Source organism: Pseudomonas sp. MF6747, from assembly GCF_963890955.1.
GTDB lineage: Bacteria > Pseudomonadota > Gammaproteobacteria > Pseudomonadales > Pseudomonadaceae > Aquipseudomonas.
Genome location: NZ_CAWPSZ010000003.1, coordinates 1 through 57,546, shown reverse-complemented (window position 1 = coordinate 57,546; position 57,546 = coordinate 1). Strand labels below are relative to the sequence as shown.

Below are 57,546 nucleotides of genomic sequence, written 5' to 3'. Positions count from 1 at the left end.
ACCCGCTGAAATTCGCCAACGCGGGAGATCGCCAGATCGATTACCGCGGCGAAAAAATAGTCATCCCTGGCGTTGCCAGCATGCTGCGGGGCTTATTGGAGCCGCGGGCGACGTCATCCCTGTCGACGCTTACCCCGCGCCCCTTTGCCTCACAGCCCTCGCCCATCACGCCGAACTTTGCGCGGTTGAGCAATCCCATGCTCGGGCAAATGTTCGGCCAGACAGCGGACCCAGGCCAGTTGGCCTCCGGCGCCACGCTCACCCCGCGCGCTCCGGTGTCGGCAGGCAAAATCCGCGTAGAGGCCGACGTGCGCAACAACGCCGTCCTGATCTACGACCTCCCGGAACGGCAGGTCATGTACCGAGAGCTAATTACCCAGCTCGACGTGGCGCGCAAAATGGTGGAAATCGACGCAATCATCCTCGACATAGAGCGCTCTCAACTGCGCGAATTCGGGGTCAACTGGGGCAACAGCCATTTCAGCAGCGACATGAGAATGGCTCCTGGGAGTTCATCGCAGCTGTCGATCGAACACCGTGACCGCTTCTTTGCCAAGATACGCGCCCTGGAGCAGCGCGGCCTGGCAACTATGGTGTCCAACCCCTCGGTGCTCACCCTGGAAAACCAGCCCTCGGTCATTGACTTCAACCGCACCCAATACCTGACCGCAGGCACGGAGGTCGCGACGATCCTGCCGATTACGGTCGGTACCAGCCTGCAAGTGATACCCAGGGTGATTACCACCCGTGGCACTCATCAGGTTCACCTCATGGTGGATATCGAGGACGGCAACTTCGATGAATCCAATCCGGATCGCATCGGCCCGGACGTGCGTCGGGGCAATGTCAGCACCCAGGCGGTAATGGCGGAAAAACGCTCGCTGGTGGTCGGTGGTTTCCATGTCACCGAAAGCACCGACAAGCGCAACAAGGTTCCGCTGCTGGGCGACATACCGTTGCTGGGCAAGGCGCTGTTTTCCTCCAGCGAACGCCAGAACAACCGCCGCGAGCGTTTGTTCATCCTGACGCCACGCGTCATCGGCGATCAGGCGGACCCTTCACGGTATTTGCCGCAGGAAGATCAAGTGGAGCTGCAGGCCGCACTCAAGCCCCTGGCCAGGCGTTACGCCGAACACCCGCCGGTTATCAAGCGCAGTGACATCACCAGCACCCTGGCCAATCTGGTGACCGGGCAAGTGCCCCTGGCCTTCAAGGCGGCACCGATGCCATTGGGCCTGGACACCTTGTGCAACACCCGCGATCTACTGGCCATGAACACCGAGCGTAGCCAGTGGTACGCCGGCCCGCAGTTCAATGTGGCGGTGGTGGTGGTGCGCAATCAGATCAAGCGCAATGTGCGTATCGACGAAAAGGAGTGCAGCAATTCGCAGACCCTGGCCGTCACGGTATGGCCACGTGCCTGGCTCAAACCGGGTGAAGAAGCCGAGGTCTTTATCGCCATGCGCCCGGTGGTGAAGGATGAACACATCGGCGTGCCCCGCCCTTCCTTGATCACTCCCACTCAGAAGAAGGTCGCCCCATGAAACGCCACCTGTTGTGCATCACCCTGATCGGCACCGTGCTGCTCATCGCCGGCTGCGCTCCCACGTGCAAAGGCGACTCCTGCTCACGCCCGCAATCGACCAAAGATACGTTGGTAATCTGGTGGCCGCCGCAGATGCGCGTCGAGCCCGGCCCTTCTGGAGAGCGCGCGGATTACCAGACAATTTCGCTGGAACGATGAGTGTTCCGCGATCAACGCCGGCTGTTGCCGGGCCGTCAGGTGAGCAGCGCGGCGGCTCACCTGCCCCTGGCTTCGCGCAGGTTCGGTGCGCTGATCAGCGCACCTCCAGCGCCGGCAGCTCCAGGGTTTCGCGCTTGGCTTCATCATCCAGCTCACGCAACGTGCGATAGATCAGCGCCACCGCCTGCAGGGTGTCGCGGGGGATGCTCGCGCCCAGTTTGTTCGTGTAGAGCGTGCGCGCCAGCCACACGCACTGAATCACCGGCACCTCAGCGGCCTTGGCCTGGTGGATCAGTTCGCGCGCCGCGTCATCCGTGCCTTTGCATACCAGCATGGGCAGCGGCGTCTCACCCGGGCGGTAGTACAGCGCCACGGCAAAATGCGTGGGGTTGACCACCAGCATATCGGCCTCTTCCAGCTTGGGCAGCTTGACCTTCGGTTCCTCCTGGGCCAGTTGCTGGGCCAATGAACGGCGCTGCCCCTTCACATGCGGGTCACCCTCCATGTCTTTGTACTCTTTGACGACCTCGACCTGGGTCATGCGCATGCGCTTGGCGAAGAAGTGTTTTTGCAACGCCAGGTCGATAAGCGCCATCACCAGCAAAAGCCCCAGGCAGGCATGCAACAAGTGACGGAACAGAATGATCAACGCCAGGATGTAGGTTTGCAGGTCACTGCTGGCCAGGTTAATCAGCGCGCCCAAAGAAGGTTTGATCACCACGTACAAAATCACGCCCAGTAGCACTGCCTTGGTAATGCTCATCAACAGGTTCATGACCGATTGCGCGGAAAACATCTGTTTGAGCTGCTTGAGGGGATTGAGCCGATTGAAATCGAGCTTCAAGGTCTCGGGAGCAAACAGAAATCCGAACTGCATCCAACTGCTGATCAGCTTCGCGGCAATTGCCAATCCGGCCATCAACAGGGCGAACGCGAAAAACATCATCAACCCTTCAAACAGCACCGTCTCCAGCGCCCGCGTGAACGGCTGAGCCATACTCGACATTGGCAACACCATCAGTTGCTGAAAGCGCTGCAAACTGGTTTCGGCGGTGAACAACGCAACCTCGCTGATGGCCGTCAGCGCCAGCAGCTTGCTGACATCCTGGCTTTGGGAAACCTGACCTTTCTTGCGTTGATCGCGCAGTTTCTTGGCTGAGGCCGGGTGCTTCTTTTCACCGGAGTCACTCATGGCGTCGAGACCTGGAACATCAGCCCGAGTGACTGTTTAAGATCGCCAAGCACATTCAAGCGCCCAACGATCAGGTCCTGCAGCAACGCAAAGTACAGCAACAGAATCCCGATACCCGCCAGGCATTTGACCGGCGGCGCCAGCGTGCTCACCTGCAGCTGCTGGCTGTAAACGCCCAATAGCGCGATACCGAACTCCAGAAACATCAGCACCGCAATGAACGGCGCAGCGTAGAGCATCATGTGGGTAAAGGTATCGCCGAGCAGCCCCAGGAAAATACTGAAACCATTGACTGCCGGCAGCGGCACCCAAGCGGTGGCCGGCCATAGCAGGTAACTGTCCCAGATCACTTGGGTAAGCACGCTCAGGCCCAGGACTGCGATCAACAAGTAAATCACCAGCTGTTTGAACAGATGCCCCACAGGCGTTGCATCCGGCCCCAATGACGGGTTGAGCTGGCCACCCGCCAGGGCGCCACGCTGGTTATCCAGCAGCGCGCCAACCGACTCGAACATCCAGAAAGGCATGGCCAACAAGACCCCCAGCAAAAAGCCCAGGGCGACCTCCTTGAGCATCAGCCCGATGATCATCAGCGCCGAATAGTCCTGGCCCGCCAGTACCGCATGGATGCCGGGAGCCGGAATGAACGCCATGACCATCACGATCACGTGCCGGGGCATGCCGCGCAGATGCTGGAAACAGAACGCCGGCACCAGGATCGCGCAGGGATAGATGCGCGCCATGGCCACCAGCAGACTTGGCAGATATTCAAGATAAAGCAGCACGTGCATGCCCTCAGTTCAGTGCCGAGCGAGCGATCATGTCGAACATCAGATTGATCAGTTGAATCAGCTCCACGCCAATCCAGCGCCCCGTCAATATCAGCGTGATGCCCACCGCAACCAGCTTGATGCCAAAGGGCAGGGTCTGATCCTGTATCTGCATCAGGGCTTGCACCAGCGACGTCAGCACGCCGACGATCACCGCCACAATCAGCGGTGGTGCCGACAACACCACCACCAGCAGCATGCCCTGCTTGAACAGTACGATCGGTTCCATGGGGCACTCAAAGGTAGGAAAGGAAAAGGCTGTCGAGCAATCGCGACCATCCGGAGACCATGACGAACAACAGCAGTTTGAGCGGCAGGGAAATGGTCATGGGCGAGACCATTTGCATCCCCAGCGCCAAGAGCAGGTTGGACACAATCAGATCGATGACGATGAACGGAATGTAGATGAGGAAGCCGATCTCGAACCCGGCCTGCAACTGCGACAGCACAAAGGAGGGGATCAACAGGATCAGGTCATCGCGCTGGGTGCTTTGCGCCATTTCAGGTGGCCACATACGCGCGCTGTTTTCGTGCATGTGGGTCAACACATCCGGATCGGTGTTGCGCTTCATAAACGCACGCAGCGGCTGTATGGCGACAAGACCCGTCTGTTGAAGGGTCTGCACGGTGCTCATGTCCAGGGGCGCGCCCTTGAGGTTTTCGGCGACCTGGTAACCCACCGGGGCCATGATAAACAGCGTAGCGGCCAGCGCTATGCCATTGATCGCCATGCTCGGGGGCACCTGCTGAACGCCGATAGCGTTGCGGGTAATCATCAGCACAATGACGATCTTCAAGAACGCGGTGCAGATGATCAGCAGCATCGGCAGCAGCGACAACGCTCCGAAAAACAAAGCCAGGACGACCGGGTCAACGCCCTGGAATATCATCGGGAAAACACCACGCGAGACACTTGCAAGCCGAGTCGCCCATCCACTTCCACCAGTTGCCCCTGGCCAATGGGCCGCTCGCCGTAATACAGGCCGGCCATGCCCGGGGCGTACCCGGTGATGCCCAGCACCGCACCGGGAGCAAGATTGCGCAACTCGCCCAGGGTCAGGCTCAGAACACCACAGCGCACCGTCAGCGCCATACTCAATTCGTCAAAGGGCTCACGGCCAAAGACATCCTCCACCGGTTGGTCCTGTTCAGGCCCCGGGTATTCTTCCACTACAAAGTGCTCGTCCATGGACGCTTCCTCAATCGCAAAAAGGTTCAGGCACAACGGCCCGGATTCATCGTCAATACGCCCTTGCAGATGGCGACGCCCAATACGCACGTGGCCACGGCCCTGCGCATCAAAAAACGCCTGTTCAGGCATCAGCACGTCCCCCGCACGCACGCTGCGCAACTGCCCGACGGGCAAGTTCAAGCGGCCCACGGTCACGGCGATTGCCAGGGGAAACGATGCGGGTAATGAGCTGGCCGTGGACCGCCAAGCGCCCGCCGCACACATCGCCAGCAAGCTCTGCGGGGCCAGCCACAGGTAACCGGCGACCTTGGAGGCCCCCAACATCACGGTGAAGCGGCAACCAAAGCCCAACGTTTTGGGTGCAGGCAACAAGCGCAGATAACCGAACAACGCCACTACTTGCGGGCTGAGGTGATGCTGGAACAATTCCCAGAACCACGACGTCGAGTCATTGCCGGCTTCTGCCAGGGTGACCGGGCATTCGCCCATCAGGCTGAACATCGCCTCGGGTTCCGAGAACCCCAGTACACCGACGGCACTCTCGAAACACACCGGGCTTCGCCCTTCAGGCGCGCGGCCGGGCTCGAGCACAAACGCCCCCTGCTGATCGCCGACCTGGAACGGCATGCGTAATCCGCGCGCCAGCCGATGCAACGCCGCAACCCTTGCCGCCTCAACCAGGGGCGGTGTCACCGCCAACATGATCATGCGGGCCCCGTGCTGTTGATGTGGATATCGACTGGCTGGCCCAACGCCTCGGTCAGCCTGTCCTGATAACGTTTTTGCACCGTGGCGAGCCAATGCGCCGTGCGCGGTTCTTCGGCGTCCAACTCGACGTTCCACGCGCCCGACTGCCGCTGCACACTGGCGTTGATTCGCCCCAGCCGTGGCAGGTAAAGCACCGCCAGCAACGGCCATTGCGTGCCGCCTTGAACGCGAAGCGCCAACTGCCCCGCCAACGCCTCAATCATCAATTTATCCGTCGCCACACTTTGCGCTGGCAGACTGGAAACGTAGCCGCCCTGGCCATCGTCCTTGGCAAACAGTTGCGCGAAGGCGTGCACATGAACCCACGGCACAACGGCCTCAACGCTTCTCTCACGGTCGTCCCTGGGATCGCGCACGCGCGGCCGCTCAGACCTGCTCACAGGCAATCGTTTCATGACGCTCCTGCACCAGTAACTGGGATAATTCCGAGAGTTTTTCGACCTCGCGCAAATACTGGCTGGCCTGCTTTTGCATGCTGTCGATATGCACCACTTGCTGTTCCTGCTGCCCCTGTAACGCTTGTAACTGCGCCTCTTCACGCTGCGTGCTGGCGGACAATGAGCGCTCTTGGGTATTCCACGACTTGAGTTCCTGAAACGAGAGCACGTGCCCTTGATGCTTGCTCAATAGCTGCGCCGCTTCCTCGGCTTCCTGCAGGCGAGTGTCCTCAAGGCGCTGCTGCGCCTGCTCAACGTGCAACTGCAGTGCGCGCTGATGCCTTTTAGCCTCACCCAATGCGCGCTCAGCCCGGTCCGCGCGGTGTTTGCGCAGACGCCTCAGGGTTTCCAGCTCAGAAAGGAACATAGGCGGTCAGCTCCGTCAGTTGATCCAGGGTCGCCGCCATCGGTGAAGGCTCACGCAAGTCCTGGCGCAAAAAGCCATCCACCGCCGAACGGCTGTCCACCGCCAAGTCGGTCAGGGCATCATTGCCGGCCTGGTATTCACCCAGCTTGAGCATCAGCTCGATCTGCTGATACGCCGACAACAAACGGCGCAGCCCGGTCCCCGCCTGGATGTGCTCAGGGGTGGCGACATTGCTCAGAATTCGCGAAAGGCTGGCCAGCACATCGACCGCCGGGTAGTGACCGCGCTCGGCCAACTTGCGCGACAGCACAATATGGCCGTCCAGCAGCGAGCGAACTTCGTCGGCCACGGGGTCACTCATGGAGTCCTGTTCGATCAGCACGGTGTAGATTGCGGTGATAACGCCGTCGCGGGTCAACCCGGCGCGCTCCACCAAACGCGGCAGCAAGCTGTACACCGAAGGCGGCAAGCCCCCGCGCCCCAAGGGCTCACCGGCTGCCAGGCCGATTTCTCGCTGCGCGCGGGCAAAACGCGTCAAGGAGTCGATCAGCAGCAACACCCGCTTGCCTTTGCGTCGATAGCCCTCAGCCAGCGCCGTTGCGGTGAACGCCGCGCGGGCGCGTTCCATGCTTGACCGGTCGGATGTCGCACACACCAGCACGGCCTTGGCGCGCAACTGATCATCCAGTTCATGGTCGAGAAATTCGCGCAGTTCCCGGCCGCGCTCACCAATCAGGCCGAACACAATCACATCGCACTCGACGTTACGGGCAATCTCCGCGAGCAAGGTGGTCTTGCCACAGCCGGCACCGGCAAACAGGCCCACGCGCTGACCTTCGCCAAGCGTCAACAGACCATCGATCGAGCGCACCCCAGTCGCCAGGGCCCGGTGGATCCTCGGCCGTTCGGTCGGCAACGGCGCCTCACACAGCACCATGCTCGCATCGGGGCTGTCGGTGTCAGCGAAGGCATTGGGGCCAACGCCAGTAATCGGCCGCCCGAACCCATCGAGCACCTGGCCCAGCAACGCATCACTGACGCGCACTCGATGCGAGACACCCAGACGCTGCACACTGGCGCCCACGCGCACGCCTTCAAGGTTGCCCAAGGCACTGAGCACGGCATCCTGCTGATCGAAGCCGATGATTTCCGCCAGCATGTAGTCGTCGGCAGATTTCTCGACCTGGCACAAGTCGCCAATACGCGCGCTTGGCAACCGGCATTGCAACAACATGCCGTTGACGCGCTGAACCCGACCGCGCAGGGTCACCGGCATCAGGTTGGCCAGTGCCTGGGCCTGGCGCTGCTGCCAGGCATCGAGACGTGCATTCAGTTCTTCGTTCACCAGCGCACCTCATAACGCCGCGCGCCATCGAACACCACTTTGCTGTTGTCGATCAGCACCAGGCGCAGGCCGTCCACTTCATCACCGACAAACACCCGGCTGCCCTCTTCCAGGACGACGTGGCCATTGGGGCCGCCGACGATCTGCACGATCTTGAACGGCAGCGCGCCGTCGCTGACACGCACACGGCTGATCACCGGCACCGCGCTGTCGAACAGCTCGACAAAACGGCTGAGCATGCGCGACACCAGCTCCACATCGTCCTGCGACACGTCGCCGTTGAGCGCGACCTGGCCATTGATCACTTGCAGGCTGACCCGTTGGCTCAATTCGCGCTCATTGAGCATCTTCAGCAACTGCTGGCGCACTTCAAACGGCGTCGCCAACTCGTGTTTGACCACCATAGGCGGCATCAATGAGGCTTGGGCCTCACGCTCACCCGTGGACGCGATGCCCACCACCACGACGATGATCGCAACCACCAGCGCCACGCTGATCAGGCGCTTTTGCTGCGCGTGCGAGATGGACGAAAGTTGCAGCGCCCGCGGCGCTTCAGGGGCCGGCGGCGCTGGGGCGGGTGCCTCGGGCCATGGCTGATCGGCCCAGGTGACGCACAGCCGCACAGCCCCGACTGAAAACGGTACGTTCAGCACCAGGCTCGCAATCTGGGCCAGCACCTGCCCTTCATCACCTTGCAGCAGCCCGGCTTCGGCCTGCACTGACCAGTTTGCGTTGATCAGCCGCAACCGCGCGTGCTGCTCGGCGATGCCAGGATCATTCAGCATCAGATCGGCGTCAGGGTGAGCGCCGATGCTCCATTGCTCGCCAAAAAGCGGCAACGCGGCGCCCTGGCGCAGACCATTGAGCACCCGTAACTCAAACATTATCGAGCGCTCCGGCGCGTTGAGCCCGACTGGAGATTCATGCCAGCGCACCGCGCGCCAGCTCATCCTGGGTCAGATCAAAACGCCCCAGCACTTTCACCTTGGAGGTGCTTCCCAACTCGGCGAAGGACAGCACCGGCACATGGTTGAACTCTTCCAGAAGCAGGGTGCGCAAGGGACTGCGCAGGTCTTGTGCCACCAACATCACACTTTTGCTTTTGGCGCGTAAGGTGAAGGCCTGGTTGAGGAGGTTGATCAACGCGGCGCTGCTTTCGTTATCAAGCGCAAAGAAAACCCCGGTCTGCGTCTGACGCAACGCCTCGCGCAGGATGTTTTCGGTATGGGGCGACAGCAGCCAGGCGTGCAGGCCGTCTTCCTCGCTGTACTGGTGGAAAATCTGCGCCTTGAGGGCAATGCGCGCGTAGTCAGCCAGCGCTTCGGGCTCGCGCTCATGCTGGCCGTACTCGATCAGCGACTCGACAATCAGCCGCACGGCACGCAGTGGCACCCCTTCGCTGGCCAGGCGTTGCAGGACCGCCGAAAACCGCGAGAGCGGCATGATGCGTTGCAGTTCCTGCACGAGCTCCGGCTGGTTGTGCTCAAGCCAACTGAGGATCGATTTACTCTCCTGAATCCCCAGGAACTGCGGCCCGCTGAGCATCATCGCCTGCCTCATGCGCTCAATGATCAGGCTCGTCGCGGTGAAGCGCTCCAGCTGCGGGTCATCGAGCAGCGGATCATCGGGCGCCAACCACAGCCAATCCTGTTCATCGCGGTCGGCCTTGCCCGGTATTGCGTGCTCGGGTTCAACCGCCAGCGCCTTGCGTTCCACGGCCAGATGGTTGACGACCGAGGCCTTGACCATCGGTACTTCGTGCACACAAAAGCGCATTTCATCGGCGGCCAGGGCGTCATCAAGTTCGACTTCAAACGGCGGCAAGGTCAAACCGATATTGGCCACCAGCGTGTTTCGGGCCTGGCGTATCCCATGGATAAGCTCGGTGACCTCAGGGGTTCCGCGCAAAACCGGGGAAAACTGCAGCAAGTACGGTCGCGACGGATCAAACCCGCGCAAGTCTTCATCACCGTTCTGCTCCGGGCGCACGGCGTCAGCCGCTTCGGCGGCCGGCTGTTCTAGTCGTTGACGCTGGCGCATCAAGTAATAACCCAGGCCGCCGGTGACCATCGAAATCAGGATAAACACCAGGGTAGGCATGCCGGGCACCGCAGCAAACGCGAGCATCCCCACCGATGCAATCATCCAACTCTTGGGTTCGCTGGTCATTTGCCGGGCAATTTCGGCGCCCATGTTACTGATACCCTTGCGCCCGTCCGGAGCCACGCGGGTGATGATCATGCCGGCGGTCAGGGAGATCAGCAGCGCCGGAATCTGCGCGATCAGGCCATCACCGATGGTCAGCACCGAATACAGCCGTATCGACTCGGCAGCGCTCAAGTCGTGTTGAAACATGCCCGTGGTGAAGCCACCCAACAGGTTGACCACAACGATGATCAAACCGGCGACGGCATCGCCCTTGACGAATTTCATCGCACCGTCCATGGCACCGAACAGTTGGCTCTCGCGGGACAACTGCTCACGTTTGTCCCGCGCTTGCGTGCCGTCGATCAGCCCGGCACGCAGGTCACTGTCGATGGACATCTGTTTACCCGGCATCGCGTCCAGGCTGAACCGCGCCGCCACCTCGGCGACCCGTTCCGAACCCTTGGTGATGACCAGAAAGTTGACCAGGGTCAGGATCAGAAAGATCACCATCCCCACCGCCAGATTGCCGCCCACGACGAAATTGCCGAAGGCCTCGACGATGTCGCCGGCGTCCTGTTCCAGCAGAATCAAGCGCGTCGTGGCGATCGACAGCGCCAGACGGAACATGGTGGTCAGCAGCAAAATCGATGGGAACGACGAGAACGCCAAGGGGCCTGGCAAATACAGCGCGAGCACGATCAACAGACAGGATATGCAAATGTTCAGCGCGATCAGAATGTCCACCAGCCAGGTGGGCAACGGCACGATAAAAATAAACACGATGCCCAGGATCACCACTGCGCCCAGGACTTCGGCACGTTGGGCCATTTTGAGCAGTACAGCGTTGATGGCTGACAGTGCAGTCACGCCGACGCCCCCAGGTCACCGGCAAACTTGATCGGGCCGCGCTCGATCCGCTCCAGTTCCCCCATCACGGCCAAAAAGCTGTCCAGCGCGCCCTGGCGGGTTCGACTGTCAGGCCACAAGGCCAAAGGCAATTGCCGGACCAGAGGGTAAAGCGCGTTGAGAACAATCACTTGCCGGGGGCTCGGGCCACTGCCCAGATCATGCCCAAGTCGCAGGATTTCGCCCGCATCGATGCCGCTGCCGGCATACCCCAGCAGGCGCTGCAAAAGACTGACGGCGTCGTAGCCGATGCCCAGGCGCTGGATCAACGCGTGGCAACCGGCCAACACGGTGCTCAGTTGCCCACAGCTTTGCAGCGCCAGCAACAAGGTGCGCAAACGCGGCGTGGTCATTGACGAAACCAGAACCGCGATGTCATCAGCCAAGGCTTTACGCATGCTGATGAGCCTGACGGAAAATGTATCGCCGCCGTATACGCCCAACAGCGCCTGCATCATCGTCGCCAGGGATTGGCGCGTGGCCACGCTGGCGTAATAAAGCGCGCGCAGCGCTTGGCGCTCCTGCGGATCACCACCGGCCTCCATCAACGCCGTGGCGAATTTGAGGCCAGCCTGGATCTCCCCTTTAAAGCCCACCGCCAGCATGCCAATAGCATCCCGCGCCAAGGCAGCTTCGGTCGGGCGCACATCATTGTCCGCCTGGGCTTCCAGATGTTTGAGCACCACGTAGGCGCGTGCGGGGTCGCCCTCGGCGAGCTCTACCAGCTTGTCGACACTGGGATGCTGCTGCAATTGGTGCCTGAACCGCCGCGAAATAGTCGCCAGGGACTCCTGAGCAGGATGGCCCAGCTGTTCATAAAGTTGCGCAAGCTGCTCGGTGGGGGGCACACGAATCGACATCGCGCGCTGAGCGCGGTTGTTGGCAATCACTTCCTGGTCGAAGAGCGAAGCAAGCTCATCAACCTTCGCGGGTGCGGGCGTGGAAACAGGCGCAACGGCGGATTGATCCAGGCGCTGGGCAGAGGGCGCATCTTTAGGGGATTCGACTTTCATAAGCATGCCAAGACGGGAAGAGTGTGTCCCTATGTGGCAATGCCTACCGATACGGTTCCATCAGAACGCGGCTATCGAGAGGTTTGACAAGACCGGCACAAACCCTCGGCGCTTTTTGCAAACTACTGCGCAATATCTCTCCATTTCAAGATATTTACCTTTAATAATCAGCTAGTTGCGATCTTTTTCCATTTGGCACACCCAGTGCTAAAGGGGTTTCCATCGAACTTATTTCGATAGCGTCTACCCTGAGGAAAAAAACGTGAATATCCCAATTGAAGCTTTAGCGCACCTGGTTGGCAGCTCGCCTCAATTCATGCTCCAACTGACGGACGACCAACAGAAAAAACTCCGGCGTTTTATTCATAAACGCGTACTCAACCCCGAAGATGCAGACGACATACTGCAACTGACTTACCTGGAAGCCTGGCGCAACAGGGAGCGCTTCAGTGGTCAGGCGAGCCTCAGTACCTGGATGTGCGGGATTGCTCAGAACCTGGTACGCAACCACTTCCGCCGCCTGTACGCCAAGCCTGTGCACTGCGAATTCGATGAGTCGCTGTGGCATGGGCAGGAGGAAACCAAGAACCTGGATTGGCAGTTCGAGATCAACCGCCGACTGGAGAAAACCCTGACCGCCATCGACCACCTGCCCACAGAAATGCGCAAGACGTTGTACGCCTCACTGGAGACCGACGGCAGCTACCAGGACACCGCCGACGTATTGGACATACCCATCGGCACCGTTCGCTCACGCTTGTCACGCGCGCGTGAACACCTCAAGCGCGTCACGCATAACCCGTCGCAACCGTAAGGCCCTCTAGAGGGTAATTGTTGGGCGGCAGGGATATCTGCCCAACCGAATTTTGCTTCTCTCGTCCACGGCGACGCGATCGCCAACCGCCCGAACACCCCATCCCCTACCGACTGCCTCAGCGCCGATAACAACCTCAGCGGCGAAGACGTCCAGCCCTACCTTTCCCACCCGATGCTCAGCGCTTGCGCTACCGTTCTCGACTGCGGCACGCTCTTGCAACGCCACGATCGACGCCGGATGGCATCTGCAGAAAATCACCACGACCGTGAAGGGTCGCTCAATTGAAAGCCCGCGCCCCCACGCGGCCCGACAGGCGGACGAATGACAAGCCACTCGTCGCCAGAGCTGGCGATTCCGGTTAAACAATTGAAAGCGTAGAAAAAATTTCGATAAAAGTGCTTGACGCATTCCCGTTCTACGCGAATAATGCGCGCCACTTGGCTACATAGCTCAGTTGGTTAGAGCATAGCATTCATAATGCTGGGGTCCGGGGTTCAAGTCCCTGTGTAGCCACCAAGTACTAAAAACGGCTTACCGAAAGGTAAGCCGTTTTTTTATGCCTGAATAAAAACCCTCAGGCATACTCGCCCCCAACCACAAGGAGGCGATTGGTGAACACGCACTTCCCCACCCACGGCATTGCCACCGAACGGCTGATACTGCAAGCCGCCCAGCCGTCTCACGCTCGCGCCCTGCACACCTACCTGCTGCAAAACCGCGCTTACCTGCAACCCTGGGAGCCCACACGCGACGATGACTTCTTTGCACTCGACGCCATCACTCAACGCCTCGAAACCATGGCCGAAAAGACCGCCAGCGGCGAAGCGCTGCACCTGCTGATACGGCGCGACGGCCAGATCATCGGCGCCTGCAATTTCACCCATATCGTGCGCGGTGCGTTTCAAGCCTGCCACCTGGGCTATGCGCTGGACGAATCGGCTCAGGGCCAGGGCCTGATGCACGAAGCGCTGAAGGCTGCGATTGCCTATGTGTTCGATGCCATGAAACTGCATCGAATCATGGCCAACTACCGCCCCGAAAATGCACGCAGTGCACGCCTGCTGGAACGGCTGGGGTTTGAGCGCGAGGGTCAAGCGCGGGCCTATCTCAAGATTAACGGCGTGTGGGCGGACCACGTGTTGACGTCGCTGATCAACCACGCAGAGAGCGACTGATGAGCCTCAGTGTATTCGCCATCATCCTTTTGGGCGCCGCGCTCCACGCCACCTGGAACGCCGTGGTCAAAGGCGGCGCCGACAAGCTGTTGACCACCTGCATGATCGCCTCCGTCGCCTCGTTGATCGCGTTGGCCGCCACCCCGTTTCTGCCGCTGCCGGCAAGAGAGAGCTGGCCGTTCATCGGCGCGTCGGTGATTCTCCAAATGCTGTATTTCGTGCTGGTGGCCTCGACTTACCGCATTGCCGACATGAGCCAGACATACCCGATCATGCGCGGCACAGCGCCGCTGCTGGTGGCGACGGTCAGCGTGTTTGTGTTGGCCGAGCCGCTCTCGACCTCCGCCTGGCTTGGCATTGCGGTGATCTCACTGGGCATCTTGAGCATGGCCCTGGCGCCTTCTTCAGGGCCAAGAAAAGGCTTGGTTCTGGCGCTGATCAACGCCGGCGTGATCGCCAGCTACACCCTTATCGACGGCTTGGGCGTGCGCAAGTCCGGTGCGCCTGTGGCCTACACGCTGTGGATTTTCCTGCTGACCGGCGTCCCGCTGGCGACGTGGGCGCTAGCTTCGCGGCGCACGCTGTTCTGTGATTACCTCGCGCGTAACTGGCGCTTGGGCGTCGTCGGCGGCGTGGGCACGATCGCCTCGTATGGCCTGGCGCTGTGGGCCATGACCGCAGCCCCCATCGCGACCGTGTCGGCCCTGCGCGAAACGTCGATCCTGTTTGGCGTGGTGATCTCGGCCTGGGTGCTCAAAGAGCGCCTGACCCGCGTGCGCATCCTGGCTGCGTGCGTGATTGCCGCCGGGGCGATGGTGTTGCGCCTGGGATGAGCGAGACTCATGCGCTCAAAAAAACGCCGCATCTGTATTTTGACGCTTCACAGACCCACTGTTAGTGTCCAGCCTCCCTACTCGGAGTGCCCTCGATGAAACTGGATATCTATCAAGTCGATGCTTTCAGCCAACACCCCTTCGGCGGCAACCCGGCGGCAGTCTGTCCGCTCACCGAGTGGCTGCCCGACGAGCAACTGCAGAATATCGCGGCTGAAAACAACCTCTCCGAAACCGCCTACTTCGTACCCCGTGGCGATTTCTATGAGTTGCGCTGGTTCACCCCGGAGGTCGAAGTGGACCTGTGTGGCCATGCCACGCTGGCCGCAGCCTGGGTGCTGATTCATCAATTGGCGGATGCACCGCACGTCTTGCGCTTTGCCACCCGCAGCGGCGAGCTTCGCGTGACGCGCAATGGCGACGAACTGGCGATGGACTTCCCGGCCAAACAGCCCCAGCGCTGCGAGCCGCCAAGCGGCATGTTGAGCGCATTGGGGATTGAGCATGCCGAGGTGTTTGCCACCGACGACTACCTCGTGCTGGTCGACGACGAAGCTCAAGTAGCCGCCCTGACGCCGGACTTCGCGCGCCTCAAGGGCCTGCCCAAACGCGGGATTGCAGTGACAGCCAAAAGCACGCGGTTTGATTTTGTATCCCGTTGGTTCGGCCCCAACGTGGGCGTCAATGAAGACCCGGTCACAGGTTCGGCGCACACCTCGCTGGCGCCCTTCTGGGCCGAGCGTTTGGGTAAGTCGCAGTTGACTGCCGAACAAGGCGGCAAGCGCCGTGGGCAACTGCGTTGCGAGCTCAAGGACGACCGCGTGATTATCTCCGGCCACGCGGTGCTCTACCTGCAAGGCACGATATACCTGTAAAAAGCCGTAACCCAAGGACAACAGATCATTCTCAAAATGAACGGAGTTCAGCGCGTGTTTTCGATTTCCCGCCGTCAACTGTCAATGATTGCCGCCGCCCTCGCCCTGGCTGGCTGCCATACCCCCGTCAATGAACAACCGCCCGCGCCGGAGCTGGGTTCGGGTTATCGCACCGACCTCACCACCCGCCACGCCGAGCGCCATATGGCCGCCGCCGCCAACCCGCTGGCTGCCGAAGCCGGGCGCGAAATGCTGCGCCAGGGCGGCTCGGCCATCGACGCGGCGATTGCGATGCAGGCCGTGTTGACCCTGGTGGAGCCGCAATCATCCGGCATCGGCGGCGGCGCATTCATCATGCTGTGGGACGGCAAAACCGTGCACGCGTATGACGGCCGCGAGACGGCGCCCGCGGGAGCTACCGAACGCTTGTTCCTTAAAGCCGACGGCACGCCGATGGCATTTCCCGAGGCGCAGATTGGCGGGCGTTCGGTTGGCACGCCAGGCGTGTTGCGCGCGCTGGAGATGGCACACAAAAAGACCGGCCACCTGCAATGGGCCAAGCTGTTTGAACCGGCGATTCGGCTGTCCGAGCAAGGCTTCGCGATTTCCCCGCGCCTGCACGCGCTGATCGCTGCCGACCGTTACATCGCGCAATCGCCCGAGATGGCGGCGTATTTTCTGAACGCCGACGGCACGCCCAAAGCTGCCGGCACGCTGTTGAAAAACCCGGCGTTGGCCAACGTGTTCAAGCGCATCGCCAAGGAAGGTCCGGACGCGTTGTACCAAGGGCCGATTGCCGATGAGATCGCACGCAAGGTCCAGGGCAACCGCAACGCGGGCAGCCTGTCGCAGGCGGACCTCAAGGGCTACACCGCCAAGGAGCGCACGCCACTGTGCACCGACTACAAGCGCTATCAGGTGTGCGGCATGCCACCGCCGTCGTCGGGCGGGATTGCTGTCGCGCAGATCCTCGGTACGTTGCAGGCATTGGAAACCCGCGACCCGCGCTTGGCCATCGCACCGATGAAGCCGGTCAAAAGCACATCGCCTGCCGGCCTTGAGCCCACACCTGAAGCCGTGCACCTGCTGGCCGAAGCCGGTCGCCTGGCCTTCGCCGACCGTGGGTTGTACGTGGCCGACGCCGACTTCGTGCCGGTGCCGACCGCAGGCCTGATCGCCCCGGACTACCTGGCCGAACGCGCCACACTGATCGGCGACCGCAGCATGGGCATTGCCAAGCCAGGCACGCCTGCGGGCATCCAGGTGGCGTACGCGCCGGACCGCTCGCCCTTGCGCATCTCGACCTCGCAAGTGGTGGCGGTGGATGACCTGGGCGGCGCCGTGTCGATGACCACCACGGTGGAAGCGGCGTTTGGTTCGCACGTGATGGTTCAGGGCTTTTTGCTGAACAACCAGATGACTGACTTCTCGTTCATCCCCGAAGAAAACGGCCAGCCGGTCGCCAACCGTGTCGAGCCGGGCAAACGTCCGCGCTCGGCCATGGCGCCGACGCTGGTGTTCGACCGCAAGAGCGGCGAGTTGCTGGCCACCGTCGGATCGCCGGGCGGTTCGCAGATCATCGAGTATGTGAGTAAATCCCTGGTGGCGATGCTCGACTGGAACCTCGACCCGCAAGCGGCCATCAGCTTGCCCAACTTTGGTAGCCGTAACGGCGCCACCGAGCTTGAGGCCGGGATGTTCAGCCCCGAGTTGAAGCAGGCGCTGAGGGACAAAGGCCATGCACTGAGCGAGATTGATATGACCAGCGGCGTGCAGGCCATCGTTCGCACGCCAGACGCCCAGGGTAAGGCGTCGCTGAGCGGCGGCGCCGACCCTCGGCGCGAAGGCGAAGCGGTCGGCGACTGACTTTATTGAGCGGAGAGAGCCCCTTGCAACAGGCAAACAATCTCGGCGCCATCCCCGGCGTCGACCACGGTTTTTGTTCGATCAATGATCCATTGCGGCCGGACGGGGTGTTCATCTGCAAGCAGGTGCACAGTGCTTCGGTGATCCAATGGCAGGCGGAACAGGTGGCCAATACCATTGAGGCAGACGGCGTGTTCACGCACACGCCTCAACCAATTGCAGTGATCACCGCTGACTGCCTGCCCATTCTTATTGCCGCACACAGTGGTGATCGGGTTGCCGCCGTGCATGGCGGCTGGAAGGGTCTGCAAGGGGGGATCGTCGCCAATGCGGTGAAACAATTGGCTGCCGAGGGTATTGCCGCTGACCAGTTGCGGGTGGCGATCGGGCCGTCGATCAAGCCGTGTTGTTATGAAGTGAGCGCCGAGTTTATCGCGCAATTTCAGGCGAGCCAGGGCCACGTGTGGCGTGACGGTCAGGCGCCATGGTGCTTCGAGCAACCGACGCCACGGTTGTCACCGCAGATTGCACCGCCCCACGCGCGGCAAGCGGGAAGTGCGTGGTTCGACTTGAGTGGTTACGGGGTGATGCTGTTGCAAGCGGCGGGCCTTAAGCGTGAGCAGATCGACGTCAGCGAGGTGTGCACATATTGCACATCACCAACCTTCGCCAGCTACCGCAGGAGAACTCACCACCCTGAGGAGCCAAAGACGCTGATCTATTCGTGGATCGCCCGCAAATCCTGAAAAGCCCCTGACCCTGCGATGGTTGGCAGGCTCGTTATGGCAAGCAGGCCTGTTGTAGCGAGCGGGCTTGCCCCGCGTTGGGCTGCGCAGCAGCCCCCTCAGACTTACCCTGTGGTCTCAGACAGAAACGAGCAGCCTAATTATGGGGCTGCTGCGCAGCCCAACGCGGGGCCAGCCCGCTCGCCACAGCGTTCGTCCCGCCCCAACGATTATCAGCGGCTGATCTTCAGCCCCTTGCGCCCCGCATGTCGCTCCAGCGCCAACTCAATCAAGCGGCTTACCAACTCGCTGTAACTCATGCCCGCCGCCTGCCACAGCTTGGGGTACATGCTGATGCGGGTGAAGCCGGGCAGTGAGTTGATTTCGTTGATCAGCACTTCGCCGTCGTCGGTGAGGAACACGTCGACTCGCGCCAACCCGGCGCAGCCCAGTACCTCAAACGCTTCAATGGCGAGTTGGCGAATACGCTCACTGGCCTCAAGGCTGATATCAGCCGGCACCACCACTTGGGCGGCCTGGGCGTCGATGTATTTGCTGTCGTAGGAATAGAAACCGCTGCCCACTACGATCTCGCCGCAACCGCTGGCGACAGGGTTGTCGTTGCCCAGCACGGCGCATTCAATTTCACGCCCCTGGACAGCGGACTCCACCAACACTTTTTCATCGAAGCCCAAGGCCAGTTCGACCGCGGCATGGTACTCGGCCTCGTTGGTAACTTTACTCACGCCCACCGAGGAACCCTGGTTGGCGGGTTTGACGAACATCGGCAAGCCAAGCTTGTTCACTGCTGTATCAAAAGCGCTGCGCGCCGCGTTGCGACGCGTCAGGGTGATGAACGGGGTAACGGCAATACCGGCATCGCGCAGCAGGCGTTTGCTGATGTCCTTGTCCATGCACACCGCCGAGCCCAGCACGTCGGAGCCCACGAAAGGCAGGTCCGCCATGCGCAGCAGGCCTTGCAGGCAGCCGTCTTCGCCAAGGGTGCCGTGGACGATAGGGAAGATCACATCGATGTGTTCGAGCAGACTTTGCCCGGAGGTTTCCACCACTTGCTGGCTGGTCTTGCCCGGCACCACCGCCAGTTCGCGGTTGGACTGGTTGAGAGCGATCAGGGCCGGGTTTTCCTGGTTGATCAGGAAGTTCGAGGTTTCGTTCAGGTGCCAGTGGCCGGCCTTGTCGATGCCGATCAGAACCGGCTCGAAGCGCGAGCGGTCCAGTGCATCGACGATGTTGCGCGCCGACTGCAGCGAGACCTCGTGCTCGGCCGAACGGCCACCAAAAATAATACCTACCCGCACCTTGCTCATGACTCGGCCTCACTGTTGAAAGTAAGGCTTCTTACCATGAGCGGTCAGCGATTCGCTACCAGATGTGCGCCGAACAACAGGTAGCACCCACCGGCAAACCGGTCGAGCCACTTGCGTGAACGGCTGTAGAGATTGGCCATGCGCTCGCTGGAAAACACCAGGGCTACGCTGGTGTACCAACTGAATGACAAGGTGGCCATGGTAATCACCGCCAGGGCCAACAATGTCGGCGACGGTGAAGGCGGCATGGTCGAAGCGAAGGCCGTGGCGACGAACAGCGCGGCCTTGGGGTTGGACAAGTTGCCCAGCAGACCGAAGCGCCAGGCAAAGAACAGCGAGCGCGTGGGTTCGTCGGGCAACACTGTCTGGCTCGCGGTTGGCGCCGAACGCTTGAACAGTTTCAGCCCCAGGTAGATCAGGTAGCAGCCACCGATGATCTTGAATGCCAGATAGAGCATGGGCGCCGCAGTGAACAGCGACTTGATGCCCAAACCGCCCGCCAGCCCCCAGATCACCGTGCCCGTGGCCACTCCGGCAGACGCCACCACGCCATGCCGACGCGAACAGCTCGCCGCCAGTTGGGCAGTATTGAAGAAGTTCGGCCCCGGCGTCACCACCGCGACGGCCCAAAGCAGCCCCAGCGACAACAACGGCGCGACATACGGCAGGTCGGAGAACAGCATGGGGCGATCCCTCTTGGTAAATGGTTAAACCTATTCGCCCGCAGGTTCAGGCGTGTGCACCAGCAGGTCGCCAGGCTGGCAGTCCAGGTAGGCACAGATCGCATCCAGCGTACCCAGCCGTATGCCCTTGACCTTGCCTTGTTTGAGCAACGACAGGTTCTGTTCGGTAATCCCGATGGCGGCTGCCAGGTCTTTGGATTTGACCTTGCGCCGGGCAAGCATAACGTCCAGTTCAATCACAATGGGCATTTCGATCTCAAACAAAAGTGCGGTTTTCAGAATCCACTTCGCTGGCCTGCCACAGGATACGCGCGATTACTGCGATACAGGCAGCGAGAAACAACGCGACGAAGCTCGGCGGGGTCAGACTCAAGGTGAAAAATCGCTGGCCCAACGGCTCGTTCATCGAGACCCAAAGGCCCAGCAACGGCTCGCATACAAAGTCCAGCAGTACCCACAGGGCAACGGCGCGACCGACTTTGCCCAGGTGCTGCGCCGCCGCGCTGGAGAAATACTCGCCCCGCGCGTAGTTGCGAAACAGCTGGCGCAGATGGTTCAAGCCCGACACCAAGGCCACCAGCGGGATGCTGGAAAGAACAATCCCGCCGAGTTTTTGCCACCACGGGAGCAGCGCGATTTGCACGCCGCTGTCCTGAATCCGGTCACTCAAGGAAAAGCTGAGGCCCAGGCCATCGGCGGAAGAACCCAGCACCGAAACAGCCAGACGCCAGTGTTGAGCACCAGCATGACGACAATCAGCAAGAGCGTAAGCAGCGACATGCGCTGGCTGAGTTGAGCCAGACGTTGGGTATTCATAAGCAACCTCGATCAATGAGTGAGGCCGCAAAAATAATAGATAATTATCGTAAAACAATCATTTATTAACCCAGATCAACATTTACGCTGGCGAATACCTCCTCTCAAGCACGCACAATCGTTCAAGACCTCGACAGACACGGCACGCCAGACTGGGTTAACGTGTTTCCCACCTCTATTTGTGACAAGTCACCATGGGCCAACCCACTTCCACCCTCGATTGGTTGCACCGCGCCCCACACGCCAGCGGCCTGGACCGTATCGAAGCGTATTTTGCCGGCTTTGCATTCGACCCGCATCGCCATGACACCTACGCCATCGGGCGCACCTTGTTTGGCGTGCAGAGCTACCACTACCGTGGCTGCATGACCCACAGCCTGCCCGGCACGACCATGGTGATTCACCCCGACGAATCCCATGACGGCCGCGCCAGCAGCGTGGAAGGCTTCAAGTACCGCATGATTTATGTGGAGCCGGCGCTGATCCAGCAGATTCTCGGCGGCCGGCCGTTGCCGTTTATCCACAACGGCTTGTCGACTGACCCACGGCTGTTCCGCGCCAGCGAGGTGTTGCTGCAAAGCCTGGACTGCCCGATTGACCCGATGCAGGAACAGGACGCGCTGTACGACCTGGCGCAAGCCCTGAGCGCGGCTTCGGGGGTGATCATCAGCCGTAAATCCTTCGATTACGTCGCCGCCGAGCGCGCGCGGGAATTTATCCACAGCGCCTTGGGCCGCAGCATCACCCTGGATGAAATGGCCGACCATTGCGGCCGTGATCGGTGGGCGCTGTCGCGGGATTTTCGCTTGTTGTTCGGCACCAGTCCCTATCGGTACCTGACCATGCGACGGTTGGACCTGGTGCGCGGCTTGCTGGCCCAGGGCCAATCGCTGGTGGACGCGGCGCTGACCGCCGGTTTCACCGACCAGAGCCATATGACTCGACAGTTTCGCAGCACCTACGGCATGCCGCCGTCGCGCTGGGTGAAGATGCTCGGGCGCTGAAATGCCCAACTTGAAATACGATCAAAATGTGGGAGCGGGCTTGCTCGCGAAAGCGCAGTGTCAGTCGACTTATGAGTGACTGACCCACCGCCTTCGCGAGCAAGCCCGCTCCCACATGGGTTCTATGTTGTTTCCACTATCGCATTCGGCTCGGGCGCTTGCGTTTTGAGCCGCAGCGCCAACACCGCGCCGACCAAGGCAATTGCCGCGCTCCACCACAGCGCCAGCTCGATCCCGCCCGCATTCGCCACCGACACCAGCACCGCCAGGCCCAACGCCCCGCCGATCTGCTGGCTGGTAGACGCCATCCCCGCCGCCACGCCCTGCTCCCCAGGCCGAATGCCCAGCCCCGCCGCCACCCACATCGCTGTCCAGGTCATACCCTGCCCGATGCTCAAAATGAAGATGCCCGGCAACAGTGACCAAAACCCTACGCCCGTCGGCAACGCCCAACACACCAGTGCAATGCCCACCGCGCCCGCCAGTTGCCCGCTGACCAAAGTGTTGCGCAACCCCAGCCTGGCCAGCGAACGCTCTGCCAACCAGATGCCGAACGTGCACACCAGGGTCGCCGGTAAAAACGCCAAACCGGCCTGCAATACGCTGTAGCCATAGACCTGCTGGTAATACAGCGCCAGGAAGTAGTACTGCACGCCAAAGCTGCTCATGAACACCGCCGTGAGCAGCATCGCCATGCGCAGTTCGCGGTAGGCAAACAAACGCAGCGGCATCAGCGGATCGCTGCCGCGGTGCTCGATCCAAGCGAACAACCCAAGCAACGCCAGCGCCAAGGCGATGCAGCCCAGCGTCTGCGGCGCCGACCAGCCCCACTCGGGGCCTTGCACCAGCGCGAACACCAGCAACGTGCCGCCGACGGTCACCGTCAAGGCGCCGACGATGTCGAATTTGCGCCCACGTACACGCTCGCCATCGGCTGGAATCCAGTAACGCGCCGCCCACGCGCAGCCGCCCGCCAACGGCACATTCACCAGAAACACCGCCTCCCATCCCCACACCTGAGTCAGCACGCCGCCCAGTAATGCGCCGAGTGCCAGCCCCGCTGCCGAGGCCGCACTCCACACCGCAAACGCCCGATTGCGTTCAGGGCCTTCGGCATAGTGCGTGTTGATCAACGCCAACGTGGCCGGGAACAACAATGCCCCGCCCACGCCTTGCACCGCCCGCGCCAGCACCAGCAACACCGCGCTGCCGCCGAGCACCGCCGCCAGGGAGGCCAGCGCATACAGCGACTGGCCCACCCGGTAAAAACGGCGCTTGCCAAGCAAGTCCGTCGCCCTGCCACCCAGCAACAGAAAGCCACCAAACGCCACGCTGTAGGCGCTCACCACCCATTGCAATTGCTGCGCGGAAAAATCCAGGTGCGCGCCAATCTGCGGCAGGGCGACAAACACAATGGTGGCATCCAGGGCGATGATCAGTTGTGCGGTGGCCAGCAATAAAAGCATCCAGCCAGAGGGTCGAGAGGGAGACATCACAGCGTCCAGTCCGAAAATAAGAGGTGCCAGTTTCTTTCATGCCCGACAGATGATAAATAGCGCTATCACTCTTTCAGTAATGACTTTAATCATGGATCTGAACGCTGTTCGACTCTTGGTCCGCGTGGCCGAAACCCGCAGCTTTACCCGCGCGGCCGGCGAATTGGGGCTGACGCAGTCCGGGCTGTCCCGCGCCATCTCGCGCCTGGAAAGCCAGCTGGGTGTGCGCTTGCTGCAACGCAACACGCGCAGCGTCAGCCTTACGCCCGACGGTCAGATGCTGTACGAGCGCAGCGCGCCGTTACTGGCAGAACTGGCTGAAACCGAAAAGCTGATGCTCGACCGACGCAGCAGCCCGTCCGGCCTGTTGAAAATCAGCACACCGTCGTTGTTCGGTCGCAAGGTGGTGATGCCGGTGATCGGCGAACTGACATTGCGCTATCCCCAATTGCGCATCGAAGCGGTGATGACTGACCGGCTGGTGGATATCGTCGACGAAGGTTTCGACGCCCTGTTGCGCACGGGCGAGATCCAGGATCAACGCCTGATCGCCCGTGCCCTGCCGCCGTTGCGCTGGGTCACGGTGGCCTCGCCGGCTTATCTGGCGCGTTGCGGCACGCCGCAAACGGTGGACGAACTCAAGGACCACAGCTGCCTCACTGTGCGTAACTTGCGCAGCGGGCGCATGGTGGATTGGCAGTTCATGAGCCAGGGCAAAGTGCAGGACGTGAGCGTCGATGGGCGGCTTATTTTCGACAGCGGCGATGCGCTGGTAGACGGCGCGGTGGGGGGGTTCGGCATCGCCCAGGTGATGGATTTTGCGGTGCGCGAGGCCATGGCCGCCGGGCGCCTGGTGCCGTTGCTGGAAGACGTGGCCGGGCGCAGTCGCGCGATATCACTGGTCTATCCGCCGTCCCGGCAGTATTCGCCCAAGCTGATGGCGTTTGCCCAGGCACTGGCAAACGCCCGCTGGTAAAGCCTACAGTTGGCGCCCGACCACCGGCTCGCCGATGCTCAGGAAATTTCCGCCCGCGATATGGTGCAAGGTGCGCAATTCGTCATGGCCTTCGAAATGCCAGTGCCCGTCGCTGAACACGCGCGCGTCGGCATAGGCCGCGACGACTTCGCCGAGGAATAAATCGTAGGTCTGTTGGTGGTGAGGCTCGGGCAGCAGGCGGCATTCCAGCCACGCTACGCAACCTTCCAGCAGCGGCGCTTCGGTGTGTTCAGCGCTGAATGTCTGCAAGCCATAGGTGGCGAATTTGTCGGTGTCTGCGCCCGTGGTGTTGCCGACCGTCTGCACCAGATCGGCCTGGGCCACGCAAGGCACCTGCAGCACAAAGGTGCCGGCGGCTTCCAGCAGCTGGCGGGTCCAGGTGGCCTTGTCGAGCACCACGGCGACCTTCGGCGGCTCGAAATCAAGCGGCATGGCCCAGGCAGCGGCCATGATATTGCGCTTGCCATCGTGGGCCGCGCTCACCAATACGGTCGGCCCGTGATTGAGCAAACGGTAGGCCTTGGACAAAGGTACTGGACGACGGTGGGTAGGGCTCATGGAGAGACGGCTCTTCAAGCAAGAAAAAACCTACGATACCTCAAGCACAAGCCCTGCGGGTCAGCTCGACAGCTGATTGGCAAACTGCCCGACCGCGCTCACCACTTTTTGTGCACCGTCCTGGATTTCCACAATCACCGTGCCCGCCTCGGCCGCCAGGGCCAAGCCTTGCTCGGCCTGCAAACGGCCCTCGGTCATCAAGGACACCGCATCGCGGGCCATGTCCTGGTTCTGACGAACCACGCCGACGATCTCCTCGGTGGCCTTGCTGGTGCGCGAGGCCAATTGACGCACTTCATCGGCCACCACCGCAAAGCCACGGCCCTGCTCGCCGGCCCGCGCCGCTTCGATGGCCGCGTTGAGCGCCAGCAAGTTGGTTTGCTCAGCGATGCCGCTGATGGTCTTGACGATGGTGCCGATCACTTGGGACTGAGCGTTCAGCGCCTCGATGCCATCACCGGCCTGCTGCATGTGCCTGGCCAGATCACGCATGACATCCACCGCCTGCGTCACGACAGTGGTGCCGCGCTGGGCACTGTTGTCGGTTTGCAGCGAGGTGCTGTAGGCGATGTTTGCGGCTTCGGCCACGGCCTGTTCCTGGTTGACCTGGTCGGTGATCACCGTGGCGAACTTGACCACTTTGTAAAGGCGGTCATTGGCATCCAGCACCGGGTTGTAGGTCGCCTCCAGCCACACCACACGGCCATGGCTGTCGACCCGTTTGAAGCGCGCCGCCACAAACTCACCGGCGTTCAAACGTTTCCAGAAATGCTGGTACTCGGCGCTGTTGTATTCCTCCGGTTCGCAGAACATACGGTGATGTTTGCCCTGGATCTGCGCCAGGCTGTAGCCCATGCCACCGAGGAACCGGTCGTTCGCGGTCAGCACATGGCCGCCGAGGTCGAACTCGATCACTGCAGTGGAACGCACCAGCGCGGTGATCAGGTTCTCATGCTCGCGCGACCCCTCGATGGTGCGGGTGAGGTCGCTGGAGTAAATCGAAAAATGCTTGATGCGCCCGTCAGAACTGCGCACCGGTTGCAGGATCGAGCGCAACCATGCCTCTTTGCCGTTGCCGCGCATCAGGCGCACGGTGCCGGCGAAGTGTTCGCCGCGCACCAGGGCATTGCGAAAGCGCTGCTGGAATTCGTCCTGGCGCAGGTGCGTGGGCACCAGCTCGTCTATGTGCCGCCCCACAATGTTGGAGGCCTGGTACGACAGCTCTTGCAGGAAGTTGGCATTTGCCCACTCCACCCGGCCTTCGGCGTCCAGCGTCAGGCACAGCATTTCGCTTTCCAGGCTCTCCTTGACCTGTTGCAAGCTGGACAACTCTTCGCGAAGAGCCGACAGCTCCTGCTTCAAACGGGTGTTGAACATGGGGCACCGATGGTCATTTGGGGAGATGGATCTGACCTGCATCGGCGCTGACGAGGTTTTCTGAAGCGCTTTTTTGTGGCGCGCCCAACTGTTTTTTTGGATCCATTAACTGCCGTTGTTTCGGCAAACACCCATCACCTTGTATTCCACCGTATTGAGCTTGCCGCTGGAGTCTTCATAGGTCATGCGTGAAGGCACGGCATTGCACGAACTGATCGGCGGCGTAACGTTGACGACCTTGGCAATATCCAGCGCCATGCCATAGCGATACGCCTGCACCTGGGGTGCTGGCTGGCCGTTTTTTTGCGCGTAAGCCGCCATGGCTTTTTGATTACGCTCCATCATCAGCGCAAACGTGCGGTCGCCTCCGCCTTCGGCCATCGCACTCAGTGACAGGACTGCAGCTAATACACCCAAGCCAATTTTATAAAATGTCATTACAGGTTCCTCGGTTGATAAGTTCAGTCACGAGACTAATCAACCAACCCTGTCGCCATGTTCACCAAAACATTACTTATCTGTTAGATCGCGGTGAGCTTCCAGAATTGTAATGTTCGCGCCACCTGACCGTTATCCACTGTTTGCAACTATCAGCCCGGGCCAGATCAATAAAAACGCCCCTACCTATAAGAAGCTGAAAACTGCCAACACCCAGGAGCGAAACATGAGCATTGCTTACTACACCCTTCCCTTTTCATTGATTGTTGCACTGCCTCTGGCAGCCGGGGCGGTGGAAGACACGCCCGATGGTTTTATCCAAGGCAGCAGCGTAACCGTGCTGGCGCGCAACTTTTACTTCAATCGCGATGACCGCAAGGGCCAGTCCAGCCCGACCGGCAATGGGTATTCCGAAGCCTGGGCGCAGGGTCTGATCGGCAAATTCGAATCCGGCTTTACTCAAGGCACCGTAGGCTTTGGCCTGGATGCGTTTGCCATGTACGGCCTGAAACTCGACTCGGGCACCGGTCGCAGCGGCGGCAAGGGTTCGTTCGGCGTGCTGCCGGTGGACAGCGACAATCACCCCGAAGGCAGCTACAGCAAAGTCGGCGGCGCGGCGAAATGGCGCGTGCTGGACACGGTTATCAAGGCCGGCGATGTGTTCCCGCTCACGCCGGTGGTGGCCTACGGCGATTCGCGGTTGTTGCCGGAAAGCTTTCGCGGCGTCACCGCGCAGAACACCAGCCTTGAGGGCTTGAGCCTGCAAGGCGGACGCCTGAGCGGCATGAGCCAGCCAAGCGAAAGCGGGATGAACAAGGGCTTCGCGACCTTCTACGCGGGCAAGGTCGACTCACCCTGGATCGGCTATTTCGGGGGGGAGTACGCCGTCAACAAACACCTGAACGTGAGCCTCTACAGCAGCCGACTGAAGGACGCCTGGGACCAGTACTACGTCGGCAGTGCCGCCAGTTACCCACTGACCGACGACGTGTCGTTATTCGGCGATTTCAACTATTACAAGGCCGTGGACGAAGGCAAACAGCTGCTGGGCAAATTCGACAACACCATCTGGAGTGCCAGGCTCGGGGTAAAGGTCGGTGCTCACAGCGTGGCCCTCTCGCACCAGCGCAACAACGGCGATGACGACTTTGATTACCTGCGCCAATCGGACTCGATTTTCCTCAATAACTCGATCCAGTACAGCGACTTCAATTCGCCCAAGGAGCGTTCGTGGATGGCCCGTTACGACCTCGACATGCAGGCGTTCGGTATACCTGGCCTGTCGTTCATGACCCGTTATGCCAAAGGCACCGGCGCCGATTACAGCCACGCCAACGCGGTGTACATGCGCCGCGATGCATCCGGCAACCCGCTGACAGATCAACGCCGCTGGGAAAGGGATGTCGAGGCCGAGTACGTGGTGCAAAGCGGCAGCCTGAAAGATTTGTCGTTGCGCTTGCGCCAGGCCACCGTGCGCTCCAGTGCGTTTGAGTCAGACCTGGAAGAAGTTCGCTTGATTGCGCAATACCCATTGGTCGCACTTTGAACAATCGCCCACTCGAGTGCTTACATTCGTTCGCGCTTGACTAACATCTGTTCACAAATTGCTATCTATCAAAACTGTAACATTGGCCCCAGCTTCCCGTTAAGTTGAACTTCCTATACTCGCTTCAGCTTGTCAGCACCGAGCAACATTCGTCTCTGAAGCTTTTTTTAGCTCCTTTGGAAAGAGATGATTTTTTAACGCCCCTCTGGGGCGTTTTTTTTGCGCGCAGGCTTAGTCGCGACCCATTGCCGCAGTTGACCCTGAAGCTGCTTCACACTTCAGAATTTTCCTACTCACAACACACCCAATTCCATAGGGAAATGGAACCCTTCTCTTTCAGTAAAAGGTAAATCCCCATGCGTATCCTTGTGGTTGAGGACGAGCAAAAAACCGCTGACTACCTGCAGCAAGGCCTGAATGAAAGTGGCTACGTCGTGGACTGCGCGTCCAATGGCATTGATGGCCTGCACCTGGCTGAGCAGCACGCCTATGAGTTGGTGATTCTTGACGTCAACCTGCCGGGCAAGGATGGCTGGGAAGTGCTGGAGCAATTGCGCCGCAACGGCACCCAGCGCGTGATGATGCTGACCGCCCGCGGGCGGCTGGCCGACAAGATCAAGGGCCTGGACATGGGCGCCGATGACTACCTGGTCAAACCCTTCGAGTTTCCCGAATTGCTGGCGCGGGTACGCACCCTGCTGCGGCGCAGCGAGCACATCCCACAGCCGGAAGTGTTCAGCGTGTCGGACCTGGAACTGGACCCCCGCCGCCATCGCGCGTACCGCGGCACACGGCGCATTGACTTGACCACCAAGGAGTTCGCACTGCTGCAGGTGCTGATGCGCCAGACCGGTGAAGTGCTGACGCGCACGCAGATCATTTCGCTGGTGTGGGACATGAATTTCGACTGTGACACCAACGTCGTGGAAGTCTCCATCAGCCGCCTGCGGGCCAAGGTGGACGATCAGAGCGAGGTCAAGCTGATCCACACCATTCGCGGCGTGGGTTACGTGCTGGAAGCACGGCCATGAAAACCGGCAGTTTGTCGATGCGTCTGGGGTTGACGGTCAGCCTCATGGGCGCGGGCCTGGTGCTGTTGCTGGCGACGTTGGCGTATCTCGCCCTGACCCACGAACTGGAAAAACTGGCGCGCAAAGGCCTGGAAAGCAAGATGGAACAGATCCAGCACAGCCTGTCTCAAGGCCTCGACGCCCACGCCATCCGGGCGCGCCCGCATTCGCTGATGGACCTGGTGATCGGCCATGACAATTTTTACCTCACTATCGTCGGCACCGCGCCCGATGAAACGGTGTTGCTGAGCATCGGTGCCAAGCCTCAGGAGCCGCTGCTGACAAACTTCACACCGCGAGAAACGCTCGGCTACCTCAATTGGGCCGACAGCAATGGCAACCAGGTGCTCAGCGCCTCCAGCCTGATGCGCCTGGCCAGCGGCGAACGCGTACGCGTGCTGTTGTCGCTGGACCGCATGGACGATCAGGCGCTGCTCAGTGCCTACCTGCGCGCCACCGTGATCGCCTTGCCCATGTTGTTGATGCTGATCGGCATGGGCGCCTGGTGGCTGGTGCAGCGCGGGCTTGCGCCGTTGAAGCAGTTCAGCCATGTGGCGGCCAAAGTCACCACCCAGGACCTGACCCATCGCTTGTCCGTCGACAACCTGCCCAAGGAGCTGGGCGAATTGGCGCAAGGCTTCAATGTGATGCTCAACCGCCTGGACGCCGGGGTGCAGCAACTGTCGCAATTCTCCGACGACCTTGCTCACGAATTGCGTGCACCGCTGACCAACCTGATGGGCAAAGCCCAGCTCACGTTATCGCGCCAACGCCCACCGGACGAATACAAAGCAGTGCTGGAATCCAACACCGAAGAGCTGGAGCGCCTGGCACGCATCGTTTCCGACATGTTGTTCCTCGCCCAGGTCAGCCACCCGGCAGCGCGAGCTTCGTTTACCGCAGTATCGCTGGCGGACGAAGCTCATCGGGTCATGGATTTATTCGCCCTGAGTGCCGAAGACAAACAACTGGCCCTGACCCTCAGCGGCGAGGCCCTGGTGAACGGCGATCGCCTGATGATTCAACGCGCGCTCTCCAACCTGCTTTCCAATGCGATCCGCCACAGCCCAGCGGGCGCGCATATCTCATTGCGCGTGGAGGCTTACGGCAACAGCGTGTCGTTGTCTGTGAGCAACCCAGGCCCGGGGATTGAAGCGCACCACCTGCCGCACCTGTTCGAACGGTTCTACCGAGTCGACAGCAGCCGTGCGCGAACCGAGGGCGGCACCGGCCTGGGACTGGCCATCGTGCGATCGATCATGACCCTGCACCAGGGGCAAACCGACGTGCGCAGTTCGCCCGGCGCTTTCACCGTGTTTCGCCTGGTGTTTCCTCAGGTGTAAGCCCCTCAAGGCTGAGCGTGCTTGTTGTGGCGAGCGGGCTTGCCCCGCGTTGGGCTGCGCAGCAGCCCCCATCAGGCCCACCTCCGTATCCCTGATATACCGTGGCGAAAGATTTGGGGCGGCTTCGCCACCCTACGCGGGGCAAGCCCGCTCGCCACAACATGCCCGCTCACCCCACCCGCATCATTCCTCCTTGCGGTGCGCCCACTGATACAACGCCGGCAGCACCAGCAAGGTCAGCAACGTAGAAGAAATAATCCCGCCGATCACCACCGTCGCCAGCGGGCGCTGTACTTCGGCGCCGGTGCCGGTGGCCAAGGCCATGGGGATAAACCCCAGGGATGCCACCAGCGCAGTCATCAACACCGGGCGTAAACGTGTGAGCGCCCCTTCATGGATCGCCACCGACAGTGGACGCCCTTCCTCACGCAGGTTGCGGATGAAGGCAATCATCACCAGCCCGTTAAGCACCGCCACCCCCGACAACGCAATAAACCCCACCCCCGCCGAGATCGACAACGGAATATCGCGCAGCCACAGCGCCATGATCCCACCGGTCAACGCGAACGGAATCCCGGTAAACACCAGCAAGCCATCCTTGAGGTTGTTGAACATCATGAACAACAGCCCGAACACCAGCAGCAACGCCACCGGCACCACGATACGCAAGCGCTCGGAGGCCTCCTTGAGCTGTTCGAACTGGCCGCCCCAGGTGGTCCAGTAACCCGCCGGGACCTTCACCTGAGTGCTGATGGCAGACTCGGCCTCTTCGACGAACGAACCGATATCACGCCCGCGCACATTGGCGCTGACAATCACCAGGCGCTTGCCGTTCTCACGGCTGATCTGGTTCGGGCCCAGCACCAGGTCCAGGCTGGCGACCTGGGACAAGGCAATAAAACCCAACTGGCCCGAGGCGTTGCTGGCCAGCGCCGGCACCGGGATCAACAGCCGCGACAAGCCCTCGATATCGGTGCGCAGCGCATCGGATAAACGCACGACCATGTCGAAGCGGCGATCACCCTCGTACAGCGTGCCGGCCTGGCGCCCACCCACGGCGACGGCGATGGTGTCCTGCACGTCGCCCACGTTCAGGCCAAACCGCGCGGCCTTGTCGCGATCAATATTGATGGTCAGCACCGGCAGGCCAGCGGTCTGCTCGACCTTCACTTCCGAGGCGCCATCAAGCGTCTGCAAGGTCTCGGCGATTTCTGCGGCGGTCTTGTTGAGCACTGCCATGTCGTCGCCAAACACCTTCACCGCCACGTCACTGCGCACCCCGGAAATCAACTCGTTGAAGCGCAGCTGGATCGGCTGCGACAGCTCATACGCACTGCCCGGCACAATCGCACTGGCGCGCTGGATATCTTCGATCAGCGTCTCGCGGGATTTGGCTGGATCAGGCCACTGGTCCTTGGGCTTGAGCATCACATAGCTGTCGGAAATATTCGGCGGCATCGGGTCGGAAGCGATTTCCGCGGTACCGGTGCGCGCAAAGACTCGCTCGATTTCCGGCACCTGGGCCATCAAGGTTTTTTCCAGCTGCTGCTGCATCTGCACCGATTGCGTGAGGCTGGTGCCGGGTACGCGCAGGGCCTGTTGAGCGAAGTCGCCTTCACTGAGGCTGGGGATAAATTCGCTGCCCATGCGGCTGGCCACCACGCCCGAAGCGACGATGGTCAGCACCGCCAGGCCGAACACCAGCGGGCGGCGCGTCATGACCCAATCCAGCACCGGCGCATAGGCCCGACGCGCCGTGCGCATCACCAGGTTTTCCTCTTCCTTGACCTTGCCGGTGACAAACAGCGCAATCGCGGCCGGCACAAAGGTCACCGACAGAATCATCGCACCGAGCAAAGCGAGGACCACGGTGAACGCCATGGGGTGGAACATCTTCCCGGCCACCCCGGTGAGGGCGAAGATCGGCAGGTACACCACCATGATGATCAGTTGCCCGAAGATCAGTGCGCGCCGCGCTTGCTTGGCCGCAGCGAACACTTCGTGCAGGCGCTCGCTGCGGGTCAGCAAGCGGCCATGGCGCTGCTGCGCATGGGCCAGCCGGCGAATGGCGTTTTCGACGATCACCACCGCGCCGTCGACAATAATCCCGAAGTCCAGCGCGCCAAGGCTCATCAGGTTGGCACTGACTTTGTTGGTAAACATGCCGGTAAAGGTGAACAGCATCGCCAGCGGAATCACCATTGCGGTGATCAACGCCGCGCGGATATTGCCCAGGAACAGAAACAGCACCGCGACCACCAGTAGCGCACCTTCGAAGAGGTTTTTCTTCACCGTGGCGATGGCTTTTTCGACCAGGTTGGTGCGGTCATAAACGGTCACGGCAACCACGCCCTGGGGCAGCGAACGGTTGATATCTTCGAGTTTTTTCGCCACCGCCTGGGACACGGTGCGGCTGTTTTCACCGATCAGCATGAACACCGTGCCCAGCACCACTTCACGGCCATTTTCGGTGGCGGCGCCAGTGCGCAGCTCACGGCCGATGTCGACTTGCGCCACATTGCGCACGCGGATCGGCGTGCCGTCCGACGTGGTGATCACGATGTTGGCAATGTCATCGATCGACGCCACTTGCCCCGGTGCGCGAATCAACAGCTGCTCGCCGCTGCGCTCGATGTAACCGGCGCCAACGTTGGCATTGTTGCGCTCAAGCGCGGTGACCAAATCGGTCAGCGTCAGGTTGTAGGCCGCCAAGCGTTTTGGGTCCGGCGCGATCTGGTATTCCTTGGCAAAGCCGCCGATGGTGTTGATCTCGGCCACACCCGGCACGTTGCGCAGCTGTGGCTTGATGATCCAGTCCTGGATCACGCGCAGGTCGGTCGGCGAGTAAGGCGTGCCATCTTCCTTGAGCGCGCCGTCTTCGGCTTCGACGGTCCACAGGAAGATCTCCCCGAGGCCAGTGGAGATCGGCCCCATCGCGGTTTCGATGCCGGTGGGCAATTGCTCGCGGGCCACCTGCAGGCGCTCGTTGACCAATTGGCGGGCGAAGAACAGGTCAGTGCCGTCTTTGAAGATCACCGTGACCTGGGACAGGCCGGAGCGCGACAACGAACGCGTCTGCTGCAAACCCGGCAGGCCGGCCATGGCGGTTTCGATGGGAAAGGTAATGCGCTGCTCGGTTTCCAACGGCGAGAAGCCGGCCGCCGCCGAGTTGATCTGCACCTGCACATTGGTGATGTCGGGCACCGCGTCGATGGGCAACTTCTGATAACTGGCGATGCCGACACCGGCCATCAACAGCACCGCCAGCAGCACGATGATGCGCTGCTCGATGGCAAATTGGATAAGGCGCTCAAACATGGGGAATCACTCGCAGGATCAATGGGCGTGCTCGGCCGAGCCTTTACCCAGTTCGGACTTGAGGATGAAGCTGCCTTCGGTCGCGACTTGCGCACCGGCTTCCAGGCCGTGGCGCACCTCGACGTAGCCGTTTTCACTCACGCCCAGTTCGAGGTGGCGGGTGATGAAACCGTCCGCCGTGCGCACGAATACCGAGGGTTTTTCCTCGACTGTCTGGATGGCGGTTTGCGGCACGGTGACCTTGGCCTGGTAGGTGTCGGTGGCCAGTTGCACAGTCACAAACAACCCTGGGCGCCAGGCATCGTCGGGGTTGGGCACAGTCACGCGCACGGTAGCGGTGCGCGTCTGCTCGCCGAGCAGGTTGCCGACGTAGGCCACGGTGCCTTGAACGTCGGTGCCCATTTCCGTGGAGCTGACCTTCACCGGTTTACCGACGCGCACCTTGTTCAGGTCCTTGGGAAACACGCCGAACGTGACCCACACCTGGGACAAATCCGAGAGCGTGAAGGCGTTGCTGGTTTCGCCTACCACTTCGCCCACGCCCAGGTGTTTTTCCACCACCACACCGGCGAATGGCGCGCGCAGCTCGTAGCGATTACCGCCGGCCAGTACGGCGCTGCCGCTGAGTGCCGTCATCTTCTGACGCGCGTTGTTCAGTGCGATTTCCGCTTCCTGCAAGGTCTGGCGCGCCAGCAGGTAATCCTGCTCGGCGGAGATTTCGTCCTTCCACAGCTGGCGCTCACGCTCAAAGGTGGTACGCGCCAGCTCGACGCGTCGCTCGCTGGCGGCCAACTCGCTGCGCTGGTCGGAAATCTGCTGGCTGGCGATCACGGCCAACACCTCGCCCTTTTTCACCGACTGGCCAAGGTTGACCTTTACCGCCTCCACCACACCGGCCGCACGCGGCACGATGTGCGAGGTACGGTCCTCGTCAAAACGCACTTCTCCCGGCAGCGTCAGCAGCGTGCTGATCGCCCGCGGTTGGGCTTGGGCGAGCTGAATACCGGCCGCCTGGATCTGTTGCTCGGTGAGTTCGAGTTTGCCTTCCTCCTCCTCGGCCTGTGCAAAACCAGACAGCATCAGGCTCAGGGCGACGGCGAGCGCCACACCGTGTTTAGGCTTCATAAAAGACTCCAGAAAAGATCAAAACCGGGCGAGGTCGCCGTAAATACGTTCTATGCGCACCCAGGCGTCGGTCGCCTGAGCGGTCGCCACCAGGTATTGGGTGCGGGCTGCGATCAAGGTGCGCTGGGCGTCGAGCACGTCGAGGAAGTTGAACTTGCCCATCTCGAAGCCACGGGTGGCGTTGTCCACCGCGCTCTGGGCGGCGGGCAGGATGTGTTGGTTGAATGCGCGCACTTCGGTATCGGCGGTTTGCCACAGGTCCAGCGCCTGGCGGGTTTCGGTGCGCAGGCGCAGTTCGACCGCGTTACGCAAGTCGCGGGCTTGGTCGGCACGGCGGCTGGCGGCGAGCACATTGCCCTGGTTGCGGTTGAACAGCGGGATCGGCATCGACACGCCCACCAGGTTCACGCGTTCACGCACGCTGGCGTCGTACTGGCTGCCGATGGACACATCGAGGTCGGGAATCCGCTGGGCCTTTTCCAGGCCCACGCTGGCTTCGCTTTGAATAATGTGCAGGTCGGCCAGGCGCAGTTCGGTGGTTTGCTCAAGCCGCGTGAGCAGTTGCGCGGCGGCCGGCAAGGGCGGTGCGGATTGGCTTTGCGCGGCCACGTCCTCAAAGTCAGGCGTGGCGCTGCCGGTGCTGGCGGACAGGCGCCGATAGGCATCGCTGAGGCCGATTTGCGCGCGGTTCAATTCCAGGCGGATCTGCGACACCTGCACCTGTGCGCGCGTGGTTTCCACCGGCGATGATTTGCCGGCGGTGACGCGACCTTTGGCGACCACCAGGCCACGCTCGGCCAGGGCCATCGAGCGTTGCGCCAAGTCGAGGCGCTGCTGGGCCCGCAAAGCACTGTAGTAACTGTCGATTACGTCGGCGCGCAGGCCATTGCGACGCTGCTCCAGGGTCAGCGCCGCGGCGTCCTGGGCGCGCGTCGCGACGTCAATGCGCGCGCCACGTTTGCCGCCCAGTTCCAGGGTCTGGCTGAGTTTGAGGGTGGTCGTGCGCGTGTTGCGGCGAGTGTCTTCGGCATCCCAGGAAGCCACCGGGTTGGGGATCAAGCCGGCCTGCTGGCGACCGCCCTGGGCAATGTCGATTTCCCATTGCGCAGCGGCCAGGTCAGGGTTGTTGGCGAAGGCGGCTTGCAGGGCTGCATCCAGAGAGAGGGTTTGCGCCTGGGCAGCGCCTGCGGCCACCCACAACGCTGCTGCCCCCAAAAATGTTCTAACGGAAAGTGCCATAACGAAAGTTCCACGCCCATGAAGTCGCTGAGATTTCCCAGCGGGGGGCAATGTAGCTTTCGGTACTTATCAGGGCCGTGGGCGCAACATTACAAATCCGTTAGCCGGGCTCAGGCATGCACCTCGTCATGCTCGTCGTGCACAAAACCTTCGCCTTCCACCTGGATCGTGGCGTGGGAAATATCGAATTGTTCGTGCAGCAATTCCGTCACCTGACTAAGGATTTTTTGCTCCGTGTTCAGCGCAGCATCCGCCACCAAGTGCGTGCTCAGCACATTCTTGCCACTGGTCAGGGCCCAGATATGCAGGTCGTGCACGTCCTTGACCCCCGGCACACCGCGAATGGCCTGCTCGACCTGATCGATATCGATGCCGTCCGGCACGCCCTGCAGCAGCACGTTCATGCTTTCCTTGAGCAGCGTCCAGGTGCGCGGCAACACCCAGAAACCAATCGCCGCCGCCACCACCGAGTCAACCCAGCCCCAGCCGGTGAACATGATCACCACCGCCGCGATCATCACGCCGATGGAACCGAGCATGTCGCTCCAGACCTCCAGATATGCCCCCTTCACATTCAGGCTTTCACCGCTGGCGGCACTGAGCAGTTTCATCGAGATCAGGTTGACGATCAGCCCCAAAAACGCAATCACCAGCATGCCGGTTGACTGGATCTCAGCCGGTGCCTGCAGCCGTTGATAGGCCTCATACAGAATGTAAAACGCCACGCCAAACAACAGCAGCGCATTGAACGCCGCCGCGAGGATCTCGAAACGCGCGTAGCCAAAGGTGCGCTTGCGGTCGGCCGCACGCTTGGCGACCTGGATGGCCACCAGAGAAATCGCCAGCGCCAGGGCGTCGGTCATCATGTGCGCGGCGTCGGACAGCAGCGCCAGGCTGCCGGTGATAAACGCGCCGATCACCTCAGCAATCATGAAGCTGCTGGTCAGCCCCAGGGCGATCCATAGAAGACGCTCGTGGCCGGCACGTACCTGGCCGTGGTTATGTCCTGCGCTCATGAAAATTCCTCGAGAAGTGGGGTTCGTTGATCATAGAGCTATAGGCCAGATCCCCGCGCAGGGGTTGCAAATTTGTCATCTGCGCGACAGCTCGTCGTTATATCGCGCGCACCAAAATCGCACATGGACGCTCTGCAACAGTTCTATCAGGTATGCTTTTCGAGCAGGAAACAAAAAGAAACAAATTAGCCAACCTGTTCGATAAGGAGTCCCGTTTTGGAGTTATCGACTGCCGCGTGGATGGTTCACGACACCCGTCTCATGTTCTGCGTTCTGCTGGCCATCGCCAGCATCATTGTGTTGATCAGCGCGACCAAGCTGCCGCCATTTTTATCGATTCTGATCGGTACGTTTATCGCCGGCGTCGGCGCGGGGTTGCCGCCGGAAGACGTCGCCAAGGCCTTCAGCAAAGGCGCCGGGGCGATCCTCGGTGAGGCCGGCATCATCATTGCTCTGGGCTCGATGCTCGGTGCGTTAATGGCCGAATCCGGCGCCGCCGACCGTATCGCCACCACCTTGCTCGGGCTGGGCAAAGGCAAGTCGTTGCCTTGGGTGATGGCATTGGTGGCGATGGTGATTGGCTTGCCGCTGTTCTTCGAAGTCGGGCTGGTGATGATGGTGCCGATCATCTTTGTAATGGCCAAACGTTCGAATCAGCCACTGCTGAAAATCGCCATTCCGGCGCTGGCGGGCATGACCACCTTGCACGCCCTGATGCCACCGCACCCGGGGCCGCTGATTGCGGTGAGCGCATTGCACGCCGACTTGGGCCTGACCATGTTGCTGGGCTTCTGCCTGGCGGTGCCAGCAGTGATTCTCGCGGGCCCGCTGTATGGCAACTGGCTGTCCAAGCGCATGCAGGTGGATGAACCGGCCGACATCGGCGCGCTGTTCAGCGCACCGCCCAAGGCACCGCGCCAGCCGAGTTTCGGGGTGTCGTTGCTGATCATTTTGTTGCCGGTGATTTTGATGCTCGGCAGCACCTTGGCAAAAGTTGCGATGGCGCCGGAAAACCCGCTGGCACTGACCTTGAAGTTTCTCGGTGAACCGCTGATCGCCCTCGGCCTGGCTGTCATCGCCGCCGTGATCTGCCTGGGATGGGCCGCCGGCATGCCACGCGCCGAGGTCGGCAATACGCTGCGCAAAGCCCTCGCGCCCATCGCCGTGTTGCTGTTGACCATCGGCGCCGGCGGCGGCCTCAAGCAAACGTTGCTGGATGCCGGCGTCAGCCAGACCATCAGTAAAGTCGCCGAAGGCGCGCACATGCCGTATCTGCTGCTGGCCTGGTTGATTGCCGTGGCCCTGCGCCAGGCCACCGGTTCGGCGACCGTCGCCACGACAACCACGGCGGGCATTCTCGCGCCGATGATGGCGGGTTTGGCGGCGACACAGAGTTCACTGGTGGCGCTGGCGATTGGCGCCGGCTCGGTGTTCTTCTGTCACGTCAACGACGCCGGGTTCTGGATGGTGCGCGAGTACTTTGGCTTGCAATTGAAGCAGACGATCTGGGTGTGGTCGGTGCTGCAAACCATCGTTTCCGTGGTCGGCCTGGTCGGCACGCTGTTGCTCTGGCACTTTCTGACCTGAGCCTCAGGTAACCAAGGTGTGGCGCTTGCCAAACAGCGCCACACTCGCCACCCCGACCGCGCCCATCACCACGCAATAGCCCACGCAAATCCACGGGCGCGTGGGCATCAGCGCGATCAGCAACAACGGCGTGGTACTCGCCCACAACGCGTAGGCAATGTTGTAGGTGAAGGAAATCCCCGACACTCGCACATGCGCCGGAAACAGGCCGACCATCACCGACGGCACCGCGCCCACCACGCCACAACTCAAGCCCGCCACGGCGTACGCCGCGCCCAGCCACACGCCGCCATTGATAAGGCTCGCGTACAGCAGCGCAATCCCCACTGGCAGCAACAGGCTGTAGACCAGCACCGCGCGCCAGGCGCCGATACGGTCCACCAGCAGGCCGGCGAGGACGCAGCCGATATTCAGAAAAACAATACCCAGCGCGCTCAAGGCGAAGGTGTGACTGGGGCTCATGCCGAAGGTTTTTTGCATCAGGGTCGGGGTGATGACGACCAGCACCACCACGGCCGAGGTGAGCACGCAGGTGAGGATCATGGCCGGCAGCAACACGGCGCGATGGTCGCGCAGCACGGTGCGCAGCGGCAGTTCGGCGGCCGCTTGGCGGCGGGCCTGCATTTCGAGGAACACCGGAGTTTCACTGAGCCAGCGGCGCAGCCACACGCCGATCACGCCGAATACGCCACCGAGCAGGAACGGAAAGCGCCAGGCGTAATCGAGGATTTCGGCTGGGGTGAAGACTTGCGCCAGCAGCGTGGCAGTGAGTGCGCCCAGCAGGTAGCCGAAGGTCAGGCCGGCTTGCAGGAAACCCAGCGCGTAGCCGCGATGATGACGCGGTGCGTGCTCGGCAACGAAGGTCCAGGCGCTGGGTACTTCGCCGCCCACTGCGGCGCCTTGCAGCACGCGCAGCACCAGCAGGATCAGCGGGGCGAAATAGCCGATTTGCGCGTAGGTCGGCATGACCCCGATCAGCAGGCACGGCAACGCCATCATCAGGATGCTCAGGCTGAACACGCGTTTGCGCCCCAGGTGGTCAGCAAAGTGCGCCATCAGGATGCCGCCCAGCGGGCGCGCCAGGTAGCCGGTCACGAAGATGCCGAAGCTTTGCAGCAGGCGCAGCCACTCGGGCATTTCGGGCGGGAAAAACAGTTGGCTGAGGGTCAGCGCAAAGAATACGAAGATGATGAAATCGTAGATTTCCAGGGCGCCACCAAGGGCGGCCAGGCCCAGGGTTTTGTAGTCGGAGCGGGAAAAACGCTGCGCCTGTGGGGAAAAGGTGGCAGTCATGTGCAAGCTCGGCAGACAAACAAAATGGCGTGCAGGTTATGAGTTGAGTCCGGTGATGGCAATCGCGACGGATATATTTGTTTTACTCATGGATCGATGAAGATAACTGCATTCCCATATCAATGGCCGTAGCGGAACATGCCGTAAAACTGCCAACACCATAATAAATACAAGAGGAATGACTCGTGGCCGATGCTATCGAAGAAAGCCGCTATGCCCGATTTGCCCTGCGTTGCTCCAACTTTGCCGAACGCTGGTTTCCGGATTCCTGGGTGTTTGCCGCCCTCGCGGTGATCATCGTCGCCGTGGCAACCCTGGGCATGGGCGCCGCACCCACTGAAGCCGCCAAAGCTTTTGGTGACGGGTTCTGGAGCCTGATCCCATTCACCATGCAGATGGCCTTTGTGGTGATCGGCGGTTACGTGGTGGCCAGTTCGCCACCGGCGGTGAAACTGATTGACCGCCTGGCACGTATCCCCAAAAACGGCCGCTCGGCGGTGGCCTGGGTTGCATTGATTTCCATGGTCGCGTCCCTGCTCAACTGGGGCTTGTCGCTGGTGTTCGGCGGGTTGCTGGTGCGCGCACTGGCCCGCCGCACGGATTTACGCATGGATTACCGCGCAGCCGGTGCTGCGGCCTACCTGGGCCTGGGCGCGGTGTGGGCGCTGGGGCTGTCGTCGTCGGCCGCGCAATTGCAGGCCAACCCGGCCAGCCTGCCGCCGTCGATCCTGTCGATTACGGGGGTGATCCCCTTCACCGACACGATTTTCCTGTGGCAATCCGGGGTGATGTTGCTGGCGCTGATCGTGGTCTCGTTGATCATCGCCTACGCCACCGCGCCCGGCCCGAACAGCGCCCGTGATGCAAAGGCCTGCGGCGTCGACCCGGCGTTCAACCTGCCTAAGCTTCAAGCGGCTACCCGCCCGGGCGAATGGCTGGAACATAGCCCGCTGCTGACTATTCTGCTGGCGTTGCTGGCGGCCGGTTGGCTGTTCCATGAGTTCTCGACCAAGCCGGCGATCAGCGCAATTTCGGGGCTCAACACCTATAACTTCCTGTTCATCATGGTCGGCGCACTGCTGCACTGGCGCCCGCGCAGCTTCCTCGATGCAGTGGCGCGCGCCGTACCGACCACCACCGGCGTGCTGATCCAGTTTCCGCTGTATGGCTCCATCGCGGCGCTGATGACGGTAGTCAAGGGCGGCGACGGCCAAACCCTGGCGCACCATATCTCGACCTTTTTCACCTCAATTGCTTCACACGACACCTATGCGCTGTTGATGGGCGTGTACTCGGCGGTGCTGGGCTTCTTTATTCCGTCGGGCGGCGGCAAGTGGATCATCGAAGCGCCTTACGTGATGCAAGTGGCCAACGACCTGCAATACCACTTGGGCTGGGCGGTGCAGATCTACAACGCGGCCGAGGCGCTGCCGAACCTGATCAACCCGTTCTATATGCTGCCGCTGCTGGGCGTGTTGGGGCTCAAGGCGCGGGATTTGATCGGGTTTTCGTTTGTGCAGTTGCTGGTGCACACGCCGCTGGTGTTGTTCCTGTTGTGGGCGTTGGGGACGACGTTGAAGTATTTGCCACCCGTCATGCCATAACAGGGTCAGGGTGGAGCGGGCTTGCTGGCAAAAATGCGCGGCGTCAGTGAAACGGTTGACCGACACAGCGCTTTGGCGAGCAAGCCCGCTGCCCTATTTCGATCTGCGGCTTTAACCCGGCTGTCTTCTTTTCGTCACATTGCGTTGCTACCGTCCTGCGAAATATCTTGAAACAACCACCGCGCAGGGACTCCCAGCAATGAGTGACGAGCACGAAGACCGCCCTTCCCCCGATTCCATCGCCCAACCGCCGGTAGACACCAGCCGCCGGCGTTTCCTGGGGGGCGCGGCAGTGCTGGGGGTCGGCGCGACCTTGAGTGCCTGCGGCCACACCGGTGAAACACCGAGCACACCGGTGACGCGACCGCTCACACCTCAAGAGCTGGACAAGGCCTTGCACGACCAGGTGAAAACCGTGGTGGTGATTTATGCCGAAAACCGCAGTTTCAACAATTTGTTTGCTGATTTCCCTGGCGTGGAAAAACCACTCTCGGCACTCTCCGGCGCCGAGGCCCAGCAACGCGACCGCGACGGCAGCCTGCTGACCAGCCTGCCGCCAACCTGGGGCGGTGTGTTACAAGTCGGCCCGCAAACTGTCGATGGGGTGACCTACCCCAGCGAAGTGCAATTCCAGGAAAACCTGCCCAACGCACCGTTTGCTCTCAAGGGCCCGAACGCCGAAGACCTGCCTTTGAGCCTGGTCACGCGCGATTTGTGGCACGTGTTCTACCAGAACCAGATGCAGATCAACGGCGGCAAGAACGACAACTTTGTGGCCTGGGGCGATTCCGGTGGCCTGGTGATGGGCCATTACGCCCAGAGCCGTTATTCCTTGCGCCTGTGGGATGTGGCCAAGGAGTTTGTGCTGTGCGACAACTTCTTTCAGGGTGCATTTGGTGGCTCGTTTCTTAACCACCAGTACCTGATCAGCGCCACGGCGCCGTTTTATCCAAACGCCGCGCAGTCGGTGGCCAAGGCGCAGATTGCCACGCTGCAAAGCGATGACCCTGCCGACCCGCGTCTCAAGCCGCTGGACAAGTCACCCGCCAGCGCCATGACCGGCCCACCGCAGTTTGGCCCCAGCGCACTGACGCCGGACGGCTACGGCGTGAACACCCTCGCCCCGCCGTACTGGCCGACTTGGATCCGCGACCCGCAAAACCCGGATTACTCCAAACCCGACCTGCCCAACGTGCTCGTGCCGCAGACCCACGAACACATCGGCGACAAGCTGTCGAAAAAGAACGTCGACTGGGCCTGGTACGCCGGGGCGTGGCAAGCGACCCTCGACCAGTTCAAGGATTCGGGCGGCATCCCGAAAATCCCCAACTTTCAGTATCACCACCAGCCGTTCAACTACTTCAAGCAACAAGGGCCAGAAAACCGCGCCGAGCGTGATAAACGCCTGCGCGATGGCGGCTTGGGTGATGAGGCCAGCACCAACAAATTCTTCGCCGACGCCCAGGCCGGCAAGCTGCCTGCCGTGAGCTTCTATAAGCCTCAGGGCAACCTGAACATGCACGCCGGTTACGCCGACGTGGCCTCGGGCGATCGCCATATCGCTCGCGCCTTGAAAGTGCTGCAGGAAAGTCCGCAGTGGAAAAACATGGTGGTGGTGGTGACCGTCGATGAAAACGGCGGCTGGTGGGACCACGTGGCGCCGCCCAAAGGCGACCGCTGGGGCCCGGGCACGCGAATTCCAGCGCTGGTGGTGTCGCCGTTTGCGCGCAAAAGCACCGTGGACCACACGGTTTACGACACGGCATCGATCCTGCGTTTGATCACCAGGGTGTTCCAGCTGGAGAAACTGGACGGCCTCAAGCAGCGCGACGACGCGATGATTTCCCGCGGCCAGACGCCCATGGGCGATTTGAGCAACGCATTGCAATTCAAGGTGTAGGTTTTCTTATCCAATAGCGACACGCCTGGCGATTTAGCACGCGGTTTTCCTGGTCAGCCGCTACTGTGTGGAGGTGGGCTTTCACCCCGCGCAGACGGGCTTTCGCTGACAAGGAACCAACTATGTTCAAACCGACCAGGCTGTCCTTCACCTTGGTCGCACTGCTGGCCAGTGCGGTCGTACACGCCGATATCGAAGTACCACTGGGCAGCACGCAACGCGTCACCCAATTGTTCGCGTTTCCCAATAATTGCAACGTGATCTGCTTTCGGCCATGGACGCTGGAGCAGACCGCCGAGCACTACCTGAACCAGAGCTTGCAGCGCGACGGGTACAGCCGCGCCAAAGTCAGCGTGAAAACCCATGACGGCGAGGTCGTGGCGACCTTCAGCGGCGTACCCGACCACTACGGCCAGCCCCTCACCACGCTGCTCAACACCGCTGACCTGGCCTACCAAGGCGCCAGCAAGCTCAACACCGACGGCAAATGGGCCTACAACTGGTACCTGTTCCTGCCGCTGGGCATGGCCCTGGAAAACCGCAAAAGCATCGAGCTGCTGCACTTCCCGCCGGATTACTCGCTGACCCAGGCCCAGGATTACCTGGAATCGGCCACCACCGATCGCTGGGCCACGTTGCTCACCGACAACGGCATCCCGGCCACCGAAACCCCGGCCTACCAGACCATCATCGATATCGCCCCCATCGCCGCGCCGTCCAACGCGGGCAAGGACCTGGAAACGGTCTACAGCTATTTCACCGACTATCAGACCCGCATGGTCAAGGAGCTGAGCCTGCACGCCAACGGCTCATTGCCGATGGTGGCGTTCGGTGCGCCGGTGCGCAGCTGGATCAAACAACAGTACGGTCAGACGGTGGCGGTGCTGGGCCTGGCGCAGATCAGCCCGACCGAAGGCAAACCCGTGTCGGTGCTGGGCGCCAACCACCCCAGCTACATCTGGTACGCGGCAGACCCTGCCACCTACGACGGCAATGAACAAAAAGCCGACGAAGCCGGCTTGAAGGTGATGGGCCAGGATTTGAGCGCTGCCTGCTGGCAAGCCGGCATCGGGCAGAAGCCCGCCAGCGATCCGAATGTGTTGCTAAAGGCGTGCATGAACACCTGGCAGGTCACGCGCAAGGAGCAGACCTGTGAGCTGTTTTACACCTCGGTACGCAACCTGACCCCGGAACAGGCCAACGCCAAATGCGCCACGCCTGCGATCAAGGCCCAGTTGAAACAGCTCAAAGGCGTGGTGCCGGCAGCGTCGCTCACCGCGCCAGCGCTATAAAACGCACAAACAAAACGGTTTCTACTGTCAGATTTGACAGTAGAAATCGAATTCAACTTGGGCGAGTCTGGGGCCGCACACATTCGCTGCAAGACTGGCCGTCAGACAACTCAGTAGGTCGATGCAGCCTAAGCCAGGAGAGTTATGAAAACTCAAGCCATGGATAAGGCTAAAACCAGCACAAAGGACTGTCTTTACCCTTTCAAAACCCTGCTTTTTGAACCGGGCTATCCTTCGACCGAGCAATTCCAGCCCATTCAGGACGCTAACGGATTGCCTGCCGGGGTCAAAGCTCGTATCGCCTTCGACAGCCGTGTGCGCATCGCCAAGGTTTCCGGCTACGCCGTGGGGGAGCGGCGCCCGCATACGCTGCAGCTGTCACCCCGTATCCACCTGTATGACTCCTGGTTCTGCGGCCTGTTGATGCACTCCTGCGACCCGAATGTGTTTTTCGACACCACAGACCTGGAGCTCTGGACCATACAGCCGATCGCTCCCGGCACCTTGCTGACGCTGGATTACGCCAGTACCGAGGACGCGCTGCCCCAGCAGTTCGCTTGCCTGTGCGGCGAGCTGAACTGCCGGGGCTGGATCACCGGCAACCAGGAGCCGTTAAACAGCGAAGGTCAGGCGTTCATGGCCCGGTGGCGTGAACGCAAAAGACCTTAGGCTTCGCCCAACGGGCGCAGGCGGTATTGCGGCGGCAGCTGCTCAAAACCACTGATGGTGGTGTTCAAGCTTTTCCAGCGGCCATCCTTGATGCCATAGATGCAGCCATGAATCGACAGGCTCTGCCCACGGTGCCAGGCGTTTTGCACAATGCTGGTGTGGCCGACGTTGGCCACTTGCTGAATCACGTTCAGCTCGCAAAGGCGATCGACGCGCTCTTCTTCGGTCGGCAGCTGGGCCAGCAGGTCACGGTTTTCGTAATAAAGATCACGAATAGTCCTCAGCCAGCCGTCGATCAGGCCGAACTGGCGGTCCTGCATCGACGCGCGCACACCGCCGCAGCCATAGTGGCCGGTGACGAGGATGTGTTTGACCTTGAGCACATCGACTGCGTACTGGATCACCGACAGGCAATTGAGGTCGGTGTGCAGCACCACATTGGCGACGTTGCGGTGCACGAACAGATCACCCGGCAACATGCCGACGATCTCGTTGGCCGGTACGCGGGCGTCGGAGCAACCGATCCACAGGTATTCCGGGGTTTGCTGGCGGGCAAGCTTGGCGAAGAATTCGGGATCTTCCTGTTTGATCGCGTCCGCCCAGCGTTCGTTGTTATCAAGCAGGTCTTGTAGTTCGTTCATCAGGGAAAGCCTCAGGAATGATGCGCAGCTGTGTGACAGACAACCGCTCGTCCGGGTCACGCCAAGCCGTAATTAGCTTGAATCTTTAGGGCGCCGTGCCTGTCCACACACTATAAGCCCCACAGTATGAGGATTGGCCATGACTGAATCACGACGTCCCTACGGCGCTACGCAGCCGGAACCGATTGACGATAACGAAGACCGCATGGGCTCGATGCGCGAGCTGGATTTTGACGAGGACGGACCGACCGCGGAAATCGGCGATGAGATCCCGGCAGGCGAGCGCGAGCACCTGATGCCCGACGAACGGGTACGCGAAGCCGGGATGACCGGGGCCTCTACGCAGGACCATGAGCCGACCGACGACGATATGAGCCCCGAAACCCTTATCCATGAGGACGGTGCGCGGGATGCGCGGGAGGAAGGCGAGGATAACCCGGCGGATTACGATCTGAGCATCGTCGATGAAGATGAGATCGGCGGCGGCAACGGGCTCGATGAGGCTGAGCTGGCCGACATCGACCCGGTCGACGGCAACCGCTGATACAGCGCGGTTCAACATGTGGGAGCGGGCTTGCTCGCGAATGCGGTCGTTCAGTCAGTAAATCTTTGACTGATGCTCCGTATTCGCGAGCAAGCCCGCTCCCACATTGGCGTGTGTATTCAGTCCACTAACGTGCAGGCCATCACGACTGCATCTTCGCGGCCACCCACGGCCGGGTAGTAATCGCGCCGACGGCCGATTTCGTTGAAACCGTAACGTTCGTACAGGCGAAACGCCCCCGTATTGCTGTCGCGTACTTCCAGGAAACACTCGCGGGCATTGGCGGCATAAGCGCGGGACATCAAGTGTTCCAGCAACGCCAGGCCCAAACCCCGGCCCTGGTTTTCCGGCTTGACGGTAATGTTCAGCAGATGCGCTTCATCGAGGATGATCTGCACCACGCCGTGGCCTACCTGCTGCTCACCTTCAAACATCAACCAGATCTGGTACTTGCCCAAGCCGTCGAGAAAAATCCCGCGGGTCCAGGGATGGCTGAACGCCGCGTATTCAATCTTCAGTACAGCGTCGAGGTCCGCCTCGGTCATTGGGCGGAAAGATAAAGCTTCACTCATCGGTACTTTTCCAGCGCGCCATCAGCCGGCGCATGGCTTGCCATACATCAGCCTTACGCTGTGGCTCTTCCATTAATAATTCCAGGCCCGGCAGGGCCCACACCGACCCAAGGCCTTCGACCTGCAGTTCACGGTACCAGGCCTCGGCATTCGCCTCGCCGGCAAACCGCACGGCGGGCAGGCCGATCAACCACAGGCACACGCACGGCTCGTCTTCGAGGCGCGCCGAAACAAAACCTTGCACAAAATCCCGCGCGGCTTCCGGGCCCTGGTCCATGTTGCCACGCACCAGCAGCGGCCAGCGCACCGGGTCGCCGACGATTTGCGGGCTGTCGGGCAGGCCGGCAGCACGCAGCATGTCCTTGAGCAGCATGTAAGCCGGGTCGCGCGTCTGGAAGCGCTCGCCTGTGGGTAACTCCACCAATAGCAGACAACGCCCGGCCCGCAGCAATTGCAGGGCAAAGCGCGGCGGCGGCACCACCGGCGCCTTGGCCACCGGCGCAACCGTTTCGGCCACCACCGGCTTGGCCATTGGCGCCGGGCGCGGCACTTCGACCTTCACCCGCTCGACGACAGGGCGCGATTCAGGCGTGGGCTTGACCACGGCCACCGGCGCAGCCGCCTCTTCCCCCGACACGTCGAACGCCTCATAAGGCTCAAGCGCCTGCAGCAGCTCGGGCCGCGATGGGGCGGCAAACGGCAGTTCGGTGCGGGGCAGCCAGTTGACCACCTGCATGGCGGTCAAGTAAGCGCGACGTCGGGACTCGATAAGCACAGCTCGGCCACTTGTGGATAACTAAAGAGCGGGGATTCTACCGCTGTTCGGTAACAATCGCCCACTGTGCACTGACCGGCTGTGGATAAATCCCGCGCCTGATGCAGTACAATCGCGACTTTTAATCGCCAACCAGCCGGCCATTCCCATGATCGAACCCAAGCGCGTCCTGCGCGCCCTCGCCGAACACTGGGCCTTACTTGAGCCACTGTGCGAACACTTCGACCAAGGCACCTTGAGCCTTGGCGAACTGCGCGCGCAACTGGCCGCCCAACAACTGGACAGCACGCCCCAGGACATCACCAGCCTGCTGGACGTGTGGATTCGCCTGGATATCCTGGTGCCTGTCGCCAAAAGCCCGAACCGTTTCGAGCTCAACGCACAGATCCACGACTTCCTGGCCTATCTTCGCAAGGAGCACCGGCTTGGCCTGTGCCTGGAAATTGAAGCCTACCTGCGCCACCTCGAGCGCCTGGCCGGCTACATTCAGGACGCCTTCGACATCCGGGATGGCCACGACCTGGCCCGCCAACTGCGCCTGTTGGACATGCGCGTACGCGATGTATTGAAAAAACTCGCCAACGACGAGCAAGCCCTCGCGGCCGTGGCCGACCGCGCCAAGACCAGCGACCGGCAGATTCCGTTGCGCCAGCGGTATGCCGAAGTGCTGGCGACCTGGGACGAATACGTCGAGCCGATGATTCAGCTGGTGAACGCCGACGGCGCCTTTGAACAAGGCGTGCGCAAGGTCGAAAACGTGCTGTTGCGCATGCTCACCGAGCAACAACGCCTCGGCCACCTGGTCGATGACGACATGCTGCTGCGCACCCACGCGCGCATCCTCGAAATGCAGACCAGCGCCCAGCTGACCTTGCGTCATGCGCGCGAACTGCTGCTGCCGTTGCGTGAAGAAGCACGCCGGCACAACGCCGTGACCCGTGGCGCCGCGCTGGCCTTGTCGGCCATCCGCCGTAAAGGTCTGGACGCCGTGCCGCAAGCGGCGATGCCGATGTTCACGCGACCGCAAAGCACCTTTCTCGGCAGTGCCAGCCAGGTCGAGGCCTATGTGTACGCGCTGGCGAATTTCGAGCCGAAACCGGCGCGTTTCCCCAAGGCGCACAAATCCCACAAGGGCGACGCCCAGCGTGCTCCGCGCACGGTCAAGGAAATGCTCGAGCGCTGCGAAGACGCGCTGCCGATGCCAGACCTGATGACCTGGCTGCTGGAGCAGGAACCGGACGGCGCCACCGACGAATTGTTGTACTGGTTCTCGCGGCTCTCGCGTGAAAAACGCTTCAAGCGCGAACGCCTGGAACGCCGCGACTACCACACACACGAGCACCAGGTCAGCCTGCGCTCCTTCGCCCTGCTCCCGGCCGGCACCGATGCCGCCGAGCATTCTGCGAGTACACCTCATGCATCTTGATCTATCCGAACTGTCCCAGCTGGCGCCGATCTTTCGCGAGCTGTTCAAGGGTTACCACGTCAGCCGCCGCGACCCGGAGCTGTACGCACAGCTGTCGAACTTCCAGGACCAGTACCGCACGCTGTTCAAGGCGTTGGGCTTTGAGCTGGTGTGCGATACACGCGGCTTCTATTACTTTGTGCCGGACTCGGCGATTGCCAGCGCGCAAGTGAACAAGACTGCCCAACGCCTGGCGCTATTCACCTTCATCCTTGTCGAGCACCTGGCCGACCAGGGCCGCGACCCGATCGCCGTGCTCGACGGCGGCAGCCTGGGCCGCGACGAATTGCCGTCGTTGCTGGAGAAGTACCGCGATCTGTTTATCCAGGCCGAAGTGCAGACCCAGGAAGAACTTGAAGAAAAAATCATGCGCCGCATGACGCAGCTGGGTTTTGCCAGCGAAGACAACGGTGTGTATCGCTTCCTGCCGCCGATGCACCGTTTCCTCGACGTGTGCCTGTCGGTGCAGCAGGACCGCGACCTCGCCGCCAGTGTGCACAGCGTGCTGCCTCTGCCGGCGCCGGTGATCATCGACGAAGACAGCGATGAAAAACTGCTCAAGACCGACGACCCGCTGGACTTGAGCGACTTTGACGAAGACAGCGAAGAAGACGCCCTGGCCCGCGCCATTGCCGAAGAACAGGAGACCGACGCATGAGCAAGGAACGTTACGGCATCCGCCGCTTCGCCCTATTGAACACCGCCGGTTACAGTTTGGGCCTGTTCCCGCTGGAAGAACCGTTGTCGGTGTACGGCGCGAACAACCTGGGTAAATCCGCCTCGATCAACGCCCTGCAGTTCCCGATTCTGGCGCGCATGTCGGACATGAGTTTCGGCAAGTACACCCTGGAGCAATCGCGGCGCTTCTACTTTGCCACCGACACCAGCTACATCCTCGTGGAAGTCTCGCTGCCCCACGGCCCGCACGTGATCGGCGTGGTCGGGCGTGGCCCGGGCGGTGGTTTCGGGCACCAGTTCTTTGCCTACGCCGGCAAGCTGGACCTGGCGCATTACCAGAAAAACGACACTTGCCTGCGTCAGAAAGAGCTGTTCACCAACCTTGAGCGCGAAGGCCTGAAAGCCTACGAGCTAAAGCCGGACGAACTGCGCCGTTTGCTGGTGGGCGGCCACACTTCGATCCCGCTGGACCTGACCCTGATTCCGCTGCGCTCCACCAGCGAGCAGAGCCTGAAAACCTTCCGCGCGCTGTTTATCAACCTGCTGCACATGCGCGAAATCACCGCGGCCAAGCTCAAGCAATTGTTCCTGGATGCCTTTGAACACAGCCTGCGTTCCGGCAGCGTGGACTACATCGCGGCGTGCGAAGAAGCGTTCCGTGATGTACGACGCATGGAGCAGGATTACAACTCGCTGGTGGCTGCCGGCCCGTTGGTTGAGGCGTTGGCCAATGGCGTTCGGCAGCGCGATGTTCTGCGCGGCAAACTGCATCGCCTGTCGCCCTTGCTGGATTCGTTGCTGGGCACCTGGTCGGACTACGCCAGCGCGCGCAAGGAAGAGCTGACGATCCAGGCCGAGCATTACCGCAATGAGCAGGACGCGCTGCAAAACGATCAGCGCGGTGGCACCCAGGAGCTGATGCGTCTGGAGCGGGAAATCAGCGGCATCCAGCGTTGGCTGGGCGAGCTGTCAGTGCTCAAGCATCGCTTCGCCCTGGTGGATGACGTCAAGGTGCTGGAGCAGCAGCTGCTGGCGGCCAAGGATGCTCACGATGAATTGGCCGGCGCCCTGGCGCAGTCGCGGCAGTTCAGCGCCGAGGATTTGGACGAGCGCTTGCGCGATCTGGAAAAACGCTTGAAGTCGGTCAAGCAGCAGCTCGACCACGCGGACAACAACAGCTACGCCAAACTGCGCGAAGAGTTTTCGCAGCAGGATGTCGAGCGTCTGATGCGCCTGTTCAACAGCTCGTTGTTCAGCCTGCCATTGGGCGAGCACGGCATTACGCTGGATGAGGACGGCCAGTGGGTCAAATCCCTGGAGCAGATCCTCGACGGCTTCAAAGGCGAGCGTTTCGAAGTGCCTGGGCTGTCCATCGACATCTCGCACATTGAGCCACCGGCGTTGCAGGCCCTGGCGGACCGCGCGGCGTTGCGCGACCAGAAAGAGCGCCTGGAAAAAGAACTCAAGCAACTCAAGACCCAGCAGGCCGTAGCCTCCGACCGCGCAGCCAGCAAGACCCAGACTGAAGCGCTGTACCAGCAAGTGCTGGATGCGCAGAAAGCGTTGGAGGACTTCCGTCGCGCCCAGACCCTGAGCGCTGAAGAAGGCGAGAAGCTGGAAAACCTGGCGCAAATGGAAGCCGCCCAGGATGAGTTGAAGCGCTCCAGCGACGCCTTCACCGAACGCGTGCAGCAGCTGTCGGCCAAGCTGCAATTGGTTGGGCGTCAGATTGGCGATATGGAAGCCAAGCAACGCACCCTGGATGACGCGTTGCGCCGTCGCCAGCTGCTACCGGCAGACTTGCCGTTCGGCACGCCGTTCATGGACCCGGTCGATGACTCCATGGATAACCTGCTGCCGCTGCTCAATGACTATCAGGACAGCTGGCAGGGTTTGCTGCGCGCCGACGGCCAGATCGAAGCCTTGTATGCGCAGGTTCGCCTTAAAGGCGTGGCCAAGTTTGACAGCGAGGATGACGTTGAACGTCGCCTGCAACTGCTGATCAACGCGTATGCGCACCGCACTGACGAAGCCCTGACCTTGGGCAAGGCGCGCCGTGCAGCCGTCACCGATATTGCGCGCACCCTGCGCAATATCCGCAGCGACTACGACAGCCTGGAACACCAGTTGGCCTTGTTCAACCGCGAGATCAACAAGCGCCAGGTGTCCAACCTGCAAAGCTTCCGCATTGTGCTGGCGCCGAACAAGGAAGCCCTCAAGCATATCGACCAGATCATCCACAGTGCCGGTCAGTATGAAGAAGGCGAGACGTTGTCGGTGTTTGACCTCAGCCAGAGCGCCGAGCAGGACAACAAGAACGAAGAGGCCAAGGAATATCTGGCCCGCCTTGTGGCCGCCAACCATAACCAGTTGGGCCTCAAGGACCTGTTCGAGCTGGCGTTCGAGATCACCAAGGTGCATGGCCAGCCGGTGATTCACACCGACATCGACGGCGCGGCATCCAACGGCACCACCATGACCATCAAGGCGCTGACCAACATGTACTTGTTGCTGCACTTGATGGACCGTGATCAGGCCGGGCGCGTGCGTTTGCCGTACTACCTCGATGAGGCAGCGGACATCGATGAGAAGAACCAGGCGGCGCTGCTGGAAACCAGTTTGCAGCTGGGTTTTGTGCCGATTCTGGCCAGTGTGAAGCCGCAGGTGTCCGCCCAGGTGGCGATCGACCTGGAAGGTGGCAGCGGGCCGAACGGCATCTACATTGATGAGGCGGACTGGAAGTACATCCGTCGTCACGATGCAGTGAAGGCGACCGTGAATGTGCAGGCGGATGAGCCGGAGCTGGATGAGGTTTGAGCCACTGAGCTGAAATGCAAAAAGGCCCCTGGGTGAGCACCCAGGGGCCTTTTTTTTCGCCGGTTATGGCCTCTTCGCGGGCAAGCCCGCTCCCACAGGTGACCGCATTTCTACAGGATAAATGCGCTTGAATATGGGAGCCGGGCTTGCGCGCGATGGCCGCGCCTCGGTTTACTTGCCGAGCGAAATCTTAGGCGCCCACGTCAGCCATTCATCTTCAAACTTGTCGAACAGCGGGAAGGTCTGCTGCGGCCGGGCAGCATTGCCCATGCGCTCGCCGTCTGGCGTGGCGAACGCGATACCGCCGGCGACCAGTGTCTCCAGGGATTCAGTGCGCACTGTCGCGCCTTTGAACAAGCCGAAGTCGAGACCGAAACCGCTGGTGTTCCAGAAGCGGCTGCCACTGCGCACCAGTGGCGCGTACTTGGGCTCGATCAAGATATGGATCAGCACGCGGTCGGCGGTTTGACCCAGCTCGTAGCCGGTGACTTTGCCGACGGTGACCTCACGGTAGGTGACCGGCACGCCTTCCTTCAACGAGCCACGGCGTGCGGCGCTGAGTACCAGGCTCAGGCCTTCCTCCTGACGGGCCGCCTCCGGTGGCTTGTCCAACGCGACGAAGCTCTTTTGTGGGCCGGCGTTTTTCGCAGATGGCTGCACCTCGATGTATTGGCCCGTGACCAGGGTTTCCAGGTTCGAGGTTTTCATCAGGCCCAACTCAGGCTTGACCACCCAGAACTGGCTGCCGGCGCGGGCGATCCGATCCGCCACTTGGGTGATGCGCGCGCTGAGCAACACCGACTGCATGTCGGCACTGAGGTCGACGCTTTCAATCTTGCCCACGTCCAGGCCTTTGAAGCGTACCGCGGTGCCGGGGCGAAGGCCGTCGGCACGATCGACCTTGATGGTCACCAGCGTACCGTGTTGATTGGCGGCCTCGCGATCGGCAAACAGACGGAAGCGCGGGATACGTTTTTTCAGCGGCACGTTCGGTTCCGGGGTTTCGAAGGCAATACCGCCGGCCATCAAGCTGGCCAGGGATTCACTCTTGACCTGGATGCCCCCGGTGAGCCCGCCTGTCAGCGTCACGCCGCTGGCATTCCAGAAGCGCGTCGAACCGTTGACCAGGTTTTCGTATTCCTTCTCGATGTGGACACCGATCACCAATTGCTTGTTCTTGCGCGAGAACTGGTAGCTCTGTACCGAACCCACCTTGACCTGTTTGTAGAGGATCGGGCTGCCGACATCCAGCGAGCCTAGGCTGTCGGTGAACAACACCATGTGCAGGCCGGGGGAGCGCAGGTCCAACGGTGGTGCCTTGGCCCGAGCGACGAATTCGCGCTGCGGCGCACTGCCTTTGTCGCCAGGGCGAATGGCGATGTAGTTACCTTTAACCAACGCTTCCAGGCCGGTGATACCGGCAAGCGAGATGGACGGTTTGACCACCCAGAACTGGGTGTCTTGCACCAGGTAGTCTTCGGCAAGCGGGTCGAGGGTGAGCTCGGCATTGGCGCTGGACAGGTCAGGGTCAATCTTCAGGGTCTTCAGGCTACCGACCTGAATACCTTTGTACATGACCGGTGTGCGCCCGGCCTGCAGGCCTTCGAAGTCGGTGAGTTTGACCTTGACCTTGAGACCGGCCGCCGCTGCGTCGAAGTCTTCGTACAAGCGAAACGGCAGGCTTGGATCGGTGGGAGGGCTGTCCTTGCGGTTCTCGGGTGTAGCGAAAGCGATGCCGCCGGCAACGATGCTCGAGAGCGACTCGCTGCGCACCTTCACGCCGGAGAGGTTGGCGTCGATGCTGATGCCGCTGGCGTTCCAAAAGCGCGTATGTTTGCGCACCAGGCTGGCGTAAGTGGGCTCGATGTAGACCTTGATCTCGACCGTACTCTGGTCTTCGGACAGCAGGTAGCTTTTGACCTGGCCAACCTGAATCTGCTTGTAGAACACCGGGCTGCCACGGTTGAGCGAGCCCAGGCGATCGGCCTTGATGGTCAGGTGCAAGCCGGGCTTGGCGTCGGATAAAGGCGGCTCTTCGGAAAGGGCCTTGAATTTGCGCGACGGCTCGCCGTCGCCAGGGCTGGCCGCAATGTAGTTACCCGAGACCAGGGTTTCCAGACCGGTGATACCGGCGAGGCTGACGCTGGGTTTGACCAGCCAGAAACGGGTGTTGGTCTTGAGGTATTGCTCCACATCCTTGTTCATCTCGATGGTGGCGATCACCCCGCGATTGTTGCCCTCGTCATCCAGGGCCAGGGTCTTGACCTTGCCCACGGGCATGCCTTTGTAGACCACTTCGGTCTTGTTGGCCTGGATGCCTTCGCCACTTTCAAAGCGCACCTGGATCTCGATGCCTTGTTGGGAATAGGCACGCCATCCCAGCCAACCACCGATGATCAGGGCTATCAGGGGCAACACCCAAATGGCCGACCAGTTGGAGGCCGGGCGGGTTTTAGCTTTTGGCAAATCACTCATGGTCGTCGTCCGACTCCGTGTTGTCCCAAATCAGTCGGGGATCAAAAGTTACTGCGGCAAGCATCGTCAAGATCACCACACTGGCGAACGCTGCAGCACCGAGATTAGCCTCGACACTGGCAAGTCGCCCAAAGTTAACAACCGCTACCAGGATGGCGATCACGAAGATATCCAGCATGGACCAGCGGCCAATGAATTCGATGAAGCGGTACATGATAATCCGTTGTTGCGCGGACAGCGGCTGGCGACGCTGCACCGAGAACAACAGCAGGCCAATGCCCACCAGCTTGAATGTCGGTACAAGAATACTGGCAATAAACACCACAGCAGCGATAGGGAACATGCCGTGCTGCACCAACTGGATCACGCCGGCCATGATGGTACTTGGATCGCCCTGGCCAAGGGAGTTGATGGTCATGATTGGTAACAGGTTGGCGGGGATATACAGGATCGCCGCCGTGATCAGTAACGCCCAGGTACGCGTAAGGCTGTTGGGACGACGGGCGTGGACCAGCGCACCGCAACGGGTGCAGAGCTGCTCATCGGTGTCGGCTTCTTGCTTGTTCAGCTCATAGCATTCGGTACAAATCAGAATGCCTGCATCAATCGCCCGCATGATCATCCTCTCCTGACAACGCTTGCCAGATCTGGTGGGGCGACATCACCACCTCAAGCAGCACCTGAACCATTAATAGACTGACGAAACAGATAAGCCCCAGGCCGACCGTGATGGAGGCCATGTCGGCGAGTTTGACGATCGCCACGAGCACGCCCATCAGGTAGACCTCCAACATTCCCCAGTCTTTCAAGTGATGGTAAATGCGGTAGAGCAACAACCCATAGCTGCGGCCGATCTTCCAGCGAATGCTCAGCAGCACAGCCAATTGGCAGAGCAATTTGAGCAATGGGATGCCCATGCTGCACAGAAACACGACTGCGGCGACGCCTTGCATGCCGGTATCGAACAGACCTACAACGCCGCTCCAAACGGTATCCTCTGAGGACTGCCCGAGTAGATTGAGCTGCATGATGGGTAAAAAGTTCGCGGGGATATACAGCAAAAGTGCGGCGATTACCAAGGCGAGGCTGCGCTCAACGACATTGTAGCGGTGAGCATAGAGCTCATAACCGCAGCGTGGGCATTGAGCCTTTTCGCCTCGAGCGAGCGTGGGCTTGCGCATCAGCAAGTCGCACTCATGGCATGCCACCAGATCGTCCAGGGGTAAATCCGACACCGCTGGGGTATCAACCGGATCGGGCATAGTTAGGGCTCGAACTCTAAAAAAGGTTAGGTGCCTATTCTAATGGTCTGGTTCAGAAATAACTGTGCAAATTTGTCGGACGGATTGAACCGCTGGTCAAGCGGGCCGTCGCGGCATGCGGCGCAATAATGGGAGGACGTAGCGTTTGCTGATATTGGCGATTTCGGGGAGAAGGTTGGGCTTTTGCGATGATCGGGTTATTCAGGGAATGCGCGTTTTGTTGGTGCACTTCGTTCGCAAGTACGCTTGCACTTGCGCTTTTCGACCGCCCAAAACAAAGCCCCTGTTTGCGTTAGCAAACAGGGGCTTTGGAATTTAATCTTGACGATGACCTACTCTCACATGGGGAAACCCCACACTACCATCGGCGATGCATCGTTTCACT

General features: G+C 61.1%; 51 protein-coding genes, 1 tRNA gene and 2 pseudogenes (1 of these 54 only partly in view). 23 read left to right on the top strand and 31 right to left on the bottom strand.

Annotated elements, in window-relative coordinates; all coding sequences use genetic code 11:
• Positions 1-1,544 carry the 3' portion of a type III secretion system outer membrane ring subunit SctC gene (sctC, locus tag AACW30_RS03920; protein ID WP_200624323.1) on the top strand. 592 nt of this gene lie to the left of the window's left edge, so only the last 1,544 of its 2,136 coding nucleotides appear in the window; its start codon lies beyond the left edge, outside the window; its stop codon occupies positions 1,542-1,544.
• A complete protein-coding gene (gene hrpT / locus AACW30_RS03915) occupies positions 1,541-1,744 on the top strand; it encodes an HrpT family type III secretion system protein (protein WP_119736448.1) in 204 nt (67 codons plus the stop codon). Before sctC ends, hrpT begins: the two co-directional genes overlap by 4 nt.
• 94 nt (positions 1,745-1,838) lie before the next feature.
• Here hrpT and sctU read toward each other — a convergent pair whose 3' ends face one another.
• Genes sctU through AACW30_RS03860 form a run of 11 tightly spaced genes read right to left on the bottom strand, consistent with a single transcriptional unit; the run spans position 1,839 to position 11,942 of the window.
• A complete protein-coding gene (gene sctU / locus AACW30_RS03910) occupies positions 1,839-2,936 on the bottom strand; it encodes a type III secretion system export apparatus subunit SctU (RefSeq protein WP_119736445.1) in 1,098 nt (365 codons plus the stop codon).
• On the bottom strand, positions 2,933-3,721 hold the full coding sequence (gene sctT / locus AACW30_RS03905) for a type III secretion system export apparatus subunit SctT (protein WP_200624395.1): 789 nt from the start codon (positions 3,719-3,721) through the stop codon (positions 2,933-2,935). The genes sctU and sctT overlap by 4 nt, the downstream gene beginning before the upstream one ends.
• A 10-nt stretch (positions 3,722-3,731) precedes the next feature.
• Entirely contained in the window at positions 3,732-3,995 is a 264-nt protein-coding gene (sctS, locus tag AACW30_RS03900; RefSeq protein ID WP_058411467.1) for a type III secretion system export apparatus subunit SctS, read from the bottom strand.
• 7 nt (positions 3,996-4,002) lie between these two features.
• Positions 4,003-4,656, bottom strand: coding sequence for a type III secretion system export apparatus subunit SctR (sctR, locus tag AACW30_RS03895; RefSeq protein ID WP_200624322.1), 654 nt, complete (start codon positions 4,654-4,656; stop codon positions 4,003-4,005).
• On the bottom strand, positions 4,653-5,666 hold the full coding sequence (locus AACW30_RS03890) for a FliM/FliN family flagellar motor switch protein (protein WP_200624321.1): 1,014 nt from the start codon (positions 5,664-5,666) through the stop codon (positions 4,653-4,655). Before AACW30_RS03890 ends, sctR begins: the two co-directional genes overlap by 4 nt.
• Positions 5,663-6,121: a type III secretion system HrpP C-terminal domain-containing protein gene (locus AACW30_RS03885; protein ID WP_200624320.1), complete on the bottom strand. Its 459-nt coding sequence runs from the start codon at positions 6,119-6,121 to the stop codon at positions 5,663-5,665. The genes AACW30_RS03890 and AACW30_RS03885 overlap by 4 nt, the downstream gene beginning before the upstream one ends.
• Positions 6,093-6,530, bottom strand: a complete 438-nt coding sequence (sctO, locus tag AACW30_RS03880) for a type III secretion system stalk subunit SctO (RefSeq protein ID WP_106578541.1) — start codon at positions 6,528-6,530, stop codon at positions 6,093-6,095. Before sctO ends, AACW30_RS03885 begins: the two co-directional genes overlap by 29 nt.
• Complete coding sequence (locus AACW30_RS03875; RefSeq protein ID WP_106578540.1) at positions 6,517-7,875, bottom strand: FliI/YscN family ATPase; 1,359 nt, start codon at positions 7,873-7,875, stop codon at positions 6,517-6,519. Before AACW30_RS03875 ends, sctO begins: the two co-directional genes overlap by 14 nt.
• Positions 7,872-8,759 carry an FHA domain-containing protein gene (locus AACW30_RS03870; RefSeq protein ID WP_200624319.1) on the bottom strand — a complete coding sequence of 296 codons (888 nt, stop codon included), beginning with the start codon at positions 8,757-8,759 and terminating at the stop codon, positions 7,872-7,874. The genes AACW30_RS03875 and AACW30_RS03870 overlap by 4 nt, the downstream gene beginning before the upstream one ends.
• 37 nt (positions 8,760-8,796) lie before the next feature.
• The gene (gene sctV / locus AACW30_RS03865) at positions 8,797-10,890 is read right to left on the bottom strand and encodes a type III secretion system export apparatus subunit SctV (RefSeq protein WP_106578538.1); all 2,094 of its coding nucleotides are present in this window, start codon (positions 10,888-10,890) and stop codon (positions 8,797-8,799) included.
• Complete coding sequence (locus AACW30_RS03860; protein ID WP_169368168.1) at positions 10,887-11,942, bottom strand: TyeA family type III secretion system gatekeeper subunit; 1,056 nt, start codon at positions 11,940-11,942, stop codon at positions 10,887-10,889. The genes sctV and AACW30_RS03860 overlap by 4 nt, the downstream gene beginning before the upstream one ends.
• Positions 11,943-12,204: 262 nt before the next feature.
• Between AACW30_RS03860 and AACW30_RS03855 the strand changes: the two genes are divergently transcribed.
• The 7 genes from AACW30_RS03855 (at position 12,205) to pgeF (ending at position 18,254) form a co-directional block, all read left to right on the top strand.
• Positions 12,205-12,756, top strand: a complete 552-nt coding sequence (locus tag AACW30_RS03855; RefSeq protein ID WP_106578536.1) for an RNA polymerase sigma factor — start codon at positions 12,205-12,207, stop codon at positions 12,754-12,756.
• A 442-nt stretch (positions 12,757-13,198) separates the two neighbouring features.
• Positions 13,199-13,275: transfer RNA gene (locus AACW30_RS03850), tRNA-Met, on the top strand.
• Positions 13,276-13,370: 95 nt separating this feature from the next.
• Positions 13,371-13,934, top strand: a complete 564-nt coding sequence (locus AACW30_RS03845) for a GNAT family N-acetyltransferase (RefSeq protein WP_325167557.1) — start codon at positions 13,371-13,373, stop codon at positions 13,932-13,934.
• Entirely contained in the window at positions 13,934-14,767 is an 834-nt protein-coding gene (locus tag AACW30_RS03840; protein WP_200624318.1) for an EamA family transporter, read from the top strand. Before AACW30_RS03845 ends, AACW30_RS03840 begins: the two co-directional genes overlap by 1 nt.
• A gap of 95 nt (positions 14,768-14,862) precedes the next feature.
• On the top strand, positions 14,863-15,642 hold the full coding sequence (locus AACW30_RS03835; RefSeq protein ID WP_106578534.1) for a PhzF family phenazine biosynthesis protein: 780 nt from the start codon (positions 14,863-14,865) through the stop codon (positions 15,640-15,642).
• A 36-nt stretch (positions 15,643-15,678) separates the two neighbouring features.
• On the top strand, positions 15,679-17,508 hold the full coding sequence (gene ggt / locus AACW30_RS03830; RefSeq protein WP_200624317.1) for a gamma-glutamyltransferase: 1,830 nt from the start codon (positions 15,679-15,681) through the stop codon (positions 17,506-17,508).
• Between the two features lie 23 nt (positions 17,509-17,531).
• Positions 17,532-18,254: a peptidoglycan editing factor PgeF gene (gene pgeF / locus AACW30_RS03825; protein WP_200624316.1), complete on the top strand. Its 723-nt coding sequence runs from the start codon at positions 17,532-17,534 to the stop codon at positions 18,252-18,254.
• 212 nt (positions 18,255-18,466) lie between these two features.
• Here the strand turns inward: pgeF and ddlA are convergent, their stop codons facing one another.
• Genes ddlA through AACW30_RS03805 form a run of 4 tightly spaced genes read right to left on the bottom strand, consistent with a single transcriptional unit; the run spans position 18,467 to position 20,956 of the window.
• A complete protein-coding gene (ddlA, locus tag AACW30_RS03820) occupies positions 18,467-19,561 on the bottom strand; it encodes a D-alanine--D-alanine ligase (RefSeq protein WP_200624315.1) in 1,095 nt (364 codons plus the stop codon).
• 44 nt (positions 19,562-19,605) lie between these two features.
• Positions 19,606-20,244, bottom strand: coding sequence for a LysE family transporter (locus tag AACW30_RS03815; protein ID WP_200624314.1), 639 nt, complete (start codon positions 20,242-20,244; stop codon positions 19,606-19,608).
• 30 nt (positions 20,245-20,274) lie between these two features.
• Positions 20,275-20,493 (bottom strand): helix-turn-helix domain-containing protein, encoded by a 219-nt coding sequence (locus AACW30_RS03810; protein WP_106578529.1) that lies wholly within the window; start codon positions 20,491-20,493, stop codon positions 20,275-20,277.
• A gap of 7 nt (positions 20,494-20,500) precedes the next feature.
• Entirely contained in the window at positions 20,501-20,956 is a 456-nt protein-coding gene (locus AACW30_RS03805) for a DUF2975 domain-containing protein (RefSeq protein WP_442793504.1), read from the bottom strand.
• Positions 20,957-21,254: 298 nt separating this feature from the next.
• Between AACW30_RS03805 and AACW30_RS03800 the strand changes: the two genes are divergently transcribed.
• Positions 21,255-22,064 carry an AraC family transcriptional regulator gene (locus AACW30_RS03800; RefSeq protein ID WP_106578527.1) on the top strand — a complete coding sequence of 270 codons (810 nt, stop codon included), beginning with the start codon at positions 21,255-21,257 and terminating at the stop codon, positions 22,062-22,064.
• 122 nt (positions 22,065-22,186) lie between these two features.
• Here AACW30_RS03800 and AACW30_RS03795 read toward each other — a convergent pair whose 3' ends face one another.
• Entirely contained in the window at positions 22,187-23,530 is a 1,344-nt protein-coding gene (locus tag AACW30_RS03795) for an MFS transporter (protein ID WP_200624392.1), read from the bottom strand.
• A gap of 121 nt (positions 23,531-23,651) precedes the next feature.
• Between AACW30_RS03795 and AACW30_RS03790 the strand changes: the two genes are divergently transcribed.
• Positions 23,652-24,536, top strand: a complete 885-nt coding sequence (locus AACW30_RS03790) for a LysR family transcriptional regulator (RefSeq protein WP_200624313.1) — start codon at positions 23,652-23,654, stop codon at positions 24,534-24,536.
• Between the two features lie 3 nt (positions 24,537-24,539).
• On the opposite strand, the gene AACW30_RS03785 is transcribed toward AACW30_RS03790, so the two are convergent.
• The 4 genes and pseudogenes from AACW30_RS03785 to AACW30_RS03775 form a co-directional block, all read right to left on the bottom strand.
• On the bottom strand, positions 24,540-25,115 hold the full coding sequence (locus AACW30_RS03785) for a flavin reductase family protein (RefSeq protein WP_124416359.1): 576 nt from the start codon (positions 25,113-25,115) through the stop codon (positions 24,540-24,542).
• Positions 25,116-25,175: 60 nt separating this feature from the next.
• Positions 25,176-25,607: pseudogene (locus tag AACW30_RS31465) on the bottom strand (methyl-accepting chemotaxis protein); the annotation flags it as partial.
• Between the two features lie 108 nt (positions 25,608-25,715).
• Positions 25,716-26,402: pseudogene (locus tag AACW30_RS31460) on the bottom strand (PAS domain-containing protein); the annotation flags it as partial.
• Positions 26,403-26,597: 195 nt separating this feature from the next.
• Positions 26,598-26,930 (bottom strand): DUF2790 domain-containing protein, encoded by a 333-nt coding sequence (locus tag AACW30_RS03775; protein ID WP_106578522.1) that lies wholly within the window; start codon positions 26,928-26,930, stop codon positions 26,598-26,600.
• Between the two features lie 226 nt (positions 26,931-27,156).
• On the opposite strand from AACW30_RS03775, the gene AACW30_RS03770 reads away from it, so the two are divergent.
• From AACW30_RS03770 to AACW30_RS03760, 3 genes are all read left to right on the top strand, one after another.
• A complete protein-coding gene (locus AACW30_RS03770) occupies positions 27,157-28,476 on the top strand; it encodes an OprD family porin (protein WP_200624312.1) in 1,320 nt (439 codons plus the stop codon).
• 356 nt (positions 28,477-28,832) lie between these two features.
• Positions 28,833-29,507: a response regulator transcription factor PcoR gene (locus AACW30_RS03765; RefSeq protein WP_119736387.1), complete on the top strand. Its 675-nt coding sequence runs from the start codon at positions 28,833-28,835 to the stop codon at positions 29,505-29,507.
• Positions 29,504-30,889, top strand: a complete 1,386-nt coding sequence (locus tag AACW30_RS03760; RefSeq protein ID WP_200624311.1) for a heavy metal sensor histidine kinase — start codon at positions 29,504-29,506, stop codon at positions 30,887-30,889. Before AACW30_RS03765 ends, AACW30_RS03760 begins: the two co-directional genes overlap by 4 nt.
• 183 nt (positions 30,890-31,072) lie before the next feature.
• Here the strand turns inward: AACW30_RS03760 and AACW30_RS03755 are convergent, their stop codons facing one another.
• The 4 genes from AACW30_RS03755 to AACW30_RS03740 all read right to left on the bottom strand — a co-directional run bounded on the left by AACW30_RS03755 (position 31,073) and on the right by AACW30_RS03740 (position 37,587).
• Entirely contained in the window at positions 31,073-34,207 is a 3,135-nt protein-coding gene (locus tag AACW30_RS03755) for a CusA/CzcA family heavy metal efflux RND transporter (protein WP_200624310.1), read from the bottom strand.
• Positions 34,208-34,225: 18 nt separating this feature from the next.
• Positions 34,226-35,332: an efflux RND transporter periplasmic adaptor subunit gene (locus AACW30_RS03750; RefSeq protein WP_200624309.1), complete on the bottom strand. Its 1,107-nt coding sequence runs from the start codon at positions 35,330-35,332 to the stop codon at positions 34,226-34,228.
• Positions 35,333-35,350: 18 nt separating this feature from the next.
• Entirely contained in the window at positions 35,351-36,571 is a 1,221-nt protein-coding gene (locus tag AACW30_RS03745; protein WP_200624308.1) for a TolC family protein, read from the bottom strand.
• A 110-nt stretch (positions 36,572-36,681) separates the two neighbouring features.
• Positions 36,682-37,587 (bottom strand): cation diffusion facilitator family transporter, encoded by a 906-nt coding sequence (locus tag AACW30_RS03740; protein ID WP_106578516.1) that lies wholly within the window; start codon positions 37,585-37,587, stop codon positions 36,682-36,684.
• A 216-nt stretch (positions 37,588-37,803) separates the two neighbouring features.
• Between AACW30_RS03740 and AACW30_RS03735 the strand changes: the two genes are divergently transcribed.
• Positions 37,804-39,174, top strand: a complete 1,371-nt coding sequence (locus AACW30_RS03735; RefSeq protein WP_179678264.1) for a GntT/GntP/DsdX family permease — start codon at positions 37,804-37,806, stop codon at positions 39,172-39,174.
• A gap of 3 nt (positions 39,175-39,177) precedes the next feature.
• Here AACW30_RS03735 and AACW30_RS03730 read toward each other — a convergent pair whose 3' ends face one another.
• Positions 39,178-40,467, bottom strand: a complete 1,290-nt coding sequence (locus AACW30_RS03730; protein ID WP_200624307.1) for an MFS transporter — start codon at positions 40,465-40,467, stop codon at positions 39,178-39,180.
• A 185-nt stretch (positions 40,468-40,652) separates the two neighbouring features.
• On the opposite strand from AACW30_RS03730, the gene AACW30_RS03725 reads away from it, so the two are divergent.
• The 4 genes from AACW30_RS03725 (at position 40,653) to AACW30_RS03710 (ending at position 45,932) form a co-directional block, all read left to right on the top strand.
• Positions 40,653-42,071, top strand: coding sequence for a short-chain fatty acid transporter (locus AACW30_RS03725; RefSeq protein ID WP_200624306.1), 1,419 nt, complete (start codon positions 40,653-40,655; stop codon positions 42,069-42,071).
• Positions 42,072-42,270: 199 nt separating this feature from the next.
• Entirely contained in the window at positions 42,271-43,971 is a 1,701-nt protein-coding gene (gene acpA / locus AACW30_RS03720) for an acid phosphatase (RefSeq protein ID WP_200624305.1), read from the top strand.
• A gap of 122 nt (positions 43,972-44,093) precedes the next feature.
• On the top strand, positions 44,094-45,263 hold the full coding sequence (locus AACW30_RS03715; RefSeq protein ID WP_200624304.1) for a hypothetical protein: 1,170 nt from the start codon (positions 44,094-44,096) through the stop codon (positions 45,261-45,263).
• A 144-nt stretch (positions 45,264-45,407) separates the two neighbouring features.
• Entirely contained in the window at positions 45,408-45,932 is a 525-nt protein-coding gene (locus tag AACW30_RS03710; RefSeq protein ID WP_200624303.1) for an SET domain-containing protein-lysine N-methyltransferase, read from the top strand.
• Here the strand turns inward: AACW30_RS03710 and can are convergent.
• Entirely contained in the window at positions 45,929-46,573 is a 645-nt protein-coding gene (gene can, locus AACW30_RS03705) for a carbonate dehydratase (RefSeq protein WP_010213394.1), read from the bottom strand. The genes AACW30_RS03710 and can overlap by 4 nt on opposite strands.
• Before the next feature lie 139 nt (positions 46,574-46,712).
• Between can and AACW30_RS03700 the strand changes: the two genes are divergently transcribed.
• Positions 46,713-47,117: a serine kinase/phosphatase gene (locus AACW30_RS03700; protein ID WP_119736368.1), complete on the top strand. Its 405-nt coding sequence runs from the start codon at positions 46,713-46,715 to the stop codon at positions 47,115-47,117.
• A 119-nt stretch (positions 47,118-47,236) separates the two neighbouring features.
• Here AACW30_RS03700 and rimI read toward each other — a convergent pair whose 3' ends face one another.
• Positions 47,237-47,689 carry a ribosomal protein S18-alanine N-acetyltransferase gene (rimI, locus tag AACW30_RS03695; RefSeq protein ID WP_003188286.1) on the bottom strand — a complete coding sequence of 151 codons (453 nt, stop codon included), beginning with the start codon at positions 47,687-47,689 and terminating at the stop codon, positions 47,237-47,239.
• Positions 47,682-48,425, bottom strand: a complete 744-nt coding sequence (locus tag AACW30_RS03690) for an energy transducer TonB (RefSeq protein WP_106578508.1) — start codon at positions 48,423-48,425, stop codon at positions 47,682-47,684. The genes rimI and AACW30_RS03690 overlap by 8 nt, the downstream gene beginning before the upstream one ends.
• A gap of 187 nt (positions 48,426-48,612) precedes the next feature.
• Between AACW30_RS03690 and mksB the strand changes: the two genes are divergently transcribed.
• The 3 genes from mksB to mksF are packed head-to-tail and all read left to right on the top strand — an operon-like array spanning position 48,613 to position 53,424.
• Positions 48,613-49,890: an Mks condensin complex protein MksB gene (gene mksB, locus AACW30_RS03685; RefSeq protein WP_106578507.1), complete on the top strand. Its 1,278-nt coding sequence runs from the start codon at positions 48,613-48,615 to the stop codon at positions 49,888-49,890.
• Complete coding sequence (gene mksE, locus AACW30_RS03680) at positions 49,880-50,587, top strand: Mks condensin complex protein MksE (protein WP_106578506.1); 708 nt, start codon at positions 49,880-49,882, stop codon at positions 50,585-50,587. Before mksB ends, mksE begins: the two co-directional genes overlap by 11 nt.
• Positions 50,584-53,424, top strand: coding sequence for an Mks condensin complex protein MksF (gene mksF / locus AACW30_RS03675; RefSeq protein ID WP_106578505.1), 2,841 nt, complete (start codon positions 50,584-50,586; stop codon positions 53,422-53,424). Before mksE ends, mksF begins: the two co-directional genes overlap by 4 nt.
• A 171-nt stretch (positions 53,425-53,595) precedes the next feature.
• Here mksF and AACW30_RS03670 read toward each other — a convergent pair whose 3' ends face one another.
• The 3 genes from AACW30_RS03670 to AACW30_RS03660 are packed head-to-tail and all read right to left on the bottom strand — an operon-like array spanning position 53,596 to position 57,161.
• Positions 53,596-55,899, bottom strand: a complete 2,304-nt coding sequence (locus AACW30_RS03670) for a PqiB family protein (RefSeq protein ID WP_106578504.1) — start codon at positions 55,897-55,899, stop codon at positions 53,596-53,598.
• The gene (locus AACW30_RS03665; protein ID WP_200624302.1) at positions 55,892-56,515 is read right to left on the bottom strand and encodes a paraquat-inducible protein A; all 624 of its coding nucleotides are present in this window, start codon (positions 56,513-56,515) and stop codon (positions 55,892-55,894) included. Before AACW30_RS03665 ends, AACW30_RS03670 begins: the two co-directional genes overlap by 8 nt.
• Complete coding sequence (locus AACW30_RS03660) at positions 56,502-57,161, bottom strand: paraquat-inducible protein A (RefSeq protein ID WP_145165466.1); 660 nt, start codon at positions 57,159-57,161, stop codon at positions 56,502-56,504. Before AACW30_RS03660 ends, AACW30_RS03665 begins: the two co-directional genes overlap by 14 nt.
• Positions 57,162-57,546: the final 385 nt, after the last annotated feature.

Excerpts from the sequence above, each read along its gene's own strand:
- AACW30_RS03790 (WP_200624313.1), top strand. The coding sequence starts at position 23,652 with ATGGATCTGAACGCTGTTCGACTCTTGGTCCGCGTGGCCGAAACCCGC.
- AACW30_RS03800 (WP_106578527.1), top strand. The coding sequence starts at position 21,255 with ATGGGCCAACCCACTTCCACCCTCGATTGGTTGCACCGCGCCCCACAC.
- sctR (WP_200624322.1), bottom strand. The coding sequence starts at position 4,656 with ATGATATTCCAGGGCGTTGACCCGGTCGTCCTGGCTTTGTTTTTCGGA.
- acpA (WP_200624305.1), top strand. The coding sequence starts at position 42,271 with ATGAGTGACGAGCACGAAGACCGCCCTTCCCCCGATTCCATCGCCCAA.
- AACW30_RS03860 (WP_169368168.1), bottom strand. The coding sequence starts at position 11,942 with ATGAAAGTCGAATCCCCTAAAGATGCGCCCTCTGCCCAGCGCCTGGAT.
- mksF (WP_106578505.1), top strand. The coding sequence starts at position 50,584 with ATGAGCAAGGAACGTTACGGCATCCGCCGCTTCGCCCTATTGAACACC.
- AACW30_RS03690 (WP_106578508.1), bottom strand. The coding sequence starts at position 48,425 with ATGCAGGTGGTCAACTGGCTGCCCCGCACCGAACTGCCGTTTGCCGCC.
- AACW30_RS03795 (WP_200624392.1), bottom strand. The coding sequence starts at position 23,530 with ATGCTTTTATTGCTGGCCACCGCACAACTGATCATCGCCCTGGATGCC.
- AACW30_RS03750 (WP_200624309.1), bottom strand. The coding sequence starts at position 35,332 with ATGAAGCCTAAACACGGTGTGGCGCTCGCCGTCGCCCTGAGCCTGATG.
- AACW30_RS03665 (WP_200624302.1), bottom strand. The coding sequence starts at position 56,515 with ATGCGGGCGATTGATGCAGGCATTCTGATTTGTACCGAATGCTATGAG.
- sctS (WP_058411467.1), bottom strand. The coding sequence starts at position 3,995 with ATGGAACCGATCGTACTGTTCAAGCAGGGCATGCTGCTGGTGGTGGTG.
- AACW30_RS03815 (WP_200624314.1), bottom strand. The coding sequence starts at position 20,244 with ATGCTGTTCTCCGACCTGCCGTATGTCGCGCCGTTGTTGTCGCTGGGG.
- AACW30_RS03710 (WP_200624303.1), top strand. The coding sequence starts at position 45,408 with ATGAAAACTCAAGCCATGGATAAGGCTAAAACCAGCACAAAGGACTGT.
- AACW30_RS03755 (WP_200624310.1), bottom strand. The coding sequence starts at position 34,207 with ATGTTTGAGCGCCTTATCCAATTTGCCATCGAGCAGCGCATCATCGTG.
- ggt (WP_200624317.1), top strand. The coding sequence starts at position 15,679 with ATGAACGGAGTTCAGCGCGTGTTTTCGATTTCCCGCCGTCAACTGTCA.
- AACW30_RS03885 (WP_200624320.1), bottom strand. The coding sequence starts at position 6,121 with ATGAAACGATTGCCTGTGAGCAGGTCTGAGCGGCCGCGCGTGCGCGAT.
- AACW30_RS03770 (WP_200624312.1), top strand. The coding sequence starts at position 27,157 with ATGAGCATTGCTTACTACACCCTTCCCTTTTCATTGATTGTTGCACTG.
- sctO (WP_106578541.1), bottom strand. The coding sequence starts at position 6,530 with ATGTTCCTTTCTGAGCTGGAAACCCTGAGGCGTCTGCGCAAACACCGC.
- AACW30_RS03760 (WP_200624311.1), top strand. The coding sequence starts at position 29,504 with ATGAAAACCGGCAGTTTGTCGATGCGTCTGGGGTTGACGGTCAGCCTC.
- AACW30_RS03765 (WP_119736387.1), top strand. The coding sequence starts at position 28,833 with ATGCGTATCCTTGTGGTTGAGGACGAGCAAAAAACCGCTGACTACCTG.
- AACW30_RS03700 (WP_119736368.1), top strand. The coding sequence starts at position 46,713 with ATGACTGAATCACGACGTCCCTACGGCGCTACGCAGCCGGAACCGATT.
- can (WP_010213394.1), bottom strand. The coding sequence starts at position 46,573 with ATGAACGAACTACAAGACCTGCTTGATAACAACGAACGCTGGGCGGAC.
- mksE (WP_106578506.1), top strand. The coding sequence starts at position 49,880 with ATGCATCTTGATCTATCCGAACTGTCCCAGCTGGCGCCGATCTTTCGC.
- AACW30_RS03740 (WP_106578516.1), bottom strand. The coding sequence starts at position 37,587 with ATGAGCGCAGGACATAACCACGGCCAGGTACGTGCCGGCCACGAGCGT.
- AACW30_RS03835 (WP_106578534.1), top strand. The coding sequence starts at position 14,863 with ATGAAACTGGATATCTATCAAGTCGATGCTTTCAGCCAACACCCCTTC.
- AACW30_RS03810 (WP_106578529.1), bottom strand. The coding sequence starts at position 20,493 with ATGCCCATTGTGATTGAACTGGACGTTATGCTTGCCCGGCGCAAGGTC.
- ddlA (WP_200624315.1), bottom strand. The coding sequence starts at position 19,561 with ATGAGCAAGGTGCGGGTAGGTATTATTTTTGGTGGCCGTTCGGCCGAG.
- rimI (WP_003188286.1), bottom strand. The coding sequence starts at position 47,689 with ATGAGTGAAGCTTTATCTTTCCGCCCAATGACCGAGGCGGACCTCGAC.
- AACW30_RS03715 (WP_200624304.1), top strand. The coding sequence starts at position 44,094 with ATGTTCAAACCGACCAGGCTGTCCTTCACCTTGGTCGCACTGCTGGCC.
- AACW30_RS03775 (WP_106578522.1), bottom strand. The coding sequence starts at position 26,930 with ATGACATTTTATAAAATTGGCTTGGGTGTATTAGCTGCAGTCCTGTCA.
- hrpT (WP_119736448.1), top strand. The coding sequence starts at position 1,541 with ATGAAACGCCACCTGTTGTGCATCACCCTGATCGGCACCGTGCTGCTC.
- AACW30_RS03785 (WP_124416359.1), bottom strand. The coding sequence starts at position 25,115 with ATGAGCCCTACCCACCGTCGTCCAGTACCTTTGTCCAAGGCCTACCGT.
- AACW30_RS03870 (WP_200624319.1), bottom strand. The coding sequence starts at position 8,759 with ATGTTTGAGTTACGGGTGCTCAATGGTCTGCGCCAGGGCGCCGCGTTG.
- AACW30_RS03745 (WP_200624308.1), bottom strand. The coding sequence starts at position 36,571 with ATGGCACTTTCCGTTAGAACATTTTTGGGGGCAGCAGCGTTGTGGGTG.
- sctU (WP_119736445.1), bottom strand. The coding sequence starts at position 2,936 with ATGAGTGACTCCGGTGAAAAGAAGCACCCGGCCTCAGCCAAGAAACTG.
- AACW30_RS03660 (WP_145165466.1), bottom strand. The coding sequence starts at position 57,161 with ATGCCCGATCCGGTTGATACCCCAGCGGTGTCGGATTTACCCCTGGAC.
- mksB (WP_106578507.1), top strand. The coding sequence starts at position 48,613 with ATGATCGAACCCAAGCGCGTCCTGCGCGCCCTCGCCGAACACTGGGCC.
- AACW30_RS03890 (WP_200624321.1), bottom strand. The coding sequence starts at position 5,666 with ATGATCATGTTGGCGGTGACACCGCCCCTGGTTGAGGCGGCAAGGGTT.
- AACW30_RS03730 (WP_200624307.1), bottom strand. The coding sequence starts at position 40,467 with ATGACTGCCACCTTTTCCCCACAGGCGCAGCGTTTTTCCCGCTCCGAC.
- AACW30_RS03670 (WP_106578504.1), bottom strand. The coding sequence starts at position 55,899 with ATGAGTGATTTGCCAAAAGCTAAAACCCGCCCGGCCTCCAACTGGTCG.
- AACW30_RS03840 (WP_200624318.1), top strand. The coding sequence starts at position 13,934 with ATGAGCCTCAGTGTATTCGCCATCATCCTTTTGGGCGCCGCGCTCCAC.